Annotated in this window: 48 protein-coding genes; 30 read left to right on the top strand and 18 right to left on the bottom strand. The window is 57.8% G+C overall.

Translation table 11 applies throughout. The features are described 5' to 3' along the window. Positions 1–446 (top strand): transposase (locus ABEV74_RS04695; RefSeq protein ID WP_430143769.1); only part of this gene is annotated, 446 nt, incomplete at its 5' end. Positions 447–1,071: 625 nt separating this feature from the next. Here ABEV74_RS04695 and ABEV74_RS04700 read toward each other — a convergent pair. The 4 genes from ABEV74_RS04700 to ABEV74_RS04715 form a co-directional block, all read right to left on the bottom strand. Beyond that, positions 1,072–1,659 carry a TetR/AcrR family transcriptional regulator gene (locus ABEV74_RS04700; protein WP_430143771.1) on the bottom strand — a complete coding sequence of 196 codons (588 nt, stop codon included), beginning with the start codon at positions 1,657–1,659 and terminating at the stop codon, positions 1,072–1,074. A gap of 468 nt (positions 1,660–2,127) precedes the next feature. Continuing rightward, the gene (locus ABEV74_RS04705) at positions 2,128–2,427 is read right to left on the bottom strand and encodes a hypothetical protein (protein WP_430143773.1); all 300 of its coding nucleotides are present in this window, start codon (positions 2,425–2,427) and stop codon (positions 2,128–2,130) included. 735 nt (positions 2,428–3,162) lie between these two features. Beyond that, a complete protein-coding gene (locus tag ABEV74_RS04710) occupies positions 3,163–4,236 on the bottom strand; it encodes a M42 family metallopeptidase (RefSeq protein WP_430143775.1) in 1,074 nt (357 codons plus the stop codon). 410 nt (positions 4,237–4,646) lie between these two features. Further along, entirely contained in the window at positions 4,647–5,801 is a 1,155-nt protein-coding gene (locus ABEV74_RS04715; RefSeq protein ID WP_430143777.1) for an AI-2E family transporter, read from the bottom strand. 343 nt (positions 5,802–6,144) lie between these two features. Between ABEV74_RS04715 and ABEV74_RS04720 the strand changes: the two genes are divergently transcribed. The 3 genes from ABEV74_RS04720 (at position 6,145) to ABEV74_RS04730 (ending at position 10,873) form a co-directional block, all read left to right on the top strand. Then, the gene (locus ABEV74_RS04720; RefSeq protein ID WP_430143779.1) at positions 6,145–8,097 is read left to right on the top strand and encodes a heavy metal translocating P-type ATPase; all 1,953 of its coding nucleotides are present in this window, start codon (positions 6,145–6,147) and stop codon (positions 8,095–8,097) included. A gap of 154 nt (positions 8,098–8,251) precedes the next feature. Beyond that, the gene (locus tag ABEV74_RS04725) at positions 8,252–8,449 is read left to right on the top strand and encodes a hypothetical protein (RefSeq protein WP_062493204.1); all 198 of its coding nucleotides are present in this window, start codon (positions 8,252–8,254) and stop codon (positions 8,447–8,449) included. A gap of 231 nt (positions 8,450–8,680) precedes the next feature. Beyond that, the gene (locus tag ABEV74_RS04730) at positions 8,681–10,873 is read left to right on the top strand and encodes an Ig-like domain-containing protein (protein ID WP_430143781.1); all 2,193 of its coding nucleotides are present in this window, start codon (positions 8,681–8,683) and stop codon (positions 10,871–10,873) included. A gap of 74 nt (positions 10,874–10,947) precedes the next feature. On the opposite strand, the gene serS is transcribed toward ABEV74_RS04730, so the two are convergent. After that, positions 10,948–12,243 (bottom strand): serine--tRNA ligase, encoded by a 1,296-nt coding sequence (gene serS / locus ABEV74_RS04735; protein WP_430143783.1) that lies wholly within the window; start codon positions 12,241–12,243, stop codon positions 10,948–10,950. Between the two features lie 404 nt (positions 12,244–12,647). On the opposite strand from serS, the gene ABEV74_RS04740 reads away from it, so the two are divergent. Further along, positions 12,648–14,783 carry a stalk domain-containing protein gene (locus ABEV74_RS04740; protein WP_430143784.1) on the top strand — a complete coding sequence of 712 codons (2,136 nt, stop codon included), beginning with the start codon at positions 12,648–12,650 and terminating at the stop codon, positions 14,781–14,783. An 88-nt stretch (positions 14,784–14,871) separates the two neighbouring features. On the opposite strand, the gene ABEV74_RS04745 is transcribed toward ABEV74_RS04740, so the two are convergent. After that, on the bottom strand, positions 14,872–15,756 hold the full coding sequence (locus ABEV74_RS04745; protein WP_062496913.1) for a LysR family transcriptional regulator: 885 nt from the start codon (positions 15,754–15,756) through the stop codon (positions 14,872–14,874). 226 nt (positions 15,757–15,982) lie between these two features. Here ABEV74_RS04745 and ABEV74_RS04750 point away from each other — a divergent pair, with 226 nt between their 5' ends. The 7 genes from ABEV74_RS04750 (at position 15,983) to ABEV74_RS04780 (ending at position 22,779) form a co-directional block, all read left to right on the top strand. After that, the gene (locus ABEV74_RS04750; protein WP_430143934.1) at positions 15,983–17,563 is read left to right on the top strand and encodes a family 10 glycosylhydrolase; all 1,581 of its coding nucleotides are present in this window, start codon (positions 15,983–15,985) and stop codon (positions 17,561–17,563) included. A 103-nt stretch (positions 17,564–17,666) separates the two neighbouring features. Continuing rightward, a complete protein-coding gene (locus ABEV74_RS04755) occupies positions 17,667–18,347 on the top strand; it encodes a PIG-L deacetylase family protein (protein WP_062493199.1) in 681 nt (226 codons plus the stop codon). 36 nt (positions 18,348–18,383) lie between these two features. Continuing rightward, a complete protein-coding gene (locus tag ABEV74_RS04760) occupies positions 18,384–18,830 on the top strand; it encodes an aminoacyl-tRNA deacylase (protein ID WP_430143787.1) in 447 nt (148 codons plus the stop codon). Positions 18,831–18,978: 148 nt separating this feature from the next. Continuing rightward, complete coding sequence (locus ABEV74_RS04765) at positions 18,979–19,956, top strand: aldo/keto reductase (protein WP_062493197.1); 978 nt, start codon at positions 18,979–18,981, stop codon at positions 19,954–19,956. Positions 19,957–20,900: 944 nt separating this feature from the next. Next, positions 20,901–21,272, top strand: coding sequence for a GntR family transcriptional regulator (locus tag ABEV74_RS04770; protein WP_430143789.1), 372 nt, complete (start codon positions 20,901–20,903; stop codon positions 21,270–21,272). A 15-nt stretch (positions 21,273–21,287) separates the two neighbouring features. Next, positions 21,288–22,157 (top strand): ABC transporter ATP-binding protein, encoded by an 870-nt coding sequence (locus tag ABEV74_RS04775; protein WP_488168580.1) that lies wholly within the window; start codon positions 21,288–21,290, stop codon positions 22,155–22,157. After that, on the top strand, positions 22,141–22,779 hold the full coding sequence (locus tag ABEV74_RS04780; RefSeq protein ID WP_430143795.1) for an ABC-2 transporter permease: 639 nt from the start codon (positions 22,141–22,143) through the stop codon (positions 22,777–22,779). Before ABEV74_RS04775 ends, ABEV74_RS04780 begins: the two co-directional genes overlap by 17 nt. A gap of 52 nt (positions 22,780–22,831) precedes the next feature. On the opposite strand, the gene ABEV74_RS04785 is transcribed toward ABEV74_RS04780, so the two are convergent. Then, positions 22,832–23,695, bottom strand: coding sequence for a helix-turn-helix transcriptional regulator (locus ABEV74_RS04785; protein ID WP_430143797.1), 864 nt, complete (start codon positions 23,693–23,695; stop codon positions 22,832–22,834). A gap of 169 nt (positions 23,696–23,864) precedes the next feature. Between ABEV74_RS04785 and ABEV74_RS04790 the strand changes: the two genes are divergently transcribed. Both ABEV74_RS04790 and ABEV74_RS04795 read left to right on the top strand, forming a co-directional pair. Further along, positions 23,865–25,739: a beta-L-arabinofuranosidase domain-containing protein gene (locus tag ABEV74_RS04790; protein ID WP_430143800.1), complete on the top strand. Its 1,875-nt coding sequence runs from the start codon at positions 23,865–23,867 to the stop codon at positions 25,737–25,739. A gap of 327 nt (positions 25,740–26,066) precedes the next feature. After that, entirely contained in the window at positions 26,067–26,900 is an 834-nt protein-coding gene (locus tag ABEV74_RS04795) for a sugar phosphate isomerase/epimerase family protein (RefSeq protein ID WP_430143802.1), read from the top strand. 80 nt (positions 26,901–26,980) lie between these two features. Here the strand turns inward: ABEV74_RS04795 and ABEV74_RS04800 are convergent, their stop codons facing one another. Then, the gene (locus ABEV74_RS04800; RefSeq protein ID WP_430143803.1) at positions 26,981–27,679 is read right to left on the bottom strand and encodes a hypothetical protein; all 699 of its coding nucleotides are present in this window, start codon (positions 27,677–27,679) and stop codon (positions 26,981–26,983) included. A 91-nt stretch (positions 27,680–27,770) separates the two neighbouring features. Next, positions 27,771–29,753, bottom strand: a complete 1,983-nt coding sequence (locus tag ABEV74_RS04805; RefSeq protein ID WP_430143805.1) for a PrsW family glutamic-type intramembrane protease — start codon at positions 29,751–29,753, stop codon at positions 27,771–27,773. Between the two features lie 240 nt (positions 29,754–29,993). On the opposite strand from ABEV74_RS04805, the gene ABEV74_RS04810 reads away from it, so the two are divergent. Next, positions 29,994–30,710: a copper resistance CopC family protein gene (locus ABEV74_RS04810; RefSeq protein WP_430143808.1), complete on the top strand. Its 717-nt coding sequence runs from the start codon at positions 29,994–29,996 to the stop codon at positions 30,708–30,710. Between the two features lie 174 nt (positions 30,711–30,884). Continuing rightward, positions 30,885–32,810, top strand: coding sequence for a stalk domain-containing protein (locus tag ABEV74_RS04815; protein ID WP_430143811.1), 1,926 nt, complete (start codon positions 30,885–30,887; stop codon positions 32,808–32,810). Positions 32,811–32,905: 95 nt separating this feature from the next. Here ABEV74_RS04815 and ABEV74_RS04820 read toward each other — a convergent pair whose 3' ends face one another. Next, a complete protein-coding gene (locus ABEV74_RS04820; protein WP_430143937.1) occupies positions 32,906–35,182 on the bottom strand; it encodes a heavy metal translocating P-type ATPase in 2,277 nt (758 codons plus the stop codon). A 142-nt stretch (positions 35,183–35,324) separates the two neighbouring features. Here ABEV74_RS04820 and ABEV74_RS04825 point away from each other — a divergent pair, with 142 nt between their 5' ends. Together ABEV74_RS04825 and ABEV74_RS04830 are read left to right on the top strand one after the other, a co-directional pair. Further along, positions 35,325–35,690 carry an ArsR/SmtB family transcription factor gene (locus ABEV74_RS04825; RefSeq protein ID WP_213528506.1) on the top strand — a complete coding sequence of 122 codons (366 nt, stop codon included), beginning with the start codon at positions 35,325–35,327 and terminating at the stop codon, positions 35,688–35,690. 119 nt (positions 35,691–35,809) lie between these two features. Next, the gene (locus ABEV74_RS04830; protein ID WP_430143814.1) at positions 35,810–36,559 is read left to right on the top strand and encodes an SDR family NAD(P)-dependent oxidoreductase; all 750 of its coding nucleotides are present in this window, start codon (positions 35,810–35,812) and stop codon (positions 36,557–36,559) included. Between the two features lie 27 nt (positions 36,560–36,586). Here the strand turns inward: ABEV74_RS04830 and ABEV74_RS04835 are convergent, their stop codons facing one another. Genes ABEV74_RS04835 through ABEV74_RS04845 form a run of 3 tightly spaced genes read right to left on the bottom strand, consistent with a single transcriptional unit; the run spans position 36,587 to position 39,875 of the window. Then, on the bottom strand, positions 36,587–37,657 hold the full coding sequence (locus ABEV74_RS04835; protein ID WP_430143816.1) for an ABC transporter permease: 1,071 nt from the start codon (positions 37,655–37,657) through the stop codon (positions 36,587–36,589). Next, a complete protein-coding gene (locus ABEV74_RS04840; RefSeq protein WP_430143940.1) occupies positions 37,654–38,673 on the bottom strand; it encodes an ABC transporter ATP-binding protein in 1,020 nt (339 codons plus the stop codon). Before ABEV74_RS04840 ends, ABEV74_RS04835 begins: the two co-directional genes overlap by 4 nt. A 35-nt stretch (positions 38,674–38,708) precedes the next feature. After that, positions 38,709–39,875 (bottom strand): COG1470 family protein, encoded by a 1,167-nt coding sequence (locus tag ABEV74_RS04845; protein ID WP_430143819.1) that lies wholly within the window; start codon positions 39,873–39,875, stop codon positions 38,709–38,711. A 218-nt stretch (positions 39,876–40,093) separates the two neighbouring features. Between ABEV74_RS04845 and ABEV74_RS04850 the strand changes: the two genes are divergently transcribed. From ABEV74_RS04850 to ABEV74_RS04905, 12 genes are all read left to right on the top strand, one after another. Next, positions 40,094–40,690 (top strand): RNA polymerase sigma factor, encoded by a 597-nt coding sequence (locus ABEV74_RS04850; protein ID WP_430143822.1) that lies wholly within the window; start codon positions 40,094–40,096, stop codon positions 40,688–40,690. Further along, the gene (locus ABEV74_RS04855; protein WP_430143824.1) at positions 40,687–41,445 is read left to right on the top strand and encodes an anti-sigma factor domain-containing protein; all 759 of its coding nucleotides are present in this window, start codon (positions 40,687–40,689) and stop codon (positions 41,443–41,445) included. Before ABEV74_RS04850 ends, ABEV74_RS04855 begins: the two co-directional genes overlap by 4 nt. A 130-nt stretch (positions 41,446–41,575) precedes the next feature. Then, a complete protein-coding gene (locus tag ABEV74_RS04860; RefSeq protein ID WP_430143826.1) occupies positions 41,576–41,767 on the top strand; it encodes a hypothetical protein in 192 nt (63 codons plus the stop codon). Positions 41,768–41,966: 199 nt separating this feature from the next. Further along, a complete protein-coding gene (locus ABEV74_RS04865) occupies positions 41,967–42,725 on the top strand; it encodes a sugar phosphate isomerase/epimerase family protein (protein ID WP_430143828.1) in 759 nt (252 codons plus the stop codon). Between the two features lie 24 nt (positions 42,726–42,749). Next, on the top strand, positions 42,750–43,622 hold the full coding sequence (locus tag ABEV74_RS04870) for a sugar phosphate isomerase/epimerase family protein (protein ID WP_062493181.1): 873 nt from the start codon (positions 42,750–42,752) through the stop codon (positions 43,620–43,622). 177 nt (positions 43,623–43,799) lie between these two features. Further along, positions 43,800–46,064: a helix-turn-helix domain-containing protein gene (locus ABEV74_RS04875; protein WP_430143831.1), complete on the top strand. Its 2,265-nt coding sequence runs from the start codon at positions 43,800–43,802 to the stop codon at positions 46,062–46,064. Then, entirely contained in the window at positions 46,061–47,695 is a 1,635-nt protein-coding gene (locus ABEV74_RS04880) for a type 2 periplasmic-binding domain-containing protein (RefSeq protein WP_430143833.1), read from the top strand. The genes ABEV74_RS04875 and ABEV74_RS04880 overlap by 4 nt, the downstream gene beginning before the upstream one ends. Positions 47,696–48,009: 314 nt before the next feature. Continuing rightward, a complete protein-coding gene (locus tag ABEV74_RS04885; protein ID WP_430143836.1) occupies positions 48,010–48,990 on the top strand; it encodes an ABC transporter permease in 981 nt (326 codons plus the stop codon). Positions 48,991–49,007: 17 nt separating this feature from the next. Beyond that, positions 49,008–49,907 (top strand): carbohydrate ABC transporter permease, encoded by a 900-nt coding sequence (locus ABEV74_RS04890; RefSeq protein WP_430143943.1) that lies wholly within the window; start codon positions 49,008–49,010, stop codon positions 49,905–49,907. 30 nt (positions 49,908–49,937) lie between these two features. Further along, a complete protein-coding gene (locus tag ABEV74_RS04895) occupies positions 49,938–51,560 on the top strand; it encodes an extracellular solute-binding protein (RefSeq protein ID WP_430143839.1) in 1,623 nt (540 codons plus the stop codon). A 230-nt stretch (positions 51,561–51,790) separates the two neighbouring features. Beyond that, a complete protein-coding gene (locus ABEV74_RS04900) occupies positions 51,791–52,438 on the top strand; it encodes a futalosine hydrolase (RefSeq protein ID WP_145977216.1) in 648 nt (215 codons plus the stop codon). Further along, positions 52,435–53,313, top strand: a complete 879-nt coding sequence (locus ABEV74_RS04905) for a 1,4-dihydroxy-6-naphtoate synthase (RefSeq protein ID WP_430143842.1) — start codon at positions 52,435–52,437, stop codon at positions 53,311–53,313. Before ABEV74_RS04900 ends, ABEV74_RS04905 begins: the two co-directional genes overlap by 4 nt. A gap of 176 nt (positions 53,314–53,489) precedes the next feature. Here ABEV74_RS04905 and ABEV74_RS04910 read toward each other — a convergent pair whose 3' ends face one another. The 5 genes from ABEV74_RS04910 to ABEV74_RS04930 form a co-directional block, all read right to left on the bottom strand. Next, positions 53,490–54,170, bottom strand: a complete 681-nt coding sequence (locus tag ABEV74_RS04910) for a DUF4166 domain-containing protein (RefSeq protein ID WP_430143845.1) — start codon at positions 54,168–54,170, stop codon at positions 53,490–53,492. Further along, positions 54,167–54,937 (bottom strand): hypothetical protein, encoded by a 771-nt coding sequence (locus ABEV74_RS04915; protein WP_430143847.1) that lies wholly within the window; start codon positions 54,935–54,937, stop codon positions 54,167–54,169. Before ABEV74_RS04915 ends, ABEV74_RS04910 begins: the two co-directional genes overlap by 4 nt. 20 nt (positions 54,938–54,957) lie before the next feature. Continuing rightward, on the bottom strand, positions 54,958–55,368 hold the full coding sequence (locus ABEV74_RS04920) for a thiol-disulfide oxidoreductase DCC family protein (protein WP_430143850.1): 411 nt from the start codon (positions 55,366–55,368) through the stop codon (positions 54,958–54,960). Positions 55,369–55,513: 145 nt separating this feature from the next. Beyond that, the gene (locus ABEV74_RS04925) at positions 55,514–56,143 is read right to left on the bottom strand and encodes a response regulator transcription factor (protein ID WP_430143946.1); all 630 of its coding nucleotides are present in this window, start codon (positions 56,141–56,143) and stop codon (positions 55,514–55,516) included. Positions 56,144–56,169: 26 nt separating this feature from the next. Beyond that, positions 56,170–57,531, bottom strand: a complete 1,362-nt coding sequence (locus ABEV74_RS04930; protein ID WP_430143853.1) for a sensor histidine kinase — start codon at positions 57,529–57,531, stop codon at positions 56,170–56,172. Positions 57,532–57,671 lie beyond the last annotated feature (140 nt).

Raw genomic sequence — 57,671 nt, forward strand, 5'->3', positions numbered from 1 at the left:
TTATTCGCAAAGCGCAGGTGTGTGATGACGGACAAGGCCGGATCGTGTTCGATACAGACTGGCAATATGAAGCGATCGTAACCAATCTGGAATGGGAGCCGATCGATTTGTGGCGCTTCTACAACCAACGCTGCTGCATGGAAAATTATATCAAGGAAGCCAAAAACGGCTTCTCGATCGATCGCATCGCCACAAGCGATTTTAAAGCGAATGAACTGGATTTGCTCATCAAGCTGCTTGCCTATAACTTGTTTGAGCGATTCAAACGCGATTGCTGCGAGCCGGTGCATCAAGGTTATACCATTGCAAGGTTCCGTCTGGAGTTCTTTCACTGCGCGGCGACGCTCATTCAGCACGGTCGATCTGTCGTGCTCAAACTGATGAAGAACTTCGCCGAACGCTATGCATGGAAACGAATCGAAGCCAGGGTGGCCTTTTTGGAATGATGATTCACAAAATTTTACATGGAAAATGAACATGCCACTTCAATGGGGAGGGGGAAAGACTATCCACATGTGGATAGTCTAACTCAGCCGGACGGAAAATTATCCACATATTTGCAAGGCTGATGCTGACCTTCTGGCAACAATGCCGCGGGTTATTATAGGCTTTCGAAATTTGGGTTAAAAAAGAATGCATTGACGATGGCTATTCCGGTTATTTTCATCACGGTTTTGGATCATCAGGAAATAAATCTCAAATTATTAGTCTGGATTTCGAAAACGACTGGTTCTGAAAATCGCAGAAGCTTTGGCAAAATCGTTTCGTTGTTGGGTTTAGTCGAAACCTTCAGGTGGCTTTGGCCACCTGTTGTTTTTCGGCAAGCTTTGGCTGAACGCGGCTTGTGTCTTATCAGATCAAATTTGCACAGCCTTGAAAGTTTCCGATGCCGAACCCGTTTCGGGCACCGCCGACAATTGTTCATGCGTTGAACCTTCTCGGACTTGAGTGGCGCCTTTTCTCATGGTCGGGATTGAAGAGGTGGGAAGGTTTGACGCTTACTTCTTTTTGCTAGTTGCCTGTTATTGACCGCTCCACGCAGCTTTCATCGGGGCTTTCGAATTTTTGGGGTTAACGGATTTCCAACCCGGCAAAAATAAAATTCGTCGTTTGCCTGACCTCATCTTCCCAGGCGGATTCTTGGCCATCTTGAGCTTCAAGCAGAAAAGAATCGTAAGCAGGGTATACCAGAATCGATATGATGAATTTTGAAATCAACTCCAACGATTCGTAATTGAAAACGTTTTTCTCCTTACCGGCGGCCAAAATGTTCCGCAATCGTTCGAGATATGGCTTAACGAGCTTGCTGACAAACTCTTTCCTAGGACTTTCGGACGACAATTCGTGTCTTAGAAGCATATGAAATTGCTTGTCGTGTTTTCGCATATATAAAAATGTGGATATAAATTGTTCGAGTTCTTCTTTCGGATTTTGCACGTTCGTGTTCTTGCTGAAATGTTGACTTGCTTCCAAATACCACTGGTCAAGTACGGCAAAGTACAGTTTTTCTTTTGAACCGTAGTAGTACGATACGAGGGCAAGATTGGCATCAGCAACTTCACAAATTTGCCGTACGGAGGTATCCCCCACTTTGAGCGTGCCGTCCAGAATTCGTTGGCGAATGGAGGTATAAGCTTTCTCCTTCAATGTCTCGGCCATCGTCAAGTTTCTCCTTCATGTATGTGGAAATCACCGTTATGCCACTTCCGGAGACTCTCTTCCAGCCATTCCGCTTCCAGCCGGATCTGTATTCCGCTGTTCTCTTACCGGGCGTCCGTCGTTCGAGGATGCAAGTCGGATTGCGTTTTGCCAACCGGATTTTGGCAGGGAGCATATCGAAGTTCAGCATACCATGTCCGTCAGGCGCATTCGAATCTAAATTGTATACATAATGAGTATAATATAAATAGGTAGTAGAATGTTGATAACAATTTTCAAAGCGGCCGAGCGATGGCGATGTAAAATTTACATAATAATGGATGATTGTGGAATGGGTAGATGGTTGAAGGCGGTGAAACTGCAAAAGTGCAGGATTTTTTCCCGTGACGGATGTTTTTGGAGTAGATTCCTGCAAAAGTGCAGGATTTGGGGGCCGTTTCCGTCCTACATGCCACTTGGAGGTCACAATTACTGCATTATCGCAGGAATTTGGGCGATCGGGCTATCAATAGCGGGAAAATACTGCACTTTCGCAGGAATGGTTGTTTTCAACGGATGAAAACGGCGGCGAACCGTTACCGAGGCAGTTGTCCGGCTGCAATTGGGCGATTCAATACCGTCGCGCAACGGCTTCGGGACAATCTCTCGTATCCGTCGTGCAGCGGCTTCGGGAAAATCTATCGTATCTGTCGCAAACGACCGGGTGGTTGTGCCGGACGATTCGAATGCGCGGAAAGTCACAAGCAAAGGCCGCTGCCGGCGGTTCATGACGGATGGCGGTCCGTGAAGAAGCGCTTCAAGCCGTCGGCAAGCCCGACCATGGGGAATTCGGCGGTGCTGCCTTCGCTCGCAGATGTTACGTTGTAACGTCAACGTCCCATGAACAACGAGCAAATGGATGTTTTGCGGAGTCCGTTGACGGGTGGCGGATCCTGCGCAGCGCATCGAGCGGGCTACGATGTTCATTGTAACCGGTGAGCTGCCCATGGTGTGGTTATCACTTCTATTTGTAGATGCCGGAAAAAATAGAAACGCCTGAATTCCTTTCCCGGTTGGTATGTTATACTGAAGACGCGGTCTGTCTTGTGCGAACCCCAAGCGCACACCATTTCCCCGGGAGGTTCGCACCCCTTTTGTATGATTGGGGAAATAACGAAATTGGCAAGCCGGGCGCCTCACCAAGGGCACGATAAAATAGACGTTCGCGAAAATGTCGCGGGAAAACCTTGCTGCACAAGGGTTTTCATCATATGCTGTCGCTCCCCGCGCGGGAGCGTGGATTGAAGCTCCTGGCTTAACCCATCGCGTTCTCGGAAAGTCCTAAGTGGCTCCCCGCGCAGGAGCAATTAAAACTCCATGCGGGAACAGGACGAGCGTGGCGGACGAGGATGCGACAAGGAAATTACGGAAGCGTACGAACGGATGGGGCGATAAAACGGTCGTGACACAAAAATAAACTCCGGCACCGCAAGGAACAGGCGTGCCGGAGTTTTTTTGGGCGACTTACGCGAAAGCCGTGATCGTGTCGAGCAGCGAACGGTCCGTCCGCCGCACCAGCTTGACGAGCAGCTCCTTGGCGGCATCGTAGTCGTCGGTATGGATCATCGATGCCGAAGTATGAATGTAGCGCGCGCAAATGCCAAGCGCTGCTGTCGGCACGCCGATGCCGTGCAGATGCACTTTCCCCGCGTCCGTAGCGCCCGGCGATACGAAGAACTGATACGGTATCCGCTCCGTCTCCGCCGTATCGAGAATAAATTCCATCAACGCCCGGTTCGGGACGATCGAGCTGTCCAGTACGCGGATGACCGCGCCTTCGCCGAGCCGGCCGAAGGCGTGGCGGTCGCCGCCCGTATCGTTGGCCGGACCGGCGTCGAGCGTGTAGCAGATATCCGGCCGGATCAGCTCGGCGGCTGTCTGCGCGCCGCGCAGGCCGACCTCTTCCTGCACCGTTGCGCCTGCATACAGGACGTTCGGCAGCTTCTCGTCCTTCAGCTCCCGGAGCAGCTCGATCGCCAGGCCGACGCCGAACCGGTTGTCCCAGGCTTTGGCCAATATTTTCTTCCCGCCGGCGAGCGGGGTGAACGGACAGACGGGAACAACCGGCAGTCCCGGACGAATGCCCATCTCCAGCGCATGATCCCGGCTGTCGGCTCCGATATCGATGTACATGGCGCCGATGTCAACCGGCTTGCTCCGCTGCGTCTCGTCCAGCAGATGCCGCGGCGTGGAACCGATTACGCCGGGGATGGGGCCGGACCGGGCGATAACTTCAACCCGCTGCGCGAGCATCACCTGACTCCACCAGCCGCCCAGCGGCTGGAACCGGAGCATGCCGTTGTCGAGAATGGCCGTAACCATAAAGCCGACCTCGTCCATATGTCCGTTCACCATAACCCTGGGCCAGGATTCGTTTCCGCGAAGCACCCCGAACAGCCCGCCGAGCCGGTCGGTCACGATTTCATTCGTATATGCGCCGATTTGGCTCCGCATATAGCGGCGCACCTCATCCTCGAAGCCGGGTGCTCCCGGCAATTCCGTCAACGTGCGAAACATTTCCAGCGTCGTCTGATCCATCGTTTGCCTCCCCTTTTTTGGTAAGCGGCGATACAGCTTGATTCTACGATAGTCAAGCAATCGCCCGATGTCAACGGGAAGAGCGGGGCTAGACGGGAAAACGGGTACTGCGATGCGCCAGACAAGCAAGACTTTGTCCGGCAACGACCGACAGCGGGAAGGGGCAATCGCGAAGCAGGGGAGGACCACATATTGCTGTCGGAGAGGAATCGGCTTATGGCGGGTTAAGGCGAAAAACCGGCTCCGCATGACCGGCATTGCCGGAGAACGATACGGAGCAGAAGGGACGATACAGCTACATCCGACGGAAAGCAGAATTCGACTATCGACCGGCAGACGTCGAACAGCCGCACGCATGCCGGCTTTCGGACGCCGCGAGCGGAAAAAGGCCGGCCTGCGCGGGCCGGCCCTTATTCGTTCGCCGAAACTGTCCGTTCCTCCTCATACAGTCCGGAGCGCGTCTTGAAATAACGGAACAGATGCGTCGCGATCACTTTCAGTACGGCATAACCCGGTACGGCCAATATAATGCCTACAATGCCGAACAGATTGCCTGCCGTCAAGATGACGAAAATAATCGTAATCGGGTGAATGTGCATCGTCTTCCCCATAATTTGCGGGGAAATGAACTTGCCCTCGATCAGCTGCACGACGGTCCATACGACGATCATTTTGAGCAGCATGATCGGGGAAGTGACGGATGCGACGATAAGCGCCGGCGTAATGGCGATGGCCGGACCAAGATAAGGTACGATGCTCGTGCATGCGGCGATGATGGCCAACACGAGCGAATAGTTTAGCCCGATAATCAGATAACCGATGAACAGCAGCGCCCCGATGCAGAAGCTGACGATAATTTGCCCCCGGATATACGAGCTGATCTGCCTGTGCATCTCGACCATGACGCGAAACGACTGGCCGCGGAGCTTGGTCGGGACGAAGCCGAGAATGAAGTGAGGCAGCTTCTTTCCGTCTTTCAGCAGATAGAACAGAATGAACGGGACGGTTATGATGGCCAGCACCACCTCGGTCAAGGCGCCGATAAATCCGCCGATGCCGCTCCAGGCGTTTTTGAGCAAATCGGTGGCCCGGTTGGACAGATCGTTCATGAGCGCGGTCGTATCCAGGCCGAGCGTCTGCTGGATCTGGTTGAAAATTTCGCTTCCGATCAGATCCTCGAACTGCACCTGAATTTGCGCGCTATAGTACGGGATGTTGTCAATCAAACCTTGCACCTGATCGCGGATGAGCGGAACGACCGCGACTACGATCAGCGTGACGACGCAGATAATCGCCAGATACAGCGCCAGTATGGAGTAGGCGCGCTTGATTTTTCGGCGTTCCAGGTAGTCGACCAGCGGATTCGTCAAATAGTAGACGATACCGGTCAGAATAATCGGCAGCAAAACGGTTTTCGCCAGTACCCGCAGCGGTTCGAAAATGTGAGGGACTTTGCTGAACACGAGTACATTGAGTCCGATCAACAGCAGCACGAGCAAAAACAAGACGAATTTGTTATTCAGGAAAATCCGGAAACGGTCGGTCCATTCACGTTGTCGATTCATTCACAACCTCCTTGCCCCTCCAAACCTGTTACTCATGAAGGATAACGCTCCCGTTGACAAAAAACAAGCCGGCGTCCCGGCGTCTCCCGGTTATTCTATACGCTGCAGAGGGTGGAGAGGTATCATTTTTTTGTGCGTAAATCATTATTTACTTATTCTTTGTTCTAGTTTATAATAATTACAATAAAGTTTCCTGACGGAAACATCGATATTGATTTGCATACGGTTCGATCCATGCTGTCCCTTATAGAAGGGGCAGCATGCGTCGTTTTAAGGACTGTAACAATGGTATTCATTCTCAATGACTGCATTCTTAATGATGATTACGGACGGAGGATTCGATATGAGCGCATCGTACGAACGGTTGAACGAAACGCCGACAGCCCCGGCTGCCGCCGCGGCTTTGCCGGCTTACGGAGCAGGCAAGGGAGGCGGGCGGATCGCGCGGTACGGCGAAGGACTTGCCGCGCTGGCCAGCGGGGTGCTGACCGCCGCGGCCTGGGGAACGGAAGATGTATGGGGGCCGGGAACGGCTTCGATCGTTCTCTATTTGCTGGCATATGTGGTAGGCGGCTATGTAAAAGCGAAGGAAGGGCTCGAGACGCTGATCGCGGAACGCGACCTGGACGTCAATTTGCTGATGCTTCTTGCGGCCATCGGTGCGGCGTGCATCGGCTATTGGGCGGAAGGCGCCGTTCTTATCTTTATTTTTTCGCTCAGCGGGGCGCTGGAGAGCTACACGATGGCGCGGAGCCATCGCGACATCTCCAGCCTGATGGAATGCAAGCCGGAGACGGCCACCCTCGTTCGGAACGGAGAGGAGACGGTCGTGCCGGTCGAGCGGCTGGAAGTTGGGGATATCGTCGTCGTCCGGCCCGGAGAGCGGATACCTGCCGACGGCGTCGTGAAAGAAGGGGCATCGGCGGTCAACCAGGCTTCCATAACGGGGGAATCCGTTCCGGTTGACAAAATGCCGGGCGACGACGTGTTCGCCGGCACGATGAACGGACAGGGCGCCTTGTTCGTCGAAGTGACGCAGCCGAGCGCTTCCACGCTGTTCGCCAAAATTATTCGCATGGTGCAGGAAGCCCAGAGCGAGAAGCCGGCGTCGCAACGTTTTATCGAACGGTTCGAACGAATTTATGCCCGCATCATTCTGGCGGCAACGGCGATGCTGATCGTCATCCCGCCGCTGCTGCTGGGCTGGTCATGGTCGCAGACGTTCTATAAAGCTATGGTATTTCTCGTCGTCGCTTCCCCCTGCGCGCTCGTCGCTTCCATTATGCCCGCTGTCCTGTCCGCGATTTCCAACGGGGCGCGCCAAGGTTTGCTGCTGAAGGGCGGCGCGTATCTGGAACATTTGGCCGAAGCGAAAGTGGTCGCTTTCGACAAGACCGGCACCTTGACGGAAGGCCGTCCGGTCGTAACCGATCTGATCGCATACGGCGGTAAGACCGAAGAGGAGGTGCTGCGGATTGCCGCTTCGCTCGAAAGCTTGTCCGAGCATCCGCTGGCAGAGGCGGTGCTGCGGCATGCCGAGGAGCGCGGCATTCGCGCCGAACGGCCGTCGGACTGGACGTCGCTGACCGGGCTTGGGGTGCAGGCGCAATTTGAAGGCGAAACGTGGCGTATCGGAAAGCCCGCGATGCTGGACGGCACGATCGGCCGCGGTCCGGCGGAGCACGATATCGAGCGGCTGGAAGGCGAAGGCAAGACGGTCGTGGCGCTCTACAGCGATCGCGGCATTGCGGGCGTTATTGCGATGCGCGACCGTCTTCGTCCGGAGGCGAAGGCGGCGATCGCAAGGCTGCGCGAACTCGGCGTGCGGGTCGCCATGCTGACGGGCGACCAGACCCGGACTGCGCACGCGATTGCGGCCGAAGCGGGCATCGATTTCGTCTACGCGGAGCTGCTGCCGCAGGACAAGGCGGAGCGGATCAAGGAGCTGCAACAGTCGTACGGCTGCGTGGTGATGGCGGGCGACGGCGTGAACGACGCGCCCGCGCTGGCTACCGCGACCGTAGGCGTCGCGATGGGCGCGACGGGCAGCGACGCGGCGCTGGAGACGGCCGATCTGGTGCTCATGAACGACGATATCGGCCACATCGCGACGGCTGTCGAGCTGGGCCGGCGCACCCGGGCCGTCGTACGGCAAAATCTCACGTTCGCCATCGCCGTCATCGCCATGCTGATCTTTTCCAATTTCGCGCTGGATATTGCGCTGCCGTTCGGCGTCGTCGGGCATGAAGGCAGCACGATACTCGTCATTTTAAACGGTTTGCGGCTGCTGCGCTGACGGTTCTTCGCAGCGCGCGGCAAGGCAATAGGCGGAAGGGGCCGGCCCCTTCCGCCGAATTTTTTTCCGGGAAAGCATTGAATTTTGCGAAAGATACGTTATAATGATGATAATGATTTTCATTCTATGACCGTTCCGGAGGGATTATGGAATCATGAGTGTGCTGTTTCCGCTGTTAACCGTTGCGCTGTTCGTCATTGCCGGCGCCAGTCTGTTTGTGGCGATGGAGAATGACCGGCGTACCCGCCAATGGATGCGCGGGGGCGGCGCCCGTACGATTCGCACTTCGTTCCGAACGGCGCAGCCCGAAGCTGCCCATACGCTGCGGGCGGCCGTCAAAAACGCAGAATAACGATCGGAATGTACGAGACACGCCTTGGCCGGCGTGTTTTTTTATTTCAAGCGCACTCCGTCCTGCTTGTATCCTGCCGGGCCGAACGGGCGGTTATGGCCGTCTTGCTTACCGGTCCCGCAGGAATTTGCTCCGAAATCTTCATATTCGGCCTCCTTTTGCCGTTAATACCCATAGAACCGTGTAACGGGACTACAGGAAAACGCGAAACTGTTTGCTCAGGAGGTAATCATGCTTGAAAGTTTGAAAAAAAGGCTGACCGGCCGCAAAGCGAAGCTCGGGATCCCGTTCCTGCTGGCGCTGGCGCTGCTCGTACAGCCTTTCGCCGGCATGGCGTCGGCCCAGGAAACCGTGCAGTCGATTTATTTCCAGTCCGTACCGAACCCGCTGCAACTGGAGGTGGATGACGCCCCTTATGCGTTGAGAGTGTGGGCCAACATCACAGGAGGCACCGTCTCGACGAAAGAAGTGACGAGCGAGGCGAGCTGGACATCGTCCAACAGTAAAGTCGTCAAGGTCGACAAAGGCGAGCTCACCGCGCTGACCGAAGGTTATGCCGACATTACCGCAACCTACAAAACGGCTGCGCCGATTACGCTGCGCGTCAACGTCAGCTACGCTTACGACAAAGTGGAAATCGGCAGGCCGGGCGACGCGGCGCCCGCTCCTTCCGCGCTTGACGTCGAGCTCGGGGAGATGCCCTCGTTTACGCTTGTCGCCCATAAAGGAACGACTGTCACCGATGTGACCGACGATGCGGTCTGGACGACATCGAACAGCTCGGTCGCGACGGTCTCCAAAGGGAAAGTGACCCTTGTGGCGTCCGGAACGGCGACGATTACCGCCAAATATAAAGGCAGAAGCGATACGATCAAGCTGGATGTGACCTCTCCGTACAAGTCGATGACGCTGACCCCCGACGGCATGCTCGAATTTAAGACGGGGGATGTGGATCGGCAGTTGACGGCCACTGCGCTGCGCAAGACCGGGGAAAATGAAGACGTGACGGACGAAGCGGCCTGGACGAGTGGCAATCCGTCCGTCGCTACGGTGAAAGACGGCAAGGTGACGCCGGTCGGTCCCGGCACAACGACCGTACAAGCCTCGTATCTCGGCGTATCCAAGTCTGTCACCGTCATCGTCCGGCTTGCTCACGAGGCGATGAATCTGTCGGTCGACAAGCCGCTGCACCTGCTCGTGTCCGAGGAGCCGCAGCAGCTTCGCGTCACGGTGGCCGACGACCCGGATATGGAGCCGATTGACGTAACGGACGCCGCGAAATGGGAATCGTCCAATCTATATGTCGCTACGGTTGAAGGCGGTTTGCTGAAGCCGATGGCGCCGGGCACGGCCAAAATTACGGCGTCGTACAAAGGTTTGAGCCGTTCCGTTCAGGTCACCGTGTATCCGTCGATCGGCAAAGTGGTCATCGTGCCGGAGAAGGTGGACGGGTTCGTCGGCGGCGAAGGCGATCTGCCGAAAGCGGAAGGCACTGATCTTTCCGGCGCCAAGGTCGACGTGACGAATCTGGCCGAATGGACGTCCAGCAATCCCGACGTCGTGACGGTCGAGAACGGCAAGTGGGTTGCCCGTAAAACCGGGACGGCCACGCTGACGGCGGCTGTCAAGAACCGTTCGGATTCGGTGACGATCGTCATTCATGAGAAGCCGCTTCTTCTGCTGAGCGATATGACAGACGTGAGCGTCATCAAGGGCAAGGAAGCGAGCCTGCCGAAACTGACGATGGTTTACGAAAACGGGGAAGAAGCCGACGACATCGGCGATCTCGCGGAATGGAAATCGTCGACGCCGAACGTGCTGATCAAGGACGGGAAAATCAAAGGACTCGTTCCTTCGAAAGCGACGCTGACCGCTACCTATCTCGGGAAAAAGGCGACCGTTCGCGTAACCGTCGAAGAAGAAATCGTGCGCATGGTCGTCGAACCCGAATCGCTCGAGCTGTTTTTGAACCGTTCCAAGTCGATCCGCGTCACCGGTTATTACAAAAACGGCCAGAAAGTTTCGATCGGCTCGAAAATGAACTGGTCCGTCAGCTCGCCCGAGCTGGCATCGGTCAAAGGCTCGACCGTCAAGGCGCTTGCCGAAGGCACCGGCATCCTGACCGGAACGTATCAGGGCAAAACGGTTAAAGTGCCGCTCGTCGTGAAGCCGAAGCTGAAAAAAATCGTTCCCTCGGTTCCGTCGCTGCAATTGAAGGTTGGCGATCAGGAAAGCGTCACGTTGAGAGCGGAGTACGAGGGCGGCAAAACGGTTGACGTGACAAGCGGCGCGGTATGGACGAGCTCGAACAGCAAAGTCGCGACGGTGACGGCCGGCCGCATCGTCGTTACCGGCAAAGGAAAGGCGACCGTCAAAGCGATATTCGATGGCAAAACGGCCACGGTGCGCATTACGGTAAAATAAGGGCGCGGCAATCGGACCGCCGAACCTTTTCCTGATCAGGGAAAAGTGTTCGGCGGTTTTGCTTAACCTTAACGTTAAACCGTTCCGCCGCCCGGCGGTTCCAGCCGTTCCCGGCCTTGCATGTACGGCCGCAGCGCCTTCGGAATGCGGATCGAACCGTCCGGCTGCTGGTGGTTTTCCAGCAGCGGAATTAGGATGCGCGGCGTCGCGACCGCCGTATTGTTCAACGTGTAGGCGAATCGCGCGATCCCGTCCGCATCCCGGTACCGGATATTGGCCCGCCGCGCCTGGAAGTCGAGCAGACACGACGACGAATGGGTTTCCCCGTACGCCCCTCTGCTTGGCATCCATGTCTCGATATCGAATTGCTTGTATGTTTTCTGCGCCATGTCGCCGATGCAGACGGCGACGACGCGATACGGCAACTCCAGCATTTGCAGAATTTCCTCCGCGTTCGCGGTGATGTCCTGCAGCAGTTTTTCCGCAAGTTCCGGGTCCGCCCGGCACAGTACGACCTGTTCCACCTTGGCGAATTGATGGACCCGGTACAGTCCGTGCACGTCGCGGCCGGCCGATCCGACTTCGCTGCGGAAGCAGGCCGATGCGGCGGCAAGCCGCATCGGCTCCGCGAGATCGATCGTTTCGCCGCTATAGAGCGAGACGAGCGGAACCTCGGCAGTGCCGGCGAGCCATAGATTTTCGCCTGCGATCCCGTATACCTGATCCTTGCCGAGCGGGAAAAAACCGGCAGCCTCGAAGGCTTCTCCGCGGACGGCGACGGGCACTTCCAGCAGCGTGAAACCTTTGGCCGCCAGATGATCGAGCGCCAGCTGCTGCACCGCGCGATGCAGCCATGCGGCGGCCCCTTTCAGCACATAGCTGCGGGTGCCGGCCATCTTGACTCCGCGGGGCATATCGATCATGTCATGCAATACGCCCAGTTCGACATGATCGAGCGGCTTGTAATCGAATACGGGAGGTTCGCCTACCCGACGGATTTCGACGTTGTCCGCGTCCGATGCGCCGTCCGGCGTGTCTGGCGAGACGATGTTCGGCACGAGCAGCATCAGTTCATGAACCTGGCGCTTCGCCTCGGCCTCTTGTGCCTCCAGCGCCGCCAGTCTTTCGTTGATGCCGCGCGCGCGGCGCTTCGCCTCTTCGGCCCGTTCGTCATCTCCCGCGCGCATGGCGATTCCCGCTTCGCGCGACAACTCGTTGCGCGCGTGCCGCAATTGTTCCACTTCCTTCAACAGCCGCCGGCGACGTTCGTCCGCGGCGAGCAGTTCGCCGACCGACAGGCGAATTCCTTTGCCGTCGGCCGCCCGCTGCACTTCTTCCCGATGTTCCCGAATCCAGTTCATGTCAAGCATATAACCGCCTCCTCGAAAAAATAAAAAGCGCCCTCATCCGTTTGGGACGAGGAGCGCTTGACTCGCGGTGCCACCCAACTTGACCGAACCGCAATCGGTTCGATCCGCTTTGGTACCGCGATAACGGACGGCAGCCGGTAAACTTAGGGGGACGCAATCATCCCCTTGACGAGAACGCCTCCGAGTTGGATTCTCTTCATCGGCATAATGGTCGGTATCGTATTGGCAGCAGTATACCGTAAATGTTCACGTTCTGCAAGGGACGACGGCTAATGGAAATGTCAGGAAACATTTTTTTGTCGTTTTTTGCTAAAACCCGCAACCTTCCGCCGATTCGTTCGTTTAATCAAAGGGGATATTTACCACTATGCGCAGAACGATCTGCAGATACGAGGAGTAGGAGCATGAAACTTGTAAGATGGATGACGGTTGTAACGCTGCTCGCCGCACCGCTTGGCGCAGCGACGGGCGCGGCCGCGAATGAATCGCCTGCGCGCGGTTCGGCGTATGCCGTTCAGTCGAACGGCTCCGTTGCGGCGCAAGATTGGCAGGGAAACACGGACACGGAAGGAGAGAACGAAGGGGGAAGCGGCGGAGAGACGGTGGCGGACGGATCGGGTGCTGACGGCGGCGGCTCGGCTTTGGACGGGACGAATCCGGACGGTGTGAATCCGGATACCTTTACGACGGACGAACTGCTGATGCGTACGGATAGCGCCGAAATGGTTCTGAACGGTCTGGCGTTCCAATCCGTTCAGCCACTCGTCGATAAAGACGGCGTATTGTACGCGCCGCTCAAAACGTTGGCCGCCAGTTACGGCTACAAGATCGGCTACAACAAAACGACGAAGGAATCGACCGCCGTGCTTGGAAACAAAGAACTTCGCTTCAAATCGGGAAGCGCTGTTGCCGTTTCCAACGGAGAGAAGGTAATGGGAGCGGCGCCGGCCTATACGTTGAAAGGCTCTTTGATGGTGCCGGTGGCGACTTGGGCGATGCTGACCGGAAGCGTGCTTCATGACGCCGACGGTGAAGTGCGGTTGCAATGGACGACCCGCCCGATCGCGGCATTCACCGTATCTCCGAAGGAAATATTCGCCGGTCAGACGATGGTCGATTATCGCGACCGTGCCTCGCATCCTCGCGGTTTGCCGATCATCAACGAGGAGTGGACGGGACGTGAAAGCATATTCTTGTTTCCGGGCGAGTATACCATTACCCGCCGGGTGCAGGACGTATACGGTATATGGAGCGAGCCGTACTCGGTCACGATCAAGGTGCTGCAGCCGAATATGCCGCCGGTTGCCGACTTTACGACCGACAAGTCGGTGTACCGGATCGGCGAGCCGATCGTCTATACGGATCGAAGCACCGATGACGGCAACGATATCCGCAAGCGGACATGGAAGGGCAAGGAACCGGCTTTCTTCGAGCCGGGCGAGAAGACGATTACGCTTCAGGTGGAGGATGGCGGCGGGCTGAAGAGCGAGAAGAGCGTCACGGTGTACATCACGGACGAAGTGATGTATACCCGCGAAGAGTTCGGTCTGCGGTTCACGCCGGTTGGAGAGAAATATGCGATCAGCGGAGGGGCGGTGCTCGATATTCCGACCGTGCCTTACACCTTCCGCTCGCAGAAGGCGCAGATGGTACGCAGCAACAGCCCCGAAACGTGGGTGGAGGAAGGCATAGCCTACGAAGACCGGCTGAAGGGCGAAGTCCGCTTCCTGTTCCACAACTTGAACCAGATCGGACGTCCCGTCAAGATGTATCTCATCGCCACCAACCCGAACCGCACGTCGGCCAAAGTCGGCATCAAGGCATTCGGCATGGGCGGTCCGATCAAATATGTTTCGACGAGCGGCCGGCTGTCCACGGCCCGTTACCTGGAATCGCTCGCGGCGGACGCAGAGCCGGTATGGACGTCGCTTAAGCCGGGCGAATCGAAAGTCATCATGAACGATCTGAATAAGGTGCCGATCAAGCCGGGCCAAGTATTCTCGGCATACGGGGATGTCGTGACCGACAAGGAGATCCAATTCCGCATTGTCCTGCTCGATCCGTCCAAAGATCCGCTAACGGAAATGGATACGCTCAAAATTATGCCGCGCGACGGCTTGCATGTGCGGGGAACGTTCTACGATGCCGACCGCGAACTGGTCATTACGGAACCGCTCGGCTACGAGCCGAAACGGATCGTGCTCGGCGACCGGAAGATGGATACGTATTTATACGGACTTGACTCTACGACCGGCCGGCCGGAGCACAATCTCGGCAACTTCGGGGTATTGTACCGGATGAAGGTCGAAGTCGCCCCGAATACGGTCGTCGCCCTGAACGCACGGGGCGGGCATTACACCGGCGCGTTTCTGATCAACGGGCAAGTGGTTAAGGTGACGAACGACAGCATTTTGCGCAATGCGAACGAAGCAGCCGTGCTGTACCGTACCGGACCGTTCGCCGAAACGCTCGATATCGTATTTACGCTCGCTTCGGGAAGCAATTTGCCCGTTACGATGATGTTTTTGCCCATTTCCTGAAACGTTGAGAGGAGCAGCGGGTCACGGTTTGATATTCCGGCTGGGTAACATTGTTTACTGGGATCGGCATGAAGGACTGTCGTGAGCGTTATCCGCGCGGCAGCATGCCGACCAGTTTTCTGGCCGCCGCCGACAACGGCACACTGCGGAGCGTTACGATACCGATGCCGCGGGACGGCAGAGGCTCGTTCAACCGGATTTCGAACAATTCCCCCGATTTGAGCTGACGTTCGACGAATTGCCGGATGACGCAAGCCATGCCGAATCCGCGCTTGGCGAATTCAATAAGCAGATCGACGCTGCCAAGCTCGATGTCCGGCTGAAGGCGGCAGCCCCGGGCGGAAGCGAATCCATCGACGAATTCCCTGGACCGGCTGCCGCGTTCGAGCATCATAAGCGGGTATTCGGACAGGCGCTCCCACGGGAGCGCCTGTTCGGCTATATGCGCATAAGCCGGACCGGCTACGAAGCAGTCCTGCAGCCTGCCGCCTTCTTCTACATGCAGCAGCCGGTCTTCGACGGGCAGGTTGACGATGCCGACATCGATGGTCCCGTCCTTCAGCATTTCGATCGTCTCCGGCGTCGTCCGGTTGACGACCTGGATGCGGATACCGGGATAATCGGCATGGAAAGCTTGAAGAGCCGGCAGCAAATAATGTTTGCAGAGCGTATCGCCGGCCCCGATCCGAATCGTGCCGGTCAGCAAATCGTGCATGTCGGAGATTTTGCGTTCGCCGGCGGCGATAAGATGATACGCCTGCTCGACGTAAGCGAGCAGCGCCTCTCCTTCAGCGGTCAGCGTCACGCCTTTCGGCGTGCGGTGAAAAAGCTGGCCGCCGAGCCGGGTTTCCAGCTGCTTGATGGAATGCGTGACAGCCGGCTGCGTAATATGCAGCATTTCCCCCGCTTTGGAGAAGCTCCCCGCCCTGGCCGTAAAGTAGAACGTCCGGTACCACTCCAAATTTTCGACCATCGTCATTAACCCGCCTTATATAGATTATTCAAACTATTCATGATATTTATTTCATTATACCGAAATCTGTTAACCTTACAATATCAAAACCGATTGGAAACGGCATGGCCGTTAGGCATCAACAAATATTCGGACCGCGACGAAACAAAAAGGCAGGTACGAGCGTCTAATCGTCTGAAACGGTTGCAATCGACCGTACCACACGATCGGGAGGTCTCTTTCATTGATGAAAATCCGCGCGCGGTTCGTAAAATGGCTGACGCTCACGTTATTCTTCTCGTTTGTCGCGCCTGCGGCTTATGCCGGCGCTTCTTCGCCCGACATTGCCATTTTTTTGGACGGTCAAAAAATCGACAGCGACGTATCGCCCTATGTCGTGCCGAAGCTGAACGTTACGATGGTGCCGCTGCGCGTCATCAGCGAGAATATCGGCGCAGCTGTCGTCTGGAATCAGCGGACGAAGACGGTAACCATTCGCAAGGCAAATGCGGACATTATGCTGACGAACGGCCAAACGTATGCGCTCGTGAACGGAAGCCGTCTGCCGCTCACCGCTTCAGTGCAGGACCGAAACGGCAGAATTATGGTGCCGCTTCGTTTTGTCGGCGAGCAGCTCGGACTGGACGTCGTGTGGAATCAGAAGGCGAAGACGATTACCCTTCGTTCCGGCGGAGCGTCGCCGTCCGTACCCGGCGGCGGAGGCGGGGACAAGGGGCTGAAAGGCGCCTGGATATCTACGGTATTCAATCTCGATTGGCCGTCGGCCGGTTCATACGGCAATACGCAGCGGCAGAAAGCGGAGTTCGCCGCGCTGCTGGACGAACTGCAGGAGATGGGCCTCAACGCCGTCTTCGTGCAGGTGCGGCCTGCGGGCGACGCGTTGTATCCGTCGGCGCTCGTGCCATGGTCCAAATTTCTGACCGGCACGCAAGGGAAGGCGCCGGACTACGATCCGCTGGCGTTCATGATCGGGGAAGCGCACAAGCGGGGGATGGAATTTCACGCCTGGTTCAATCCGTTTCGGGCAAGTACGGACGCGAATATCGGCGCATTGGCTCCCAATCATGCCGCCAGGCTGCATCCGGACTGGATCGTCGAATCGGGCGGAAAGCTGTATCTGAACCCCGGCATTCCCGAAGTAAGGCGGCATATTGTCGACGCGATTATGGAAGTCGTGAACGGATATGAAATCGACGGCGTCCATCTGGACGATTATTTCTATCCGTCGAGCGGCGACTTTCCGGACGAGGCCGCTTTCAAGGCTTACAACCCGGAAGGACTCGAACCCGGTGACTGGCGCCGCAGCAATATCAATGCGTTCGTCAAGCAACTTGGCGAGTCCATTCATGCCGCTAAGCCCGATGTCGAATTCGGGATCAGTCCGTTCGGCGTATGGCGCAACCGCTCCGTCGACCCGACAGGGTCGGATACGAAAGCGAGCGTCACCGCTTACGACAATATGTATGCGGATGTCCGGACCTGGATCCGGAACGAATGGATCGACTATGTCGCGCCGCAAATTTATTGGAGCCTCTCGTTTGCGAACGCCCGCTACGACAAACTGGTCGATTGGTGGGCGCAGGAAGTCCGCGGAACGGACGTCAAGCTGTACATCGGACATTCGCCTTACAAGCTGGGGACGAATGAAGCGGGCTGGCAGTCGGCGCAGGAAATCGTCAGACAGCTGGAGTATAATAAGCGTTATTCCGAAGTGAAAGGCGATCTGTTCTTCAGCGCGAAAGATTTGCGCAGCAATCCGCTCGGCGTTGCGGACGCGCTCCGTGAATATTACTTGGGCGACGAATAAGCAGTTACGGTGTCCGCGGACGGCATATTCCCGGCTAGGCTAGGGGATACGTCGATTGCGGATGCTGCGCGATGCGCGATACGATATACGGGGAGGGAACCGAATGAACAGTTGGACGAAAGCGGGTTTCGTATACGCGCATCCGGACGATGAATCGTTTTTGAGCGCGGCCTTGATACGGCAAATCGCCGATTGCGGCGGACGTCCCGTCCTGCTCGTCGCCACGCGCGGGGATGCGGGACAGAAGAACGGCGATTACGGCCATGTGTCGAAAGCCGAGCTTGCGGCTATCCGCGACCGGGAGATGGCGGAGGCGGCGGAGCTGCTAGGATTGGAGAACGTCGTGCAGCTCGGCTACCCCGACGGACGATTGAACGAGGCGGGCGACGAGCTTGTCGCTGCGGTCGAGCGGTTTTTGCGAGAGCATCAGGTCGAAGCCGTCTTTACGTTTCCGCCGGACGGAGGCAACGGACATCCCGACCATATCGCGATCTCGCGGGCAGCCACTGCTGCCGCAACAGGCGGAAGATGCCCGAATGTCCGGTTTCTCTATTACGCCTGGTTCCCGGCGATGGATTCGGACGGGAAGAAGCCGGATCTCGCGGTGGAAACGGAACCGTACTGGGCGGTCAAGGCTGCGGCATTGCGCGCCCATGATTCCCAGAAATATGCGATAGAACGTTATTTCGGTTCATTGGACCGGATCAGGGAAGATCGGCGGCATGAAAAATTCGTGCTGGGCTGGCAAGCGGCTGAAAGCGAAAAGGAGAAGAGAAAAGCCTAATGGAAGCCCAGGTATTGGAGAAAAGGGGGGCGGGCATTGGAACTTATACGGGAGCTGCTAGACAGGAGCGGTTACGAATACGAATGGATTCGCCATGAACGGCCGATCCGATCCGCACGGGAAGGAGCCGATTATTTCGGCATCGATGCCGGCCAGACGGCGCCGACGCTTATTTTGTCCGCCGACCGAGGCTATGTGGCGCTGACGGTGGCGGGCGACCGGGGACCGATCGATTTTGCGGCACTTGCTGAACGCCTGGAATCGAGCAGCGTCTGTCTCGCACCGCCGAAAGAGGTGAAGCGGGCGACCGGGTTCGAAGCCGGCAGCGTGCCGATGATCGGCCATTCGCTTCCCGCCGTCGTGGACAGACGGCTGCAGCATTATTCAGCCGTATACGGCGGAACCGGAGATCCGCTCGCAACGCTCAAGATCGATCCCCGCGCATTGCTTTCGCTGAACGAAGTGCTGCTGGTTATAGATTGAAGAACGCCGTTTGCATCGGAGTGTATCTAGTAAACTTCGCTTCCGTAAGTAACTTTGAATTCCGTTCTTATCAGGAAAATTAAGGTTCGCTATAATAGAGTTGTACCATCCAACCTAACCGAACGAGAAGAGAAGGAGGTTGCGAAACATGGAGTACACAACGCTAGGCAAATCGGGCATGAAAGTGAGCAGACTTTGTCTTGGCACGATGAATTTCGGTCCGAACACGGAGGAGAAGGAGGCATTCCGCATTATGGATGCCGCCGTCGACGCCGGCGTCAATTTCTTCGACACGGCCAATGTGTATGGCGGTACGGAGCACCGGGGCTGGACCGAGGAAATTATCGGCCGCTGGTTCGCCCAAGGAGGCGGCCGGAGGGAGAAAGTAATTCTGGCCACGAAAGTGTACGGCAGCATGCAGGAACCGGTCGTCGATCCGAACGAGCGCGCCGGGCTGTCGGCTTACAAAATCCGCCGCCATCTGGAAGATTCCTTGCGCAGATTGCAGACGGACCATATCGAGCTGTATCAAATGCACCACGTCGACCGCAACGTGTCGTGGGACGAACTGTGGAACGCGTTCGAAGTTCACCGCCTTCAAGGGAAAATCGGCTACGTCGGGGCCAGCAATTTTGCCGGCCGCGATCTGGTGAAGGCGCAATATGAAGCCGAGAAGCGCGGTTTGCTCGGCCTTGTATCCGAGCAGCACAAGTATAGCCTGCTGTGCCGCTTGCCGGAACTGGAAGTGCTGCCGGCGGCCGAGGAGCATGGCATCGGCGTCATCCCCTGGAGTCCGCTGGACGGGGGCCTGCTTGGCGGCAACTTGCAGCCGCAGGAAGGCACGAGAACGGCCCGTCTCAAGGAGCGGCTCGAGAAGCTGCGTCCGCAGCTGGAGCGGTTCTCGAAGCTGTGCAAGGAGCTCGGCGAATCGGAGGCGACGGTCGCGCTCGCCTGGACGCTTGCGCATCCGGCGGTGACGGCGCCGATTATCGGCCCGCGGACGCTGGAGCAGTTCCAGCAAACGCTGCGCGCTGTGGAGCTGAAGCTGGATGACGAAACGTTGGCCAAGCTGGACGAAATATTCCCGGGACCCGGCGGAGAGGCTCCGCGAGCCTACGCCTGGTAACCGCCAACAAGGGGGCTATCCCGAAGGTCTGGAATGACCTGGGGATCGTCCCCTTCTTTTTTGTCTAAGGAAGTCTATGCCAGCGCACCGCTGCCGCGGTAACGGCCTGAGCGTGCAATGCCAGCAAACCGCTGCACCGGTAACAGCGAAGCGTGCAATGCCAGCGCACCGCTGCCGCCGGTCACCGCCCAAGCGGCACCTTCCAACGGGTCAGGGGCGATCGGTAACAGCTGAAGGCGGTGAATACTGCAAAAGTGCAGGATTTTTACCCCTGACGGACGCCTTTGGCTCACATTCCTGCAAAAATGCAGGAATTATTAACCATTTCAGTCTGACATGCCGCTTGGAGGTCAAAAATACTGTATTATCGCAGGAATTTGAGCGTTCGGGCCGTCAATAGCGGTAAAAAACTGTACTTTTGCAGGATTGGTTGATTTATAACGAATGAAAACGAGTGAAAACGGCAGCGAACAGGTGCAGGGGCCCGATATGGTTTCTGTTGCTGGTATGCGGATCTCTCCGGGATGGTTTAAGCTCCGGAAGTGCGGTGCTTTCCGATATGGTTTAGGCTACTGGTATGCGGATCTCTCCGAAACGGTTTAGGCTACTGGTGTACGGAGATCCCCGAGACGGTTTAAGCTGCTCTGTATGGAGGGATGCCGCGACCTGCGGCTAATACCGAATACCGGGTCGGCTAATACCGTAATACCGGGTCAAAGAGAGAGCGGCGAATGAAAAACGTATGACTTTATGCCGTTCGATAAGCGCGAACCGCGCAACAGAAAACATCGCATGTCACTAACGCCGCCAGGCGTTTTTCTTATGTTTGACCGCACCATAGACAGCACCGTGTTATGTTTGACAGTACTCTTCTGTTTGACAACACTGTTAATTCCGTATATACTGTATATGTACAGTTATAACGAATAGAGGGATCCCGCGCTGTGAACATTTTGATTTCCAATTCGTCCGACGAACCTATATATTTGCAAATCGTGAACCAGATTAAAGAACAAATTATGAAAGGGGAGCTGACCGATTCCGAGCCTCTTCCTTCGATCCGCAGCTTGGCGAAAGATCTCAACATCAGCGTCATCACGACGAAGAGAGCCTACGACGAGCTGGAAAAGGAAGGCTTTATCGTCACCGTGGCCGGAAAAGGTTCCTTTGTGGCGTCGATTAACAACGAAATGCTGCGCGAGGCGAAAATCAGGGTGATCGAGGAAAAAATGACCGAGGCCGTAACGACAGCCAAGCTTTTGGGTCTGACTTTGGATGAATTGCAAGAGATGCTCACGTTGATCTACGAGGGGTGAACCGCAATGGATAACATTTTGGAAATAACCAACCTGTCAAAAAGCTATGGCGAGTTCTCTTTGAAAAACATCAATCTTTCGTTGAAACGCGGGTATATTATGGGCTTCATCGGGCCGAACGGGGCTGGCAAAAGCACCACGATCAAACTGATCATGAACCTGGTGAAGAAGGATGAAGGACAAATCCGCATTTTCGGATTGGACCACGAGAAGGATGAAATCGCCGTCAAGGAGAAAATCGGGTTTGTTTACGACGAAAATCATTTTTACGATGAACTGACAGTCCGGGAATTGAAAAATATGATCCGCCCTTTTTACAGCAGATGGGATGAAGGATTGTTCCAAAAGCTGGCCAAAGACTTCAACTTGCCTTTAAAGAAGCAGATCAAGCATTTGTCCAAAGGGATGAAAATGAAATTTTCGTTGGCCTTGGCGCTTTCGCACGGTGCGGAGCTGCTGATCATGGACGAACCGACGTCCGGTCTGGACCCGCTGATCCGGAACGAGCTTCTGGAAATTTTGCAGGAGGTCATTCAAGACGAAGATAAATCGATCTTTTTCTCCACCCACATCACGTCCGACCTGGACAAAGTCGCCGATTTCATTACCCTGATCCATAACGGCGAAATTTTGCTGAGCACAACAAAAGACGAGCTGCTGGAACAATACTGCATCGTCAAGGGCGGCAAGGAAACGTTAAGCGAAACGAACCGGGAAGACCTGATCGGCCTGAAGGAGAACAAATACGGATTTGAAGCGTTGTGCCGGAACAGACGGGAGGCCATGAAACGGTTCGGCAACTCGGTCATTCTGGAAAAACCGACCCTGGAGGACATTTTGCTGTTTACAACCAGAGGAGGACGGACCTATGTTTCATCTTATTAAAAAAGACGTATTGATGCAAAAACGGACGCTGCTGCTGTCTCTGCTTATCATGGTCTTCTTCTCTTTTTCCCTTTCCTCGATGGGAACCGCCGGGCTCACGGTCAGCATATGGGCGATCTGTTACCTGTTTGTTTACGGTGCCGGCATGCTGGAAGAAAAAACAAACGGCGATAAGCTGCTGGTCAGCCTGCCGATCCGGAAAAACACGATCGTGATGTCCAAGTACGTGTCCGTCTATGTGTTCGCGGCTTATGCGTTGCTCGTAAACTTTATCATTCGCATGCTGGCGAATCTGTTTCAGATTCCCCATTTCAGTTTTCCGTTTACGTTAGAGGCGGTTGCCTCCACATTCATTGCGGTCACGCTTATATTCAGTCTTTCGTTCCCGCTTATATTCAAGGTCGGTTTTATGAAATCGCGCTTGACGAATTTCGTGGTCCTGTTCGCTTTTCTGTTTGGAGGACACGCGATCTCAGGTCAATTATCGAACGGCGCGGGGATCGATTTCTCTCTTGCAAGGTCGGATACCGGTCTGACGATATTGGTTGTACTTGCGCTATTGATTATCGTGACCGCGTCATTTTCGCTTTCGCTCGCTTTTTACCGGAGGAGGGAGTTTTGAAAATGGGGCCGTCAACGAGCCGTCTTTTATCACCCGGGACATGGCGGCGCGGTTATTCCGGCGGCACGGACCGGAACTGCTTCCGGAAGGCGCTGGGCGTCAAGCCGGCATGGCGGCGGAAGCAGCGGACGAAATAAGGGAAGGAACCGAAGCCGGTCTCCCCGGCCACTTTGCCGACCGGCTCGTTCGTATTAACGAGCAGCAGCTTGGCCTGCTCGATCCGGTAACGGGTCAAATACTCGAGCGGGGTGCAGCCGAACGCTTCTTTCATGCAGAGCGCAATATAATTGGCATGAAAATGCAGCGCTTCCGACATGCGCTTGTAATGCAGCGGTTCCCGGTAATGGCGGCGCAGGAAGACGGCCGCTTCCTCCGCGACGGCGAGGCGGGGGCTTGCCGGAACCGCGCCCCCGGCTTCCTGCAGCTGCAGCAGCGCCGCAAGAAAATGCTGCTGGCGTTTCCAGCGCGAAGCGGCGTCGGGATGCCGCTGCAGCAAAATGCCCCGCAGCTCGCTATAGACCGCTTCCGGCACTGGAATACGGCCGGCTTGCGGAATATACCAGGTGAAATATTCCACCTGGTCATACGGATGAACCGGCGGCCTGACTGCCGGCGTCTGCCGCTCGTACACTTCCTCCCAACGGCCGAGCGTCTGAAAATGAACCCAGTAGAAATGCGTCTCCGACCGGCATGGAACGGCTGTCCGGTGAGCGCGGTCCGGACGCAGAATGGCGTAATGTCCCGCTTCCACCTGCAGCGGCATGCCGTTCTCCTCCAGTTCAAGCGCGCCGCCTGTCACGACGAGAAGATCGAATACGCCGATGTTGGAGCGGTCCGGATGCGTACCGCCCGCCGGGTACGTATCTTCGCCCGCGACGATGCAGTGCGGCATTGGCGGACATACGAATTGAAACATTTCAGTTCCTTCCCCTTTACGATGCAGCTTGTCATTATCTTAATAGACCGGCATGCGCAGATGCAATTAGATGTTGCGATCGGATAAAAGGCGGTTGTCATCGGCTATCCCGTCCCTTTCGCTTTCATGCTATATTCGGTTCATCCGATAGCGAAAAGGGGAGAAACGTATGGCGCTGCATCGTACGGCATTTGAACCGCTTCCGCTCGGAAGCGTAAAGCCGGCCGGATGGCTGTACAACCAGCTGCGTATCCAGGCGGACGGACTGACCGGCCATCTGGAAGAGCATTGGGCCGACGTCGGACCGGACAACGGCTGGCTCGGAGGAAAAGGGGAAAGCTGGGAGCGCGGTCCGTATTATGTGGACGGGCTGCTTCCGCTCGCCTATCTGCTGGAGGATGAGCGGTTGATCGGCAAGGCGAACCGCTGGATCGAATGGTCGCTCGCGAGCCAGCGGAGCGACGGGCAATTCGGTCCGGACGCCATTCGCACCGTTAACAGCGAGGTCGACGGAAAGCAGGACTGGTGGCATTACATGATTATGCTGAAAGTGCTGACGCAGCATGCGGAGGCGACAGGAGACGAACGGATCGTCCCGTTCCTGGGCAGGTTTTTCCGATACGTGCGCAGCAAGATCGAGGAGCAGCCGCTGCGCGGATGGGCGAAGGCGCGGGGAGCGGAAATGCTGCTGACGCTGCGCTGGCTGTACAAGCGCACCGAAGATCCGATGTTGCCGGAGCTGGCGGCGATTGTCGCCCGGCAGACGCTGGAATGGACGGAGATCTTCCACGACTTTCCGTACTGGCGCAAGGTGGAGCAATGGGATTGGCGAACCCATGTCGTCAATGTGGCGATGGGGATCAAGACGCCGGGGACGATTTACGAATGGACCGGCGACCCCGTCCAGCGGGAAGCGGTGCGCCGCGGCATCGACAGCCTGATGATCTACCACGGTCAGGCGCATGGCATGTTCTCGGGCGATGAATGGCTGTCCGGCACACATCCGAGCCAAGGGGTGGAGCTGTGCGCCGTCGTCGAGTACATGTTCTCCATGGAGCAGTTGACGCGCATCTATGGCGACGGGCGGTTCGGCGACATTTTGGAAAAAGTCGCCTTTAACGCGCTGCCGGCGGCGATTTCGGCGGATTGGACCTCGCATCAGTACGACCAGCAAGTCAATCAGATCGTCTGCAACGTCGCGCCGCGAAGCTGGAGCAACGGCCCGGATGCGAATCTGTTCGGCCTGGAGCCGCATTTCGGCTGCTGCACGGCCAATATGCACCAAGCTTGGCCCAAGTTTGCCGCTTCGCTGTGGATGGCGGACGGCGAAGGGGGATTGGCCGCGGTCTCCTACGCGCCGTGCGTCGTCCGGACGAAGGTCGGTTCGGGCGCGGAGGCGGAATTGAAGGTTAGCGGCGAATATCCGTTTCGCGAAGACGTCGTCATGGAGCTGACGCTTGAGCGGCCGGAGCGGTTTGCCTTCACATTGCGCATACCGGCATGGTGCTCCGATCCGGCGCTGGAGTTGAACGGCGAACGGGTCGACCTTGGCGCCGCCAAGGTCGGATACGCCCGGATCGAGCGCGAATGGCACAGCGGCGACAGACTGGTGCTGAAGCTGCCGATGACGGTGCGCACGGTGATGCGCAATTTGAATGCCGTCAACGTGGAACGGGGACCTCTCGTCTATGTGCTGCCGGTGGGCGAGAATTGGCAGCTGCTCACGAAGCGCGAGAAGTTTCACGATTGGGAAATTTACCCTGCCACCCCGTGGAAATACGGTTTGCTTGCGGAAACCGGTTTTGAGCCGTCGTTCGCGGAAGTGCCCTACCAGCCGTTCGATGCCCGCCATGCGCCGGTCCGGTTGAAGGCGACCGGCAAACTGGTGCGCGATTGGCGAATGGAGGGCAACAGTGCGGGAACGCCGCCGCTTTATCCCGACGCGTCGGACCAGCCCGCTGCCGAGCTGGAGCTGGTGCCTTACGGCAGCGCGCGGCTGCGCATAGGGGAGTTTCCGCTTATTCGACAGGAACCGAATTCATAATTTTATTATCGTGGAGAAGCCGCCCCGTGCGGCCGGTCAATCCGGAACGTGAGAACGTGACGTGTCCGATAGCCGGTCATGCGAATGCGGCTTTTTTGTTGTTCAAACTCGATACTTCCAGCCCATTGCGGTCGCTTGCCGATCCCGATTTCCTAAATATAGTCGCTTAGTCCCCGACCGCAAGCTTACGGCTGGAGTCGGAATTCCTAAAAATTCGTTAAGTTCGCTTGTTTGTTCGCCTTCCAGATTGCTATAGTTTTTTGAAACAAAATCTATTGTTTCCAACTTATAGACGCAGACTTTGGAGCTAAGAAAGGAAGAGGGGTTATGAGATTGGGAGGCCCGGTCTTTGTCGAATTCGAGGACCCGGACGGCTGGATTCGTGCGTTGAAAGCGGAAGGGTATCGGGCGGGAACGTGTCCGGTCGGACATGACGCTTCGGCGGAGCTGATACGCGCTTACCGGAACGCGGCCGATGCGCATGATATCGTCATTGCCGAGGTGGGCGCTTGGAGCAATCCGATCAGCCCGGACGAGCGTACGAGAAAAGCGGCCGTCGAACATTGCAAGCAGCAGCTCGAGCTTGCGGAACGGATCGGCGCGAGATGCTGCGTCAATATTGCCGGTTCGCGCGGCGAGCAGTGGGACGGACCGCATCCGGACAATTTTTCCGAGGAAACGTTCGAGCTGATCGTCGATACCGTGCGGGAAATTATCGATGCCGTTAATCCGCAGCGCACCTTTTATGCGCTGGAGACGATGCCCTGGGCATTTCCCGACTCGGCCGACACTTACGTTGCGCTCATTAAAGCGATTAATCGCAAGGCGTTCGCGGTTCATCTGGACCCGGTCAACATGATCTCGAGCCCCCGAATCTATTATCGGAACGGAGAAATGATCAAAGATTTTTTTGCCAAGCTGGGACCGTTCATTCGTACTTGCCATGCCAAAGATATCCGCTTGTCCGGACAACTGACCGTACGTCTCGAAGAGACGGTTTCGGGAACCGGGGAACTGAACTATGCCGTTTATTTGCGCGAGCTGAACCGGCTGGACCCGGATATTCCGCTGATCATCGAGCATCTGGACGATGCGGATCAATATCGTCGGGCGGCCGGCTATATCCGCCAGGTTGCCGCTTCGCTCGATATCCCGCTGTAGTCCTGTCTTGCAAACATGTAACGGCCGAAAATCGCGGGCAGCCCGCTTTGCGGGCTGCCCGCGATTTCATCTTTGTAAAATCAGATTTGCGTAATGACATAAACAAGCGGTTCGTGGCCGGCTTCCGTACCGAAGAAATACAACTGGTTGCCGAGAAACAGCTCATAGTACCGGTGCCTCGACGGCTCCGGTTTGCCGCGCAGTCCGAGGCGGATTTGCGCCGGCGCGTCGTCCTCCAGATCGAATCGGGGAGGTTCGATCCACTGCATCAGAAACTTCATCGGCACGGACGAAGCGTAAGTCGCGGGCGACTCGTCGTCAAGCAGCCAGTTGGGCTTGCCGCCAAGCTTGTTTCGTTTGGTCGCGGTCTTCCGCGACGGCACAAGCTCGAGACGGTTGAAGCGGATTTTGGGGGTGTAATCCATACGCTGCTCGCCTGACCTCGTCTCGAACACGACGATGCGAAAATTCCGTTGATATTGAGTCAGGAAGCCTTGCGGAATATCGGTGCCGGCAAGCACGCCGGTCAGCATTTCCGGAATCAGATACTCTTCATGAGCGCATGAGGTGCAGGCGAATACGGCCATCGACAAGGACTGCCAGACATGTCCTGCCGGAAAGGCCACTTGATAGAAGAACGTCAGATCGGCACCGCACAGCCTGCATTGCGGCAAGTCGACGCCGGCCGGAATCCCGGGCCGGCCGCCGATGAAGGAGGTGTCGTCTGCGTTTTGGCCGCTCACGGCCGGTTTGGATTCAATGAACCAACAAGCATCCATAGGTTGATCGCTCCCTGCCGTTTAGTAAACTGTATGGCTATAAGTCAGTGTACCATATCCGGGACATCCGGCCGCAACCCGTCAAGCGGCATTACGGATTTCGGAATATTTTGCTGATCGTTTCCCCGTCAATGCGCACCTGATACAGCACTTCCGAAGGGCGCGTCGAGCCCGGCGGATATTTCGGCGTGACCCGTACGAACACATCTTTGCCCGCCAACACTTCTTCGGCGATCATTTTCTCGAATTCGCGGAACGCGCCGCGGTTGACCGTCGGGTTCTGCGGGAAAATATTGCCCGATTTGCGGCTGCCGAGACCGCCGAGCTTGTTGCCGATCGCATGGCCGGCGTCATCGGTCCGGCGGCCGAGCATGCGCGCGAATCTGCGCGACGCGTCGTTGGTAATCGTGCCGGTGTCGATATGGCGCGGCTCGATCTTCGCAAAGACCGATATAATCTGGCCGCGGCTGCCGAGCGTCGTACGGTACGTAAGACCCGCCTTCGTCGTGATTTCGTATCGGGCCAGCCCTTTGGCGGACGGCAGCATGCGGGCGGCTGCGATTCTCCCGAACGGCAGGCGGTTAAGACCGAGCGTGAACAGCGCGGCCGCGGCATATTCCGGCGATTTCAGCCGGCCGGGATGGCGAATGATATCGGCAACTTGATGGCCGCTGGCGACGATGCCGTAGCCGAACGAAACGGCGCCGATCGCCGACCATACGCCCATGAACGGAAAAGAAAGGGCGAATGCGCCGGCAATGATGGCAGCCTTCTCCCAACCGGATCGCCGGTCCCACCAGGACTGCAGGTTGTCGAACAGGCAGGCGAAGCATGTATCGTGCGAGCCGTCCGGCGTCCAGCCGCTTACGGCGGTCAGGCCGATGATGAAGAGCAGCGCAACGGCTGCGATCGTCATCGCTCCATGAATGGAATAGACGCGTTCGTTCAATAGAGGCAGACGGGCTTTACCTTCCGCGTTGCCGTGCAGCAAGGCCATCCCCAGCTCGCGCCGTTCGCGATAAAAATAGAGCAGGTAGCCGAATTGCCGCCGGTCCTTGAACAGCATCCAGGTCAGAAGGAGCAGCTCGCTGACCGGATTGATGACCGGTTCGTATTGAAGCGCCGGCAGCTGGTTTTTCAACTTGTTCAGCTGGATGTAATCGATCAGAACGGCCGCCGCGATCATCAGCAGAAGAAGCGGTTCGGCCCGGTATCCGCTGCCGAGCCATTCGTGAATGCGTTCCAGCCAGCCCGGCGTTTGATAGTCGCCGTTCCACACCGCGTGATCGAGAATGGCCCATAAGAGCAGGAAGAGCGGGAACAGAAAAACGGCGTACGTCAGCCGCTTCCGGAAGCGGATCGCAAAACCGGCGCCAAGCGCGATAAGCGCTGTCAGTACGGCATGGCCGCTGCTCATCTTGTCCGGCAAGAAGCTGCTTTCGAAGTAGCCGGGAAACCAGTCATACAGCTCCCAATGCAGCACCTGGCCGTCAAATAGCGTCATGCCGTAGGGGAACATCCCGGACACGAAGCGCCGGACCGTCTCCTCCATCCATTGAAAGCCTGCGCCGGTCGCGCCGCCGATCAGCGCGTAATCGGCCAGGCTGAGTGTGGACGCGCGCCGTGACAGGAACAGGAAGACGCCGAGCGGAAGCAGCTTCATCATTTCTTCCATTATCGGCGTCACGATCGCCGTGCTCCAGATATCCCGCGCTTCGCCGCCGAACAGAGCCGTAATCGCGTTGACGATGACCGTATTGATCGGCACGGTCAGCCATGCGCCCGCCAGAAAAAAGTAGGAGCAGGTTCGCCATGTCAACGTTTTGCTGCGGCATAGAAACCAAAATTGCAGCAGGACATATAGCGACCAGCCATACTGAAGAAGCATCGTGCGCGATTCTTTCATATAGAAAAGACTGGCCAGGAAACCGGCCAACAAAATCCAGGACAAAATCGAATAGAGCGTGTAAAGGACCGGATATTTTCGCAGCAGCTGCTGCGCGAACTCGCCGATCGCTTCGAGCCCGGAACGGATTCCGGTCCGGACATTGCCCAACATGCCGTTCGGCTTCAAGGTTTCACTCTCCTTTCGCAGGGCTCGGGCGCCTAGATACTATAACCGAATTTGGGCGAGATTGGTATAGGACAAAATTCCATTTTTGACGCATTTTTGTGACCGGAGGCGCAAAGCGCCGAAAACCGCAGATAACGCGCCGGATTCGGCCTTTGTTCATCAATTTGTGATAGCCGGGACGGTCCGACCAAAGAACTATCTGCTATAATGAAGGCGCAAATGCCGAGGATGGAGGGAAACATGATGTTGCTGCGAAAAAGAAAAATACGAAAATATCGGTTATTGCTTGCGGTGCTTATCGCATGCGCCGTACTGCCCCGGACGGCATGGGGTCACTCCGCTCTCGTCGAATCGTCGCCGGAAGCGAACAGCGTTGTGAAACAGGCGCCGACGGAAATTACGCTAACATTCAATACGAAGATCGAACCCGTCAGCGCAATCGTCGTCAAGCGCGAAGGCAAAACATCGGTTGCATTGGCGGAAACGAAGGTGGACGGCAAGCGGATCGTCGCCTCTCCGGAGGAACCGCTGGAGAACGGACGCTATACGGTCAATTGGAGCATTATCGGGGAAGACGGCCATGCCATAGACGGTGCATTCGCGTTTGAGGTGCAGGTTCCCGATGAGGCGGAGACGCCCGCCGGACAGCAGACCGAAGAGCGGACGGATATGTCCGGAGATTCGGCCGCGGGAGCGGAGAATAATCCGGCTGCAGGCAGCGGCGAACAGCCGGCGGCAGCTGATGATACGGCCGATTCTTCCGAAGGAGGAACGGAGACGGGAGCGCCGGCGGAAGATCCGTCTGCAACCGATGAGCAGAACGCGGCGCCTCTGCCGGAGAAGGACGATAGCGGCCGGGGAACGGCGCGCTTCAATATGCTGTGGCTGGCCGGAGGCGTCGCCGTCATCGTCCTGGTTCTTGCCGGACTGTCCGCCGTGCGCCGCGGCAAGCCATAATCGGACCGGCAAGCGTTCACGGAACGAACCCGGCTATGCAAGCGGCCCCGATATTCTGCCGGCAGTCCGAAAATAGCCCAAAATACCTGTTAAAATATAACTATTTATAGTATATTATTCTCTGGTGATATGGTTATATTTACCTACAACAGGGTGAGGGAGAGATGTGGGACGATGAAAAGGTTCATGAGTGCGGTGCTGGCATGCTGCCTGCTCGTCGGCATCGTGATGGCGGGGAGCGGAGGGACGGCGGCGGCCGCCGCGGCGGATCCGAAAATCGCCGAAGTCGGGCGCAACGGGTCGCTGCTGATGGAAGACGGTTCGCTCTGGATCGACAGCCTGGGCAACCGCAAGCTTCAACATTTTCCGAATATGAAAGCGAAGGCTTTGGTCGAAGAGGAGCGTACCGGCTATGCGTTGACGAGCGACGGCAAAATTCTGTCGTGGAGCTCGGGACAGAAGCCCAAAGTCGTGAAGGAAGATAAAAGCATTCGCGAGCTGAAGCTCGGCTACTGGCTCAGGTCGGACGGGACCGTCCGGGGGTTCGACAAGCGGGCGGACAAGCTGCAAAATGTCGTACAATTTTATAACGGGGAAGCTCTTGTCGCGTTGACCGGAAACGGCGAATTGCTGGTCAACTTGGGAGGCGACGAGTTCCAAAAAATCGATACCATTGAGTCCCCTTCATCGGTCGCCGATATTGCGATGTATGGATTCGATGTCGTCGTGCATTACAAAAACGGGGACGTCGTCTTACATTCGTGGTTTAATGTCTGGGATAGGAGCGACCCGCCGCAAACGATTGCGCAAAACGTCGTTCATCTGTCGACGAATTCGAACGGCCATCTGTTTTTGACCCATCGGGACGGAACGGTATCCTACTTTAGAAGCGGCGAGCTGAATGCCTTGAAAGAAACCAAGGACTTCGTCAAAACGGTCGGCGTCGGCTACGCTTCCTTCTACGGCAAGAAGCGGGACGGCAGCTGGGTGTACTACGAGGAAGGCAAGACGAAGCTTGTGACCGTTCCGAAAATCGCAAGCTTGTCGGTCAAGCTGTCGGACCCGCTCCCGTATGTGGGCGACAAGGTGAAGGTCGATATCGTCGCGAACTATTCGAACAACGACAAAAAAACGATACCGCTGAAAGAAGCGGATCTGGTAATCGAGAAGCCTTATATCGCCGAACGTTCAAGTGACGGTACGTTGAAAGTGAAGGCGGCGGGCACGACGAAAATTACCGTCAAACAGGGCGGCGTTTCGAAGTCGGTCACGCTTTCCGCTTCTTACGGCTATTATCTGCAATACGCCAAACAAGTAAACGGCGTCATTTACATCCCCGTCAAAGATGTGTTCGAAACGATGGGCGCCAAAGTATCCTATAACAGCGGGACGAAAACGTATACAGCGAAACTGGGCAATACCGTCGTCGAGCTGAAGCAGGGAAGCGCCAGCGCCAAAGTGGACGGAAAGGCGGTCCGGATGAAAGGCACGGTGCGGCAGGAGAACGGCATGACCGTATTTCCGGCAAGCTTGCTGGCCGATCAATTCGGCGCCAAGCTGAAATGGGACGCGAAGCGGCAGGTGCTCACGGTCAGCTTCGGCCAGGGGCATATCTGGATCGAATCGGTCGATACGCAGGCAATCGACAAGCGCACCGCATTGGGAGGCTTGAACGCTTATATCGGCAAAACGTATTACGTCAATCATTATCAAGGCTGGAAACGGTTCATGAAGGTGAAGCTTGTCGATATCGAGGTGGAGGACCGGATGTACAAGCCGGTGTTCCAGACGGATGGCGGCAAGCAGTACGCCGGATATTCGACGACGGCGGACCGGCTGAAAGAATTGCTGGCCGACGATTATACGTTCCTGAATTACGATCCGTACAAAAAGTACAAATGGCCGTCGTCGGTGTGGAAATTGATCGAAGCCGAGAAAATCGCGATCGGCATGACGAAACAGCAAGTTCTGCTGTCATGGGGGGAACCGACCTCCACCAGCACCGTATCGGGCTCCGGCATTACGGTGGAAACATGGGGGTATGGCTATTACACGTTCGTTACGTTTACGAACGGCAAAGTGTCCTCCATCGTCAGATAGTGTCCCGGCAGGGAAGGAACCGAACGTCGCCGGCATAGCCGCGCAGCGGACCGGATGCTGCTGCGCGGGGGACCGCATGACAAAAGGGGCGCGGATTACCTGCGCCCCTTTCCGCGTCCCGGCAGCAGTACGGTCAGACTGACGAGGGTGACGAAGACGGTTGCGCCCATGTCCGACAGTATGGCGATCCAGAGCGTCAGCCAGCCGGGAATCGTCAGCAGCAGCGCCAGCAGCTTGAGACCGAGCGATACGGCGATATTGAAGCGAATGATGCGGTTGACTTTCCGCGATACCGATACGGCCTCCGGCAGCTTGCCGAGATGATCCTGCATCAGGACGATATCGGCCGTCTCGATGGCGCTGTCCGTTCCTTTGCCCATGGCGATGCCGAGATGGGCGGAGGCAAGGGCGGGCGCGTCGTTGATCCCGTCGCCGATCATGCCGACTTTGCCCCGCGCCGCCAGCTCTTTCACCCGGGCCACTTTGTCTTCCGGCAGAAGGCCGCCGTAAAATTCGTCTACGCCGACCGCGCGGGCGACCTTCTCGGCGGTCTGCCTGTGGTCGCCGGTCAGCATGACCGACCGGATGCCGCGGCGGTGCAGCTCCGCTATCGTCTGCCGGCTTTCCTCGCGAATTTCGTCGGCGATGCCGAACATGCCGAGCAGCTTGCTGCCATCGGCGACGAGCACGATCGTCAGCCCTTCCGCTTTCATGGCCGCAATATCCGCTTGCTCCTTCTCCGACAACGCAAGCTGCCCGACGCCCGTCTCATTGCCGGCGTAATAGTCCGTACCGTCTATCGCGGCGACGATGCCGCGGCCGGATAGCGTCTCGACCCGGTCCGGAGTGCGGGGAACGACGCCGAGCCGGGACGTCTCCTTCAGCACCGCTTTGGCGAGCGGATGGGACGACGTGCTCTCGATGGCGGCGGCTACATCGTAAAATTTCTCCTCGTCGTAGACGACGGTCCGCACGACATGCGGCTCGCCTTTCGTCAGCGTGCCCGTCTTGTCGAAAGCAATCGTATCGAGCTTGCCAAGCTGCTCCAGAAATACGCCGCCTTTGATCAGAATGCCGTCCCGGGCGCTGCGCGCGATGCCCGAAACAATCGCAATCGGGGACGACAGAATAAGCGCGCACGGACAGCCGACGATCAATACGGCCAGCCCTTGGTACAGCCATGTCATCCAGTCGCCTCCGAATAGCAGGGGAGGGGCCAGAAAGACTACAAGCGCCACGGCGATGATGAGCGGCGTATAGTAACGGGCGAATCGGTTAATGAATAATTCCGTCGGCGTTTTCGTTTCCTGGGCTTCCTCGACGAGGTGAAGAATTTTGGCCAGGGAAGAATCCCGGTAGGGCCGGTCGATGCGGACGTGGAGCAAGCCTTCGTTGTTGATGCTCCCGCCGTACACGAAATCGCCGGCGTTCTTCTCGACCGGCATCGACTCGCCGGTTATGGCGGCTTCATTGACCGAGCTTGCGCCGTACACGATCGTGCCGTCCGACGGAATTTTCCCGCCGGGCTTGACGACGACCGTATCGTTGGCCGCGAGCGCAGCGATCGGCACGATTCTTTCGCGGCCGCCTTCGAGACGAACGGCTTCTTTCGGCGCCGCCTGCAGTATCGCTTCCATCGAACGGCGGGCTTTCTCCATGCCGTAGCCTTCCAGCAGCTCATTAACGCCGAACAGCAGGGCGACAAGCGTCGCTTCTTTCCATTCGCCGATCGCGATGGCGCCGATGAGCGCAATCGACATCAGCGTGTCGATGTTGAAGCGGAGCCGGACCAGATTGCGGATGCCGCGAAGAAACGTTCGATAGCCGCTTAACGCAATGGAGAGCAAATAGAGCGCTGCCGAGACGCCCGCGCCGACCGCGGCCGATCCTTCCGCGCCGGAGCCGGCCAGCAAAGGGATGGCCAATGCGGCGGCATACAATAAGGCGGAGAAGATGAGCCATCTCAACATCCGGTTGCCGGCGCCATGTTCGTGATGGTGTTCATGACCTTCATCGTGCCGTTGCGCTTCCGCATGATCGTGCACATGATCATGCCCATGATCATGCCCATGATCGTGCGCATGATCATGCGAGCGATCGTTGCCGGCGGTGTCGTGACGATGAACGTCGTTCTCGCATGAACACGTCGCGACAGCGACGGCTGCCCCGCCGCCGGCATTCGATACGAGGAAGGCGCCGTCCGATTTCAGAATCGCCGCTACCCGTTTCATTTCGATACGGGAATCGATCGTCAGTTTGCCGGAGTTGTAGCTCAGCGACGCCGAATCCCCGAACGGGAGCTGCCGGATTTGACGTTCCAGCTCTTGCGCGCAGTTTCCGCATGACAACCCCTTTACCCGGTATTCTTTCATGGCCATGATTCGTCCCTCATTCCGGATCACAAATTAAATATGAATACATGTTCATATAATATGTTTAAATTGCGAAAATGTCAATGCAGTTTCGAACCCGTAATCTTTCTGATATAATAATCCGAAAGGCGGTGGACGTGACATGGAACGAACGATGGAAGAAGTTTGTGAGGATACCTGTACCGGTTCCGAACTCGCGGCGGACGATTGGAACGGCACCCGCATCGATGAGCAGACAGCGATCGATCTTGCCGAGTTGTTCAAGGCGCTGGGCGATCCGACGCGTATGAAACTGATTTACGCGCTGCTCGACCGCGAGCTGTGTGTCCACGATTTGTGCGTCATTCTTAATATGACCCAATCGGCAGTGTCGCATCAGCTCCGCTATTTGCGCAACGTTCGCATCGTCAAGCGCCGTAAAACGGGGAAAACGGTCTACTATTCGCTCGACGACACCCACGTCAAAGAAATCGTGCTGCTTACGATTCAACATTTGGCGCATGGTTGATCGAGACGGACGTTTTCCATTCCGATCTATAGACATCGTGGGGAGAAGGGACTTCTTTGACGGAAGCCCTTTTCCTCTTTTCTGCAAGGAACTTCGATGAAAAGGGAGAGTGCTTCTTCATGAACGCAGGGGAAAGAAAAACGGCGGTGATTACCGGAGCGGCCGGAGGCATTGGACGCGCCCTTGCCGCAGGCTATGCCGGGGAAGGATTCGCGGTTGCGTTGATCGATAAGGATGAGGACGGACTGCGGGAAACCGGGAACATGGTGGAAGCGGCCGGAGGGAACGTGTATGTACGAAAGGTCGACCTGACGGATCCGGATCAAATCGCGGCCGGATTTCGGGATATCCGCGACGTGTGCGGCAGGGTGGACGTGCTGATCAACAATGCCGGACTCGGCGCGTGGAAATCGCCTTACGAGCTGTCGGTCGAGGAATGGGATTATGTCATCAATACCAATTTGCGCGGCACCTTTCTCTGCTCCCGGGAGGCGGCTGCCGTCATGCGGGCGCAGGGCGGAGGCGCGATCGTGAACATCGCCTCGACCCGCGCCTTCATGTCGGAGCCGAACTCGGAAGCTTATGCCGCTTCCAAAGGCGGCATCGTCGCGCTGACGCACGCGCTGGCGGTATCGCTCGGGCCGGACGGCATTACCGTCAATTGCATCAGTCCCGGCTGGATCGAAACCGGGGACTACGGCAAGCTCCGGCCCGAAGATCACGGGCAGCATCCCGCGGGAAGAGTCGGCAAGCCGGACGATATCGTCCGCGCCTGCCTGTATTTGACCGATTCGCGCAACCGTTTCGTTACCGGAACGAATATTACGGTAGACGGCGGGATGACGCGAAAGATGATCTATCTCGAATAACGGACCGATGGTCGGCCAGCCAGCGGATCAAGAGCGCGAACGGATTTCCTGGCGCATGAACATCGCGTACGATATGCCGAAGCACGCCATCGTCGCGGCCAACAGGCCGACCAGCTGCGGCCATACGAGCAGCACGCTTTGGCCGAGCGGCAGCGGGCTGGCGATCGCGCCGACAACCTGTTCGGCCGTCAGCGGACCGAGCGAGCGGACGCCGGGTGTCAACAGCGTCGTGGTCGCTTCCGAGAACAGGTAAGCGGGCGACAGACGGTTCAGCAGCAGAATGCCGTTGGCGTGGCTCAGCAGCTGGTCGACCGACGTTGCGTTCGCCGGCGCCGTCGCGCGCTCGATCAGGCCGACGATCATGCTGTAAAATACCGAGAAGAACAGCCAGAGCGCGATCCCCGAAAGCGCCGACGTAGCCGCCTGGCGGAAGCGGATGGAGAACAGAATCGACAGGTTCAGCCAGAAGCCGACGTATACGATGGCGACAAGCGTGAACAGCACGACGCGGATGAATTCTTCCGGGGTCGGCGGATAGCCGATTGTAATAAGCCCGAGCCCCATGACGAGAAATCCGAGCGAGAACAGGACGACGGTAATGAGCAGCAGCGATGCGGTGAACTTCGCCAATATGAAGTCGTCCCGATAGACGGGATGGGACAGCAACCGGCCCAGCGTTCCTTTGCTGCGCTCCGAATTGACGGCGTCGAACCCGAGTGCGATGCCGATCAGAGGACCGAGGAACGAGACGAATGTCGCGAACGTCGGCAACGTTCCGTCGGAAGCCGTAAACATTTTCAGAAACAGGAACGCCGTATCGGATTGCTCGTTGCCCGCGCTTTCTTTCAACGACGTAACGGCCCCGTAGATCGAACCGATGCAGGCAAGCACCGTAATGCCGATCAGGATGCCGAACCGCCAGCTGCGCAAATGATCGCCGAATTCTTTCTGCACGATAACCCAAAAGGGGGAAGGCGTCCTTGCGCCGGATTGTTCCGCATTCGCCTTGCGAATGCCGTTTCCGTCGGACGAAGGCCGTTCGGCCCGTATTTTCAGCTTCTTCAGCCATCCGCCAAGTTTAGCGATCGCTTCGTTCAACGCGTTTCCCTCCCCTCGAAATAACGGTGATAAATATCGTCCAATCCGTACTGCCTGCGGCTGATCGCATGCAATCTTGCGCCGCATTCGATGACGGCCGCGGCCGCTTCACTAGTCACGTCGCGGCTGCAGACGAGAGTCGCGACCGACTCGCCGGCCGCCGTATTCTCGGGAGACGCCTTCGCGTCAACCGAGACCGTCTGCACGCCTTCCAGCGCCTGAAGCCGTTCCGTCAGCGCGTCGGTCCAGCCGGATGCTTCGATGAGAACGGTAACCGTCCCCGTCTCGTCCAGCTGTTCCGCCAATTCCGCGACGGAGCCGAGGGCGATCAGCCGCCCTTGCACGAACAGGCCCACTCTGTCGCAAATTTGCTGCACCTGATGCAGGTGGTGCGAGGAAAGAAGCACCGTCAAGCCTTCCTTGCGGCTCAGATCGGAAATAAGCTGCAGCAGCTCCCGCACCCCTTCGGGGTCGATGCCGAGCGTCGGTTCGTCCAGAATGATCACTTCGGGCCGCTTGATCAGCACATCGGCGATGCCGAGCCGCTGCCGCATCCCGCGGGAGTAGGCGCCGACCTTCTTGCCGGCGGCATGGCTCAAGCCGACGAGCTCGAGCAGCTGCAGCGCCCTGTCGCGGGCTTCGCGTTCGGGCAGGCGGTTCAGCCGCGCCGTAAAGATCAAATTGTCGAGTCCGGTTCGATCTTCGTAAAAGCCGATGTCGTCGGGCATGTAGCCGACAAGGCGTTTCACCTGCAGCGCGTGGCGGGCCGGATTCAAGCCGCAGACGCGGGCGCTGCCGGACGTAGGTTCCGTCAGCCCGAGCATCATCAGAATGGTCGTCGTTTTGCCGGCGCCGTTCGGCCCGAGGAGTCCGAATATTTCGCCGCGGCGGATGGTCAGATCGAGCGCGTTGACGGCGGTATGATCGCCGTACGTTTTGGTCAGCCGCTTCAGCTCGATCACCGGTTGTCCGGGGGGCGCAGGCGGCGAAACGGACGGTTCCCGGCCGGCCGTCAAGCGGCCGTTTGCTTCATGCGCGGATTGATTCACGGTTAACGCCTCCCGTATTTACGGAACAGATAATAGATGCCCCCCGCTACGGCAAGAATGATCAAGATGCCGATCCAACCCCACAATACCGACGATTTGACCGCCACGCGGATTTGCGCGTCAGCCGATTTTTCAGCCGAAGAGGCGGTGATGCTTACGACGTAATCCCCGGGCAGCGCTTCCTTGGACGCCTTGATCGTCGCTTGCACGCGTGCGGATTCGCCCGGCTTGATGCTTTCGACGGTCGGCTTGTCGAACGAGACTTCCCAGCCGGTAGGACTCGATGCCGACATATTGACATTTTTCAGTTCGGCCGAGCCGGAATTGGTAACGACGAGGTCGACTTTGCTGGAGGAGCCGGCCGTCACTTTGGCATTCAGCCGTTCATCGGCCGTGCTGACCGAAATGCCGTATGTGCCCGTAATGTCGACTTCGACTTTCGTTTCGGCCGAAGTGGAATTGGTCGTCGCCTTGATCGGAATTTCGTAGGTGCCGGCCTTGACCGTATCCGGCGGTTCTACATTGATCGTGACCGATTTTTCCGCGTTAGGCTCCACTTCGAGCGACGACACATTGTTGCCGCCCGATGAGAACGTGACGTTCCAGCCGGGATCGGCTGCTGCGCTCAAGGCGTAAGTCTGGCTTTCCGCAGTGCGGTTGCGCAGCGTTGCCGTGAAGGAGAACGTCGAATCGGCATGCCCTTGAATGTTGGGCTGATCCGTCTCCAGCTCGGTCCGGAACGTGCCTTTCTCCGATACTTCCACGGCAAGCGGAAGAACGCTGCCGCTGGCGGATACTTCAAATTGGTATACCCCTTTTTCCACTTCGAGCGGAACGTGCAGCGTCAGGCTGACGGATTGCGATTCCCCCGCTTTGACGGCCAGACGGCTGACGTTTCGTCCTCCGGCGGTCATCTCATATTCCCAGTCGGCGCTTTGGGCCTTGAACCCGAGGTCGACCGTTGCCGTCGAGCTGCCGTGGTTGATGACGTCGATCGAGTACGTGATCGATTCACCCGGCGGAGCCGAAAGCCGGAGGTACGGCGTGTAAAGCTCGACCGCCGAAGCGGCGGAAACGACAGAGCCGGTGAAGCCGGCGGCGGTTCCGCCCAATCCGAGAATAATGGCCAATACCAACGATACAATGGTCCTGCGGCATGCGGCACGCATGCAGATCCCCTCCTGAATTGATCTTGTCCGCGGTTCGCGACCGAACCGCTTTTCATATTGGGTACGCACAAGGCGCCGGCTTGGATTTATGGAAAATGAAAAAATTTTTACCGAACTTTTGACCGCTCTTTTCAGAACGGATTTTTTTTGATACAACGAAACATATAGGGAAGTTCGATGCGAAACAGCGGGTTCGACCGGTTGAAGGGGGGAGCCGAATGAACCGGACTGGCGGCGAATCGGCGGCGCTGCTTGCGGAAATGTGCAGCGGCTCGGCCGAAGCGTTCGAGCAGTTCTATGAGCGGTACATGCCGCTCGTTTATCAGGTGGCCATGCGCGTCGTCGGCGACCGGATGGAAGCGGAGGATGTGTGCCACGACGTATTTCTCGAAGTGCTGCGCAAAGGAAGCGGCTACGATTCGCGGCGGGGATCGATCGAGTCGTGGCTTGCGGTCATGACGCGCAGCCGGTGTCTGGATCGGCTGCGCCGCCAAAAACGGACGACGCTGCTTCAAGAATCGGAGACGGCCGTCTTCCGCGCAGGCGGCGAGCCCGGACCGGAGGAACTCGTTCTGGACCGGATGCAGCGGGAGGCGCTTGTCCACGCGCTCGGACACTTGCCGCTGCGGCAGCGGCAAGCCATCGTCAGCCAGTATTACGGCAACGAAACGCAATCGACGATGTCGGCGGCCCTGAACGTGCCGCTCGGCACGGTGAAATCGTGGGTTCGTTACGGCATTCATAATATTCGGAAGCAGTTCGACAAGCTCGGCTGGATGCAGGAAACGGGAATTCGGAAGGAGGAAGACAAATGATCGCGCAAACGGGAAACGGTTCGCCTAAGCGGCAGTGCGAACGGGGAATCGGTGAACAGACGCTGGTCGATTGGCTGCTTGGCCGCCTGCCGGACGATCAGCATCGTTTGCTGGCGGCTCATGTGGCCGAATGTCCCGCATGCAGCGGCATCGCGGACATCTGGCGGCCGCTGCTCGCGCCGCCGGCGGCGGCCGACGGCTCCGCTCTTCCTTCCGAATCGGTCCGCGGCAAATTGCGCCGGCGTCTGCGCCTTTTCGGCCTGAGGCGGTCGATACGCCAGCACAGCGGCAAATGGATGGTGGCGGCCGCTTGCGCGATCATGCTGCTGACCGCGCTCGCCGGGCTGTTCCACATCGACGGTTCGTCCGAGCGGCGGAACCGTTACGTCGCCGAGCATGAACCGGCAGCCGTCGCCTTTCTGAACGATCCGTTCACGGCCAATTATCATGTGCGGCTGACGAACCATATGCTGGGCGAAGGGTATATCTGGTTTAACGATAATTCCCACGAAGCGCTTATTTTGCTGGAAGGAACGCTGCCGAGCGACGGGTACGCCTTGCAGGTGTGGGCCGTAAAGGGCGACGGGCACGCCAAGCTCGGCACGCTCAGCTTCAAAGAAAAAAATTTGGCGCATCTGTTCGTCAAGGCAGAGGCGCTCACGTCCGCTGACAACATCGTGCTGACGATGGAACCGCGGGGCAGCTCGTCGCTTCCTTCATCGGAAGCGCTGGTGTTTATGCTGCAACGGCGTTGACGAATATCCTCACAACGGCCGGCGTTCGAATGACGGCTTGCCGGCGCCGGCCGTATGCCTGTCCGCCTCTTTCACCGCATGTCTGTAACTTCTCCTCTCTCTTGCACTCTCCTGGAATCCTCACCGAAATTTGGCGTCATACGGATACGCGCATTTTTTTGTTGACAATATCATAGTTATCCGATACGGATATGTCTCGGTCGACGGCGCGTTTCGCGATTACGGCGTTATCGTCCGGGAGGACGGCAAAGGCGGCTATCGGCTGGATGCGGACGCAACGGAGGCGCATCGCTCCCGCTTGAAGGAATCGAAACGAAAGTAAACCGGTTTAAAATGAGCGGCACACCGCGCCGAATCCTTCGCTGGTTGAACGGCGAAGGATTCGGCGCGGTTTCTTTTGGCGCGCAATAACGCCGAAAATAATCGTGCGCAGCAAGCAGGAATGGGGCGCCGAGAGGAGAACGATTAAAAGGAAGTGTCAATATTTATGATGCATGTACATTATTGGAGGTGCATGAGGAATGAAATTGTCCGACATCGCAGTCCAGCTCTATACGCTGCGCGATTATTGCCGCACCGGCGAACAGCTGCGCGAGACGCTGCTCAAAGTGAAGGAGATCGGCTACCAATCGGTGCAGCTGTCGGGTCTCGGGCCGATCGATCCGGAAGAGGTAAAGCGGCATGCTGACGAAGCGGGCCTGGTCATTTGCGCGACGCATGTCGATTACAACAGCCTGAAGCATAAGCTGGACGATGTCGTGCGTCAGCACAAGCTGTGGAATTGCCGTTACGTCGGTCTGGGGGGCATTCCGGCGGAGTACCGGTCAGGCGAAGGCTATGCCGCTTTCGCGAAGGAAGCTTCGGAAATCGGCAAACGTCTGAAGGAGCACGGCCTGCAATTTATTTATCATAATCATAAATTCGAGTTCGAAAAATATGATGGCCGCACCGGCATGGCGATTTTGCTGGAGGAAAGCGACCGCGATGCGTTCGGCTTCGAACTTGACACCTATTGGGTGCAGGCCGGCGGAGCGGACCCGGTGGAATGGATCAGGCGGGTGGAAGGGCGAATGGGCGTCATTCATCTGAAAGATATGGCGATTGTGGACGACAAGCAAATATTCGCGGAAATCGGCGAAGGCAATCTCAATTTCGAGCAAATTGTGCAAGCTTGCCGCGAAACCGGCGTGGAGTGGTATGTGGTCGAGCAGGACCAGTGCCGGCGCGACCCGTTCGAAAGCTTGGCGATCAGCTTGAACAATCTGAAAAAGCTGCTGTAGAACCGCAAGAAGGAGGAGCTTGCATTGAAAATCGGATTGAGCACCTACAGTTTGCTGAAAGCGATTAAAAGCGGCGAAATGACCGTACTGGATGTTATCTCCTGGATCAAGGAAAACGGCGGCGAGCATATGGAGATCGTGCCGTACGGCTTCACCCTCGTCGACAATCCGGCGTTGGCGGACGCCGTGGCCGAGAAGGCGGCGAAGGAAGGAATCGAGCTTTCCAACTATTCGATGCCGGCCAATTTCGTGCAGGAAACGGAGGCGGAATTCGAGCAGGAGGTCGAGCGTGTCAAGCAGCACGTCGATCTGCTTCACCGGATGGGCATTCGCCATATGCGTCATGATGTGACAGCGTTTTCGCTGCCGAAGGAGAAGATGACGATCCGCTATTTCGAAGATTCGCTGCCGCAAATTGTCGAGGGCGCCCGCCGGATCGCCGATTACGCCGCTTCGCTCGGCATTACGACGACGATCGAAAATCACGGCTTCAGCGTGCAGCGGAGCGACCGCGTGCAGCGGGTGCTGCAGCTGGTCGATCGTCCCAATTTTCGCACGACGCTCGACGTCGGCAACTTTCTGTGCGCGGACGAAGACCCGATCGTCGGGGTCAAAAGCAACATTGCTTACGCATCTCTCATTCACTTCAAAGATTTCTATATCCGGCCGTACGATCAGGACCCGGGCGGCGGCGAATGGTTCCGCACCGCGAGCGGCAACTATTTGCGCGGAGCGATCGTCGGACACGGCGACCTGGACATCCGCCGGATTATACGGATTATTAAGGATGCGGGCTACGACGGATACGTGACCGTCGAGTTCGAAGGGATGGAGGATTGCAGGATCGGCTCCAAAATCGGGATGGACAATGTCCGCCGTCTGTGGGAAGAGGCGTGATTCCTATTCCGCTGAGCCGATAGCGGCCGATCCGGCTTTGATTCCGCTGCGGGGCGATGGAAATATCGCTTTCCCGCAGCGAACTTTTTTCGCAGCGCCAAACGATGCAGCGGTTGATGACCGCAAAAATGTATGCGCTTACAAACGGTAAATTCCACAGGAAGGCAGTGGATCGCTATGAACCGGTTGTGGCTTCATCGGATGATTTGGTCGTACGTTCCGCTATATTTCATCTTTTTCACATTCCTGTTTATCGTCTTTGTCCACACGATGGAGGAGCAGCTGCGGCTGAGCGCGAAAGATTCGAGCGCCGTATTCGCGCGGCAGATGCTTCAATCGGTCGACGTCACGCTGAAATCGGTCGAGTACCGGATTATCCGGGAACTGCTTCATAACAATAGACTGGCCGATTTCATGCTGGAAAAAGGGCCGGCCGACGTCTATGCGCGGTATGAGATCGCCATGCAGCTGCGCGAATTGAAGAAGGAACTGGCCGTCATCGATTCGTTCTATCTGCTCAGATTCAGCGACGGACTGGCATTCAACGGCAATGTGCTGGCGCGATCTTCCGGCGAAACGATGGCGGTCGGCTTTGCGGCGGCTACGGCGTCGGGCGCCGAAGGGTCGAGATGGACCGACGTGCGGCCGTTCCGCGAATATCCTTTTCAGCAGGAGCGCATGGTGACAAGCCTCGTCTATCCGGTGCCCGACAGCCGCCAGCCGAAAGGCTTGCTGATCGTCAATGTGTCGGCTGCGGCGCTGCGGGAGCAAGCTTCCGGATTGTTCGACGGCAAAGGGACGTTTGTCCGCTTGTACGACCGCAGCGGAGCGCCGGTTTTTGCGCAGGGCGATGCGGAAGCCGTTGCGGAAGGCCGGGCGCTCGCCGCCATCTCGTCCGATTATACCGGATGGAAGCTGGAAAGCGGATTTCACGGCCGCGCACCGCTTCGGTCGACCTCGGGTCATTCTCTTCTCTGGATGACGCTTGTCATCGTCATCGGCGCGCTCGGCGCCTTCTCCGTCGTTTACGTAACCCGTCAGCATTACAAGCCGATCGAACGGCTGATCGGCCGCATACACGTTCTCGACTCGCAACGTTTCAGGGCGGCAGGAAACACGGGGCGTTCCGGATCCGACGAGTTTGCCTTTATCGCCTCTGCTATCGAAAGTCTGGCCGCCCGGTCGACAACGTCGGAGAAGCGGGTGGTGGAAGCGGATATATGGAGACGAAAGCAGCTCATCCGCGAGCTGCTGGCCGGAGCGGCGCCGCCGGACAAGCTGGCCGCCCTGACCGGGACGCAAGGAAGCTGCGCCGCGGCGTTTATCGTCGAAATCGACCGCCCCAGGCAGACGTTCGGCCAGTACAGCGCCCGCGATCAGTCGTTGTTCCGTTATATTATCGGCTCCGTCGCGGGGGAATTGGCCGGGCAGAGCGGCCGCGAATTATGGGAGGAGTGGCTGTCGCCGACGCGGCTGTCCGCCGTTCTGTTCGGCCATTGCAGCGATCGCGGCGATCGCGGTGATCCGGAGGCCGGGGCGATCGGGGAAGCGCTTGTCCGCTGGGTTAGCGATAACCTCGGCTTTACGGTGACGGTCGGCATCGGCGATACGGTGCGTTCGCTCGATCAGGTTGCCTTGTCCTACCGCCAGGCGGAAGAGGCGCTCAGGTACAAGGCGGCGCTCGGACATGGGCGGACGATCCGGTACCGGAAGGAGGATGCGGAAGGCAAGGCGGAGCCGGATACGCGCAGCCAGGCGATTCGCCGCATCGCCGAAGCTTACCGGAGCGGGGGAGACGAATGGATATGGGAGCTCGAACAATTTTTTGAACGGATGCGCAGCGGCCGGCTGGACCGGGAGACGATCGGGGAGCGGACGAAGGCGCTGCTGACCGAGATCGACCTGAGGACGTCCGGCTTTTGCGATCCGTATTATGCGCAATGGGCGGGCGAGGTGCTGCCGGAAGCCCGCAGAGCCGCGGAACGCTTCGAAACGATCGACGATCTGCGCGCCGAGCTGACGGCGATTTTGAAGCGCTATCTGGAACGATTGGAGAGGCTGCGCGGATTACGCGGCCATCATGAAACGATGAAAGAAATTCGTTCCTGTATTGAACGGGAATACGCCAATCCGGACTTGTCTCTCGACTATTTGAGCAGCCGCTTCCCGATCGGCGCCAAATATTTGAGCCAGCTGTTCAAGGAAGAATTCGGCGAAAATTTCCACGATTTCCTGACCACCGTACGGATCCGCCATGCGCGCGTCTGGCTTGCCGACGAGACGCTGTCCATCCAGGATGTCGGGGAGAAGGTCGGTTATCCGAACGGCGCGACGTTCAGGCGCGTCTTTCGGCGGGTTGTCGGCATATCTCCGCAAGATTACCGCAAGAAAGGTTTTCATCCGAACGGTCAAACCGATAAAGGAGGAGGAGGACGGACATGAACTTCCGTTTCATCGGCCGTTTGGCGGCGGGGGCAGCCGTCATCGGGACGGCTTATATGTTGTTCCTGTACATGGCCGGCACAAGTACGGATTCGGACGCTGTGAAATGGCCGCATTCGCAAGTCGTGCTTACGGTGTTCGCCACGCCGCCGGCCGAGGTGGAGGATATTGCGACGAATGCGTTTACCCGGCATCTGGAGCAGCGGCTGAACATCCGCTTCCAATTCGTGCAGGTCAGCGCGGAGGCGCAGCGGGAGCGAAAGGCGGCGCTGCTTGCGGGCGGGGACGGCCCGGACGTCTTCCTGACCGGCAATTTGACGCCGTATGAGCAGATTCGCTACGGCATGCAGGGCAAGCTCCGCCCGCTTAATGCGCTGATCGACCGGTACGCCCCGCAAATTCGGCAGCGATTCGCGGACAATCCGCAGCTGAAAAAATCGATTACCGCTCCGGACGGCAATATTTATGCGCTTCCTTCCGTCAACGAGTGCTTTCACTGCTGGTACTCGCAGAAGCTGTGGATCAACGCAGAATGGCTGGAACGTCTCGGATTGACGGTTCCGCAATCGACGGACGAGCTGTACCGCGTACTGCAGGCGTTCAAGCTTCAGGATCCGAACGGCAACGGCAAGGCGGACGAGGTGCCGCTGACCGGCGCGGCGGACGGTTGGCGGGTCGATGTGACGGCTTTTCTGATGAGCGCTTTTATTTATTACAACGGGGAAGACTACTTCGTCATCGAGAACGGCAAAGTCAGTCTGTCCGCCATCCGGCCGGAGTGGCGGGACGGACTTTCCTATATCCGGCGTCTGTTCCGCGAAGGGCTGATCGATCCGGCCGCTTTCACCCAGACGGTCGACGGGATGGTCCAGCTCGCCCGCTCGCCGGAAGCGAACCGGATCGGCAGCCTGACGGCCGGGCATATCCGCATGGCGTTCGCGGGACCGGCGGAAACGCGCCATCAAGCGTACATCACCGTCCCGCCGCTCACAGGACCTGACGGCTACTCGGCGGCCGGCTATTTCAACCGCGGGGAATACGGGCAGTTCGCCATTACGAACAAGGCATCGGAAGAAGAGGCGGAAGCCGCTATCCGGCTTGCCGATTATTTGTACGGCGAGGAAGCGGCGGTGCTGAATGAATTCGGACCCGAAAACTTGTGGTGGAGACGGGGAGCGTCGGGCGAACAGGACGAGCACGGCCGTCCGGCCCGCTATGCGGTGCGGCCGGAATTTTGGGAGGTGAGCGTGCAGAACGAAGGCTGGAGCCAGATGGGCATTCTGTACCGCAGCCGCGATTACCGCGAATCGTGGGCGGTGCCGGACGATCCGTATTCGCTTGCAGGCTACGAGCACCGGCTGTATACGGAGACGAAGCTTCATTATGAAGGAAGGGAGCCCGCGGAAGTGATGCCGCTGCATCTGTTCATGGAGCCGGAAGCGGCGGCGGAGGCCGAACGGCTGCGAACGTCGATCCACGGCGAAGTGCGCGATGCGACCGTGGCGTTCATTACCGGACATCGCCGGCTGGAAACCGAGTGGGACGCCTATGTTCGGGAAATAAAGGAGCTGAAAGCGGACCGTTTTATCGAGCTCTACCAAACCGCCTATGACGATTACCGCGCGAGGTAGCGGGAAGCGCCCCTCAGCCCGTCCGACGTTACCTCGCCGCCGCGTTCGCCGGCACCGGTCTCCGCCTTAAGGAGGCCGGTGTTTTGGCGTTGAAGAAGGGAACGTAAGACCCGGCGAAGCGGAAAATGGCGCGCCGGCGGAAAATGGAGCGGCGGGCCGGACGGAAAAGAGAGCGCCGCCGGATTATCAAGCGGCGGAGAGTCGGAAAAGTCGGCGGCAGCGGAAAAGCGGCCGTTGACCGGGATGTTGCGGGAACCGTATCGTGAACCTCGAGCACCTTATCCACTTGTCAACGAAAGGATGTGATCGTTCGCATGGGTTCGACCGGCGCAACCGGTGTGACGGAGCGAAAGGCATCTCCGGGGCTGAAAAGCCGTATGGCGGCGGCGGGCAAGGACGGCCTTCGCAAGACGAAGCGGCATTGGCAGCTGTATCTGCTTGTGCTGCTGCCCTTGGCCTATATCATCATTTTCAAATATGTTCCGATGTACGGGGCCCAGATTGCGTTTCGGGATTTCAGTATTATGAAGGGGTTCGCCGGAAGCGATTGGGCAGGGTTGAAGCATTTCCAGGACTTCTTCCAATCGCCGAATTTCAGCATGCTGATCGAAAATACGCTGCTGATCAGTCTGTACTCGCTGCTCGTAGGGTTCCCGGTCCCGATTATTTTGGCTCTGGCGCTGAACGAGGTGGGCGGGCGCGTATTTAAAAAAACGGTGCAGATGGTGACGTTCGCTCCTTATTTTATTTCGACCGTCGTCATGGTATCGATGATCATTCTGTTTCTATCGCCGCGTCTTGGCTTCGTCGATCTGATCGTCCGTGCGCTCGGGATGGAATCGGTCAATTTCATGGGCATACCGGCCTACTTCAAGAGCATATTCGTCCTCTCCAATGTCTGGCAGGGGATGGGCTACGGCGCCGTTATCTATCTCGCCGCGCTTGCGGGCATCAATCCAGAGTTGTACGAAGCGGCCAGAGTCGACGGGGCGTCCCGCCTGCAAAAAGTGGTTCACGTCGATATCCCGGGCATTATGCCGGCGGCGATTATTATGCTGATTTTGAACGCGGGCCAAATGATGAACGTCGGGTTCGAAAAAATTTTTCTGATGCAAAATCCGCTTAACATCAGCTCGTCCGAAGTCATCTCGACGTACGTGTACAAAGTCGGTCTGCTCGGCGCGAATTTCAGCTTCTCGGCCGCGGTCGACCTGTTCAACTCGGTTATCAATCTGATCCTGCTGGTCGCCGTCAACTGGCTGGCCCGAAGGGTATCCGAGACCAGTCTGTGGTAGCGGTTGGGAGGGAAATGATGAAAGCGCATACGAGGATCGAGGAATCATGGGGCGACAAGCTGTTCCTGTTCGGGGTATATCTCTTTCTCGTCATCATTCTGGTCGTGGTGCTGTACCCGCTCGTTTACATCGTCAGCTCGTCCTTCAGCTCGCCGCGGGCGGTCGTCAGCGGGAGCGTATGGCTGCTGCCGGTGGAGCCGAGCCTCGCGGGCTACAAGGCGATCTTCAACAATCCGCAAATTTTGACCGGCTACGCCAACTCGATTTTCTACACCTTTTTCGGAGTACTGATCAATGTATCGCTAACGGTCATGCTGGCTTACCCGCTTTCCAAACCGACGTTTTTCGGCCGCGGCCTTATGATGGTTATCATTGTCATCACCATGATGTTCAGCGGCGGCTTGATTCCGTACTATTTGACCGTGAAGGCGCTCGGTCTTCTCGATACGAGATGGGCGATGCTGCTGCCCGGGGCGTTGGCCGTCTGGCAGGTTATTATCGCGCGCACCTTTTTTCAGTCCACCATTCCGAAGGAGCTCGGCGAGGCGGCGGAGCTGGACGGCTGCAGCGATATCGGATTTTTGTGGCGCGTCGTGCTGCCGCTCTCCAAACCGATTATCGCCGTCCTCGTGCTGATGTATGCGGTCGGTCACTGGAACGCGTACTTCGAGGCGCTCATTTTTCTGAAGTCGCCGGATCTGTATCCGCTGCAAATCATTTTGCGCAACATTCTGATTCTGAACTCGATCGACGCCAGCATGATGGTCGACGCCAATCAGATGGTAGCCCGGCAAGGGCTGCGCGATTTGCTCAAATATTCGCTTATTGTCGTGGCGACTGTGCCGGTATTGGCCATTTATCCGTTCGTGCAAAAATATTTTGTCAAGGGCATCATGATCGGTTCGCTCAAAGGTTGAAATCAGGCCGGAATGAGGAGGAGATGGGACATGAGAAAACGGTGGGTTCGTTTCGCGGCGCCGATGATGGTATTGGCGCTGCTTGCCGCCTGCAGCGGCGGCGGAGGCGGAAGCGCGGAGGAAGAAGAGTCGGGGGACGGGGCGGTGACGCTGACGACGTTCGTATCGGTGCCCCCGCGCATCGAGGATATTTCGACGAACGAGGTGACGAAAGAACAGAAGCTGAACATCCGCTTCAAGTTCGACGCCGCGCCGTCCGCCAACGCGGAAGACAAGAAAAAACTGATGATGGCGAGCGGCGACTATCCGGCTGTGTTCCTGTCCGGCAACTTTACGCAGGCCGAGCAGATCGAGTACGGACAGCAGGGCATTCTGAAGCCGCTGAACGACCTGATCGAGCAATACGGCGTCGAGATCAAGCGGGCTTTCGCCGAGGATTCGGAGCTGAAAGCGGCCATTACCGCTCCGGACGGCAATATTTATGCGCTTCCGCATGTGAACGAATGCTTCCATTGCTGGTATTCGCAGAAGCTGTGGATTAACAAAGGCTGGCTTGACAAGCTCGGGCTGAAGTTGCCGACGACGACGGAGGAATATTACGAGGTGCTCAAGGCGTTCAAGACAGGCGATCCGAACGGGAACGGCCAGCAGGACGAAATTCCGCTGACAGGCGCGTTTAATACGTGGCATGCGATTCCGGCCAATTTTCTGATGAATTCGTTCATCTACAACAACGACGAGAACTTCTTTATTATGGAGAACGGCAAGGTGAAGCTGGCGGCCAATCAGCCGGAATGGCGGGACGGTCTCGCCTATATCAACCGTCTGTACAGCGAAGGCTTGATCGATAAAGAGGCGTTCACCCAGAACGGCGATCAGCTGCAGCAGCTCGGCAACCGCGACGGCGACAACCTGATCGGCTCGGTGACGGCGGGCCATATCGGAATGGCTTTCAGCATTGCGGAAGGCGAAACGCGGCATAAAGACTATGTGACGGTTCCTCCGCTAACCGGTCCGAAAGGCGTCGCTTACGCGGGGTTCTACAAGTCGTACGGCAACGGCAACTTCGCGATCACGAACAAAGCTTCCGAAGCGGAAGCGATCGCGGCGATCAAGCTGGCCGACTATTTGTATTCGGAAGAGCATGCGATCATGAACGAATACGGGTTCGAAGGCAAATATTACGAGAAAGCGAAGCCGGGAGAGCTGGACGTGCACGGCAACCCGGCCCAATATACCGTGAAGCCCGAATATGCGTCCATCGGCACGACGTTAAACGATATTTGGGATCAGATGGGCATTACGCGGCGGACGAGAGCGATTCGCGAATCGTGGACGGCGCCGGACGATCCGTTCTCGCCGACCGGCTACGAATACCGTTTGTTCATGGAGACGGCCAATCATTACGAGGGACGCGAGCCGGAGGAAACGTTTCCGCTCAGCATCTTCATGGATGCGGCCGACGCGAAGGAGGCGAACCAGCTGCGCACGCAAATCAACGACTACATTCGCTCGAATCTCGCACAGTTCGTAACCGGCTCGCGGCAGCTGACGGATGCGGAATGGGACAGCTATGTGAAAGGCTTTGACGGCTTGAAGCTGGACCGTTATCTGGAAATTTACCAGAACGCATACGACCAGCTGAACAAGTAGCGGATGGGCCGCACCGACGCCGCGGTCCGCAAATGCTGCGAAAACAGCCCGCAAATGCGATGAAAGCGGCCGCATTTGCGGGCCATTTGGCTTATTAGGGGCTTGTACGGGCCGAACACGCGATTGCGTTTTGAACCGGGGTCCGGTACGATTAATGTACTGGTTTGCAGAGGGAGAGACAAGCTATGTTTGCAAGATACGACCATTCCGCCGGGAAAGGGGAACCTCCGATGAAGCGCATTTTGATTGCCGTATCGGTGGAAGCGGAACGGGAGGCGGTGCTGCGCGGAGCCGGCCGCGATCCCCGATTCGACGTCCGCATAACCGGAGCGGGCAGCGCTTTGGCCGCCGCCCGGACAGCGCAGCTGCTGGCCGGCGGCGGGTACGGCCTGGCCGTGTCCGCCGGCATTGCCGGCGGATTTCCCGGCAAAGCCGCGATCGGGAGCGTCGTGGTCGCCGACGCGATCGTTGCCGCCGATTTCGGGGCGGAGACGGCGGACGGCGGCTTTCTGCCGGTGGACGAGCTCGGATTCGGCAGCGCGCGGATCGGAGCGGACCGTCAGGTGGCGGAGCGAATCGCCGCCGCCATCGCTTCGGCCGGTATTGCGGCGGCGGTCGGTACGGTTCTGACCGTCGCGACGGCGACCGGCACGGCGGAGACTGCCGCGAAGCTGGCGGCGCGTTACCCGGAAGCCGCGGCGGAAGGGATGGAAGGGTTCGGCGTCGCGACCGCCGCAGCGGCGTTCGGCGTGCCGGCGCTGGAGCTGCGGGCCGTATCCAATGCTGTCGGTCCGCGCGACCGGAGCGCCTGGCGAATCGGCGAAGCGCTCGCGGCGCTGGAGAAGGCGAGCGCGATTTTACCGGAGGTGTTGACATGAAGATCGCATATTCCCCGTGTCCGAACGACACGTTCGTCTTTCACGCATGGGCGCACGGGCTTGTTCCCGGAGCGCCGCAGCTTGAAGTTACGTATGCGGATATCGACATTACGAACGGGCTGGCCGCCAGCGGCAACGGCCCCGATGTTCTGAAAATTTCATACGCGGCGCTGCCGTGGGTATTGTCGGAATATGCGCTGCTGCCTTGCGGCGGGGCGCTCGGCCGGGGCTGCGGCCCGCTCGTGCTGGCGGCCGATCCCGGTATGGCGGCGTCGGGCGGCGCCGCCCTGTCCGGGAAGCGGGTCGCCGTGCCGAGCGAGCGCTCGACCGCGTATTTGCTGTTCCGACTGTGGGCATCGCAGCGCGTTCCGGGCGGCGTCGGCGAAATCGTCGTCATGCCGTTTCACGACATTATGCCGGCCGTGCGGGACGGCATCGTCGACGCCGGCCTGGTCATCCACGAGGCCCGGTTCACGTATCCGTCTTACGGTCTCAGCCTGGTCGCCGATATGGGGAGCTGGTGGGAAGAGGATACGGGGCTGCCGATTCCGCTCGGCGCCATCATCGCCCGCAGGACGCTGGATCTGGCGGCGATCGCCGGATGGATTCGGGCTTCGGTCGAATATGCATGGGCGCATCCGGATGCCTCCATGTCCTATGTGATGGAGCATGCCCAGGAGATGTCGCCCGATGTCGCCAAGGCGCATATCGACTTGTACGTCAACGATTTCACCGCCGATCTGGGCGAGCAAGGATACGGGGCGGTCCGAGCTTTGCTCGGCCGGGCGGCACGTGAAGGGCTGGTTCCGGCTTTTGACCCGGCATTGCTCGAATGGAAGGGTGAAGCGATGCCGGGCCGCCAAGGGAGGAACTAGCGCGTCAACCCCTTCGCGCCGGAACGGGATACGATCAGTCTAACGACAAAACCTCCAGAGCTGTCTGCTTCTGCCGGATAGCGCTGGAGGTTTTGTATGCAGGTTGAGTGATCGGCTTCCGGCATGACGTAGTAATGTAATGCATGCATGATAGCTGCAGCCGCCGCTTCCCGTATTCATTCCCGCCGCTCTTCGCGCACCGGCCGTGCGTCAAGCGGAATCCATTCGGGCTTCAGCGGGAAATACTCGACCTCGAAGACGCCGCTATACCCGAATATCCGGCCGATCCATCTGTTACGGACATCGACGTCGATACGGTATTGGCCGCTCTTGTCGTCGTACCATTCGCACACTTCGGCGATGCCGGAGAAGGCGAGGGGAAACCGGAACTGCAGCCATTTCTCGTAAAAACGCTGCTCGCCGGACCTGATCCGGATACCGCCGTTGTCGGCGACGCCGATATCGAGATCAACGGCCAAATGCTGATGGGTTCCCATGTAGTCGACGATGCATCCCCGCTGCTCGCTGAATATCATCGTCGCATCGAAGCGGCGAATGCGGTTTGGAAATCGGAACGTGCGAATCCAGGCAACGGTTTCACGGCCGAATTTGTCCCGGTAAGCGTAATTTTCGATCGCAAACGGAATTTGTTTTCCGCCTTGCGGAAACATGAGGTGGCGGCTCGCGCCGGCGTGCAGGAACGGAAACGCAACCTGCTTCGCATACCACATCCGGGTCATGACGCCGCGGCCGACGGCAGCCGTTTCCGTCTGGCTGTGCAGCGAGAATCGCTGCCGGATGCGCGGATGGAGGCGTGAAAAGTCGGACCCGAGCGCGATTTCGTAGATCGATTTCATCGGTCTCCTCCTTCGTACCGCAGCCGGGCCGCCGTGACGGCGCCGGAATCCGAACGGAGGCAATTCGCAGCCCGCGGACGCCTGCGGCCGCTCTTCCATGCGGCGAAGAAGCAGCCGCCCAAGGCGGCGTTCAGAGCGGCCGGTACGACGATTCCGTTTAACAGCTCGGGCTTGAATAGGAGGGCGCCGAGCTGAAAGCCGACGAACAGCCCAATCGACAGGACGGAGACGCAAAACCGCAGGCTGTTGCGTACGGATACCGCGGGCGCAATGCCGTACTCCAACCATATCCGCAAGCAATCGAAGCTCCAGGCCGTCGCCCAGCCGATAAGAGGGCGGAACACGAGCTTGTCAAACAGCTTTCCGGCCAGTCCGAACCGGGTCTCGTACCGGTATTTCGTCACAAACCGGATGCCGCCCGGCACGGGCGTATATTTCCAATAACCGCTTCCGCGGCGAATGAGCGACAGCGGCTGATCCGACCAAAATTCCAATACGGACTTCCGTTCGCCTCCGCGACCGGCGATGCCGCCTTTCGTCGCGCCGCAACCGCTAATGCGCAGTCCGAAACCGATGCGCGTCGTATACCGAAACCGCTGCCTCGGATCGTCTTCCTCTTTGGGCAAATACGTAATGCTTGAAAAGCGCAAATCCCATTGCTCGTGCTGTTCCGGCCGCTGCGTACAAAACCAGAGCCGCTCCATGTCCGTCCGGATAACGGTCTCGACATATACCGGCTGCCGCCGGAGCCAAACCGCTTCTGCCATCGTCGTTCCTCCTTTATGCGTTACGGCAAAAACCGCTCCCGATCGCGCTCGCGATCGGGCATAAAGCAGGACGAACGCTGTCCGAACCAGCGGTAACGGTTGCGCGCGACCCAGTCGTAGACCCGGTCGCGGATCGGCCGCGGGACGGCGGCGAATACGCGAAGCAATCGCCACCCTCCCGTTAAACGGGAGCAAACGTACAGCGCCGCATCCGATTTCGTGCGGCATGTCGCCCCGTGAACGACGACGAACGAGTTATAGCGGTCTGTCGGCAGTTGGCAGCGGCTGAGCAGCATCCGTCCGGTCTCCGATTGCAGGGAGGCGAACCGGAAATGCCGCTTGGGATCGCGCGGAATGACGAATTGCACGATGCCGCTGCACAGGTTGCACATGCCGTCGAACAGAATGACGGCGGTCGAGTTGTCCTCCACGGCGTATCCCTCCGTTTCTGGCCGATCAAAAGCCGCCCGATCGCGAACGGAAGCAGCGTGATCGTCCTGCTTGCCATTCATTGTATCACGCGGCCGGCTTCCCGTTCAGTTCTAATTTTTATAGTACGGCATGCGGACTATTTTCTTATTTTCTGAACAACCCTTTTCGGCGCACCTTTTGAACCGCTTCCTTGCTGCTTTTGACGCCAAGCTTCTTCAATATTTTGTTGACCTGATTTTTGATCGTGCTTTCGGATTTGTATAGCTTGCGCTCGATTTGCGCCTGCGTGTAGCCTTGCCCGATCAGCTCCAAAACCTCGCGTTCCGCGGGAGTCAGCGGCTTCAGCTGCTCCTCCCGCTTCAGCCGGGCGAACTCCTTCAGCAGCACTTCCATCGGGTAGGCATGATGATAGACGCTGCGAATCGCCTGGGGCAGCTGCCGATAATCGCTTTTCGGCACGTAATGGATCGCGCCGGCGGTGAACGAATCGCGGATGATGCTTTCGTCCTGAAGCGATGTGAGCATAATGATTTTCGCCTGCGGACGAAGCTCGGCAATATCCGCCGCCGCATAGATGCCGTCCAGCCGGTCTCCGGACAGATGAATGTCCATCAGGACGACGTCGAAATCCGCCGTTTGCGCCAGCTCGATCGCATCCGCAGCGTTCGCGGCGGTGCCTGTCAGCACAAAGTCCGGCTCGCGGCCGAGGAAGGCGGACATCGCCGTCACCCAGTCCGGATCGTCCTCTACGAGAATGAGCCGAATCGGCGCCATATCCGTTTGTTCGTTTGGCTGGCGGGTCATCGTTTTCCTCCTGATTTTCGGGAATTTGTTCCCGTATGATAAGGAAAAAGCAACGTAACGGTCGTGCCTTCGCCCGGGCGGCTATCGATGTCGATAGAGCCGCCGCTCTTCGCCATTACGTTATAGCAGTACGACAGGCCGAGGCCGAAGTTGCCGCTGCTGCCTTTGGACGAATAGAACGGTTCAAAGACCCGTCCGAGACGATCCTTCGGAATACCGGGCCCGTTGTCGCGAATGACCGCTTCGGCGTACTTCCGGCGCCGGGACAGACGGATTTCCACCCGACCGCCGGGATGAAGCGCTTCGATCGCATTGACCAGCACGTTGTTCAATACTTCCAGAACATGAACCTTGTCGCAGCGCAGCGCGATCTCCCGCTCTCCGCCTATTGTGACGATAATGCCGCGCTCTTCGATTAGCGGCCGCAGACGCTCGACGCATTCGCGAATGAGAGCGGACAGCTCGTTGTCTGTCTCGCGCAGCACGATATGCTGCGCCTGCAGATGAATGCGTTCGACCATCGCTTGCATATGATCCGCCGCTCTGGCGATGATCCGCAAATTTTCCTTCACTTGCGGAGGAGCGTCCGTCAAAGCAGCTTGCAGATTGTCGGTGCTGATGGCAATTTTGCCGATTTCGTTTTTGATCGTATGGTTCAGCATCGCCGTTCCCGAACTGATTGCTTTCATCGTCGAGTCCAGCTGCTCCCTTTCCAGCCGCACCCGCAGCCCCAGCACGCTGTTTGCAAAGGAAAACAGCACCCCGGCAATAAGGGAATAGCCGATAAATACCGATACATAGCCGAAAAAGGGGAACGACGGATCGAACGCCCGCGCGATATTGATGAAGACCAGGATGGCTAGCAAAGTGGGCGCAATCAGAATGAACGTAATGAACCGGCTTTTGCGCTTGTCCCGGTCCGTGTCGTTCCGCCAGGAATAGAACAGCATGGCGCAGGCGAACAAGTAATACGGACCGACCCACAACAGCAGAACGGTGAAGTCGAGACGGAGCGCCGGGCCGGTCGGCGTGAGCAGAAATGTCGCGACGACGGGCAGCAGCAGCGCATACGTCAGAAGCTTGCGGGCGCCGCCGCCGAACACGCCCGAATAGGCGACCGCGAACATGACGACGCCGTAGGGCGTCAACGTATGGTTGGCGATTTCCAGCCATTGCTCAAGCCGAAGCAGCCAACCTTCCGGATAGCCGGGCAATACGGAATCGCGGATCGTATAGGCGAGTCCGCCGATGCCGGCGCTGAACAGAAAGAATGCCGCCCAACGGTTGGCGCCGCTTCGCGGATTGACCGTGAGCAGGACGATAGCCGCGGCCGACAGCGCAATAAAATAATAGAGCATTGGACCATCCCGGATCGAAAGTTTTACACGTTCGCAATAAAGCTTTGTACAAGTATAGTCAATATTCGATACGCTGTAAAGGAGGCCCGGCTTGGGGGACGGCAAAGGAAAAAGCGAGATTTCGGAGGATAACTCCGTCC

This window comes from Paenibacillus cisolokensis, from assembly GCF_050481165.1.
GTDB classification, from domain to species: domain Bacteria; phylum Bacillota; class Bacilli; order Paenibacillales; family Paenibacillaceae; genus Paenibacillus_AH; species Paenibacillus_AH cisolokensis.

Bases quoted from the DNA above. Each gene is read 5' to 3' on its own strand.
- ABEV74_RS04700 (WP_430143771.1), bottom strand. From the start codon at position 1,659: ATGGCCGAGACATTGAAGGAGAAAGCTTATACCTCCATTCGCCAACGA.
- ABEV74_RS04705 (WP_430143773.1), bottom strand. From the start codon at position 2,427: ATGAACCGCCGGCAGCGGCCTTTGCTTGTGACTTTCCGCGCATTCGAA.
- ABEV74_RS04710 (WP_430143775.1), bottom strand. From the start codon at position 4,236: ATGGATCAGACGACGCTGGAAATGTTTCGCACGTTGACGGAATTGCCG.
- ABEV74_RS04715 (WP_430143777.1), bottom strand. From the start codon at position 5,801: ATGAATCGACAACGTGAATGGACCGACCGTTTCCGGATTTTCCTGAAT.
- ABEV74_RS04720 (WP_430143779.1), top strand. From the start codon at position 6,145: ATGAGCGCATCGTACGAACGGTTGAACGAAACGCCGACAGCCCCGGCT.
- ABEV74_RS04725 (WP_062493204.1), top strand. From the start codon at position 8,252: ATGAGTGTGCTGTTTCCGCTGTTAACCGTTGCGCTGTTCGTCATTGCC.
- ABEV74_RS04730 (WP_430143781.1), top strand. From the start codon at position 8,681: ATGCTTGAAAGTTTGAAAAAAAGGCTGACCGGCCGCAAAGCGAAGCTC.
- serS (WP_430143783.1), bottom strand. From the start codon at position 12,243: ATGCTTGACATGAACTGGATTCGGGAACATCGGGAAGAAGTGCAGCGG.
- ABEV74_RS04740 (WP_430143784.1), top strand. From the start codon at position 12,648: ATGAAACTTGTAAGATGGATGACGGTTGTAACGCTGCTCGCCGCACCG.
- ABEV74_RS04745 (WP_062496913.1), bottom strand. From the start codon at position 15,756: ATGGTCGAAAATTTGGAGTGGTACCGGACGTTCTACTTTACGGCCAGG.
- ABEV74_RS04750 (WP_430143934.1), top strand. From the start codon at position 15,983: ATGAAAATCCGCGCGCGGTTCGTAAAATGGCTGACGCTCACGTTATTC.
- ABEV74_RS04755 (WP_062493199.1), top strand. From the start codon at position 17,667: ATGAACAGTTGGACGAAAGCGGGTTTCGTATACGCGCATCCGGACGAT.
- ABEV74_RS04765 (WP_062493197.1), top strand. From the start codon at position 18,979: ATGGAGTACACAACGCTAGGCAAATCGGGCATGAAAGTGAGCAGACTT.
- ABEV74_RS04780 (WP_430143795.1), top strand. From the start codon at position 22,141: ATGTTTCATCTTATTAAAAAAGACGTATTGATGCAAAAACGGACGCTG.
- ABEV74_RS04785 (WP_430143797.1), bottom strand. From the start codon at position 23,695: ATGTTTCAATTCGTATGTCCGCCAATGCCGCACTGCATCGTCGCGGGC.
- ABEV74_RS04790 (WP_430143800.1), top strand. From the start codon at position 23,865: ATGGCGCTGCATCGTACGGCATTTGAACCGCTTCCGCTCGGAAGCGTA.
- ABEV74_RS04795 (WP_430143802.1), top strand. From the start codon at position 26,067: ATGAGATTGGGAGGCCCGGTCTTTGTCGAATTCGAGGACCCGGACGGC.
- ABEV74_RS04800 (WP_430143803.1), bottom strand. From the start codon at position 27,679: ATGGATGCTTGTTGGTTCATTGAATCCAAACCGGCCGTGAGCGGCCAA.
- ABEV74_RS04810 (WP_430143808.1), top strand. From the start codon at position 29,994: ATGATGTTGCTGCGAAAAAGAAAAATACGAAAATATCGGTTATTGCTT.
- ABEV74_RS04815 (WP_430143811.1), top strand. From the start codon at position 30,885: ATGAAAAGGTTCATGAGTGCGGTGCTGGCATGCTGCCTGCTCGTCGGC.
- ABEV74_RS04820 (WP_430143937.1), bottom strand. From the start codon at position 35,182: ATGAAAGAATACCGGGTAAAGGGGTTGTCATGCGGAAACTGCGCGCAA.
- ABEV74_RS04825 (WP_213528506.1), top strand. From the start codon at position 35,325: ATGGAACGAACGATGGAAGAAGTTTGTGAGGATACCTGTACCGGTTCC.
- ABEV74_RS04830 (WP_430143814.1), top strand. From the start codon at position 35,810: ATGAACGCAGGGGAAAGAAAAACGGCGGTGATTACCGGAGCGGCCGGA.
- ABEV74_RS04845 (WP_430143819.1), bottom strand. From the start codon at position 39,875: ATGCGTGCCGCATGCCGCAGGACCATTGTATCGTTGGTATTGGCCATT.
- ABEV74_RS04850 (WP_430143822.1), top strand. From the start codon at position 40,094: ATGAACCGGACTGGCGGCGAATCGGCGGCGCTGCTTGCGGAAATGTGC.
- ABEV74_RS04855 (WP_430143824.1), top strand. From the start codon at position 40,687: ATGATCGCGCAAACGGGAAACGGTTCGCCTAAGCGGCAGTGCGAACGG.
- ABEV74_RS04865 (WP_430143828.1), top strand. From the start codon at position 41,967: ATGAAATTGTCCGACATCGCAGTCCAGCTCTATACGCTGCGCGATTAT.
- ABEV74_RS04875 (WP_430143831.1), top strand. From the start codon at position 43,800: ATGAACCGGTTGTGGCTTCATCGGATGATTTGGTCGTACGTTCCGCTA.
- ABEV74_RS04880 (WP_430143833.1), top strand. From the start codon at position 46,061: ATGAACTTCCGTTTCATCGGCCGTTTGGCGGCGGGGGCAGCCGTCATC.
- ABEV74_RS04885 (WP_430143836.1), top strand. From the start codon at position 48,010: ATGGGTTCGACCGGCGCAACCGGTGTGACGGAGCGAAAGGCATCTCCG.
- ABEV74_RS04890 (WP_430143943.1), top strand. From the start codon at position 49,008: ATGAAAGCGCATACGAGGATCGAGGAATCATGGGGCGACAAGCTGTTC.
- ABEV74_RS04895 (WP_430143839.1), top strand. From the start codon at position 49,938: ATGAGAAAACGGTGGGTTCGTTTCGCGGCGCCGATGATGGTATTGGCG.
- ABEV74_RS04900 (WP_145977216.1), top strand. From the start codon at position 51,791: ATGAAGCGCATTTTGATTGCCGTATCGGTGGAAGCGGAACGGGAGGCG.
- ABEV74_RS04905 (WP_430143842.1), top strand. From the start codon at position 52,435: ATGAAGATCGCATATTCCCCGTGTCCGAACGACACGTTCGTCTTTCAC.
- ABEV74_RS04910 (WP_430143845.1), bottom strand. From the start codon at position 54,170: ATGAAATCGATCTACGAAATCGCGCTCGGGTCCGACTTTTCACGCCTC.
- ABEV74_RS04915 (WP_430143847.1), bottom strand. From the start codon at position 54,937: ATGGCAGAAGCGGTTTGGCTCCGGCGGCAGCCGGTATATGTCGAGACC.
- ABEV74_RS04925 (WP_430143946.1), bottom strand. From the start codon at position 56,143: ATGGCGCCGATTCGGCTCATTCTCGTAGAGGACGATCCGGACTGGGTG.
- ABEV74_RS04930 (WP_430143853.1), bottom strand. From the start codon at position 57,531: ATGCTCTATTATTTTATTGCGCTGTCGGCCGCGGCTATCGTCCTGCTC.